This window comes from Comamonas sp. 17RB, from assembly GCF_030056555.1.
Lineage (GTDB): Bacteria > Pseudomonadota > Gammaproteobacteria > Burkholderiales > Burkholderiaceae_C > Comamonas > Comamonas terrigena.
This window is the reverse complement of the sequence record NZ_JASHHY010000006.1, coordinates 226,148-283,818: the sequence shown is the minus strand read 5'-3', so window position 1 is coordinate 283,818 and position 57,671 is coordinate 226,148. Positions and strand designations below refer to the sequence as shown.

Below are 57,671 nucleotides of genomic sequence, written 5' to 3'. Positions count from 1 at the left end.
CACAAGGTGCGGGCCTTGTCGTTGGCACTGGCGATCAGCGCTTCTTCGGCGGACTGCACCCCGGCCAGCGCCACTTCCAGTGCCTGGTTGGTCAGGGCCTGCCAGCGCACGGCCCAGAGCATGCGCTGCTCGCTGTGGGCCGTAGCCTGAGCCACTTCCTGGTTCACGCGCTGCAATTGCCACAGCAGGGCCACGGCAACCAGTGCGCTGGACAGCAGCAGTCCCAGGAACACCATGCCGATCTTGCGGGCGACCGACAGGTTCTGGAGGTGCGCCCACACGGAGCGGCGGGGCGGATGCAAACGCAATGTGGCAGTGGACATGGCTGGCGGGTGTCACCCTGTGCCGCCCACCGGGGCAGCTTCTGTCCGGCAATGTAGTGACAGCGTGTTACAAACGCATGTCACATGCCCGCGATGCTGTCATCGCAGATTCATGCACCCAGCTTAGGCCGTCCACGCCCGTGCCAAGCACAGGCTGCAGCCACGCCAGACTCAGCCCAGTTGCTGGGGCGCCATGTAGTTCTGGCGCCAGTCCTCGAAACTGCCCACGCTGGCGGCCTCGATGGCCTGCTGGGCCTGCACCGATTCGGCCGCCCAGGCCGCAAACTGCTCCTCATCCGCCGCACTCCAGGGGCGGTGCAACAACTGGTCGCGCGCCCATTGGGAGCGGGCCAGGCCAAAGGCGTTGAAGTTGTTGCCGTAGTGCTGGGCCATGTCGACCAGCACGCGGGCCGACGGCGTGAGGCTGCTGTCCTGCACACGGGCCAGTGCCAGCTCCAGGGCCTCGGTGTAATCCTGCGTGCCGTGCACCTGGTCCAGCGCCTGCGCAATGGGCCGGCAGGCCTGCAGCACCTCATCGGCCCAGGCGGTCATCTCCACCTCCCGGCCGGCGCGCACCAGGTGCAGGCCGGGCTCACGGCCGCGCTCGGCGGTCAGGTGCTGGTTGTGCTTGAGCTCCGCAATCTCCTGCGGCGAATCTGGCGGGCTGTCGCTGAGCAGGCAGTGCAGCAGGAACACGTCCAGCATCCGCATGGTGCTGGCACGGATGCCCACATCCTCGTAGGGATCGATGTCCATCAAGCGCACTTCCACATACTCCACGCCGCGCTCGCGCAGCGCATGCAGCGGGCGCTCTCCGCTCTTCACGGTGCGCTTGGGACGGATGGTGCCGTAGAACTCGTTCTCGATCTGCAGCAGGCTGGTGCCCAGCTGGTTGTAGTCGCCGCCCGGGTTGCGCACGCCCACCAGTTGGTAGGCGGGGTAAGGCCGGGTCAGCGCGTCGTACAGCGAATTGGCATAGCCTTCCAAGCCGTTGTAGCTGACGCTGATGCTGGACTGGGCATCGCTCTGGTAGCCCAGGCGCCCCATGCGCAGCGAGGTGGCATAAGGCAGGTAGAACGCCCTGCCCTCGCTGCCCATGGGCTGCAGCTGGTGCGAACGGCCTTCGACAAAGCAGGGAGACAGCGCCGGCGATGCACCGTAGAGGTACAGCAGCACAAAGGCGTGGCGGCGGAAATTGCGGATCAGCGCAAAGTATTCGTCACTGGACACCCCCGGCAACGACCAGTTGTAGTGGATACCCGAAATGGTCTGCATGCGGCGGCCATAGCGGTGGCCCAGGCCCATGCGGTAGACGCTTTTGGAGCGCCCGACATGCGAGCTGCCATAGCGCCCCAGCGGAATGGTTTCATCGATGGGCAGCCCGCTGGGCATGCTGGAGGCCCACATCAGCTCGCCGTCACACTGGGCATCCAGCGTGCGGTGCACAAACTGGTGCACGCGCTGCAACTCCTGCACACATTCGTCCACACCCAGACGGGCGCCGGTGATCAGCTCCAACTGCGATTCGCTGAAGTCCGTGGTGATGTGGGGGTGGGTCAGTGCCGAACCCAGCGCGGCGGGGTGCGGCGTCAGCGCCAGCCCCCCGTTCGACAGCGCACGCAAGCCTTCTTTCTCAATGCCACGGCGGATTCCTGCCAGGCGTTGGGCATCAGGGAGCGAAGAGAAGGCTGCGGTATGGTTCATGCTGGCTGGTGTCGGTGCACAGTACTGCGGGGCCCGAACTTAGCATGCCGGGCCATGGGCCGCCGATGATAGGCAAATGTAACCAGTGGCGTGTCCCCCCCGGTTTTAACCACACCCGGACTGTGTCGGTCCGGGCCGCCGCCGCAGCCCCGCCCGGCTTGTGCTTAGGCCAGCGCCCGGGCCTGCAAGGCCTTGCCCACCTCCAGGCGGCTTTGCGCCTGGCCGCTTTGCGGCACCTGCTCCTGCGTGCGGTCCAGCACCTGGGGCAATGCCTCGGCCAGTTGCTCGGGCACGGTCTCACCCTCGCCCAGGTGCACGCCCTGGGTCAAGGTGATGTGGGCCGCCTCGAACGACCCCGCACCTGCGCACAGAATGGTGCGCGTGGGCGCCGATGCGTGCGCCAGCACCAGCATGGCCGGCACCACCGATTCGGGCGTCAGCGCCTGCAGCGCCTCTTCCCCCAGCAGGCCTTGGGTCATGCGCGTGGCCGCCGTGGGCGCCAGCGCGTTGACGTGGATGCCGTATTTGGCGCCTTCGATGGCCAGGGTCTGCATCAGTCCCACCTGGGCCAGCTTGGCCGCACCGTAGTTGCTCTGACCAAAGTTGCCATACAGCCCGGAGGACGAGGTCGTCATCACGATGCGGCCATAGTTCTGTGCCTGCATCTGGGCCCACACGGCCTTGCAGCAGTTGGCGGCGCCCATCAGATGGACTTCGATCACCAGGCGGAAATCGCTCATGTCCATCTTGGCAAAGCTCTTGTCGCGCAGGATGCCGGCGTTGTTGACCAGAATGTCCACCCGCCCCCAGGCATCCACGGCCTGCTGCACCATGGCCTGCACGGCATCGAAATCGGTCACCGATGCGCCATTGGCCAGTGCTTCGCCACCGGCGGCAACGATTTCATTGACCACGGCCTGGGCCGCGCCGACCGAACCACCGCTGCCGTCCAGCGCGCCGCCCAGGTCGTTGACCAGCACCTTGGCACCGCGGCGTGCCAGTGCCAGCGCGTGCTGACGGCCCAGGCCGCCCCCGGCGCCGGTCACGATGGCCACACGGCCCTGAAAGTCCAGTTCATCTGCTTGCATGGTGTTTGTCTCCTGTTGGATCTGCGTGCTTTTTGCCACCCGCTGCGGGCGTCTACGCCGCGCACTCTACGCGGCGGCGGGCAGCGCCGCAGTAGCCCAAGCGACTGTGCACCCCCGCACACAGCCACCGCAGACACCCGCGCCGATTTATCCCCATCTCCGCGGCAAAGGCCTGCGGATAAGCATGGGACACTGTTACAACAAAATTCCAAGCCGTTGATTTTGAACGATTTTATTTTTATGCCTGTTTTTTAGGCAGCGCACTGTCTGACAAAGTTGTCACCAACCGCGTTGGAAAACTGTGTGGACAACTTTCGCAAGCGCGGATTCCTGGACGCTAAGTGCTTGATTTTTCACACTTCCATTTGCTGCGCCCATTTTTTAGGCATGCACGGGTTAACACCAAGTCAAATCCCGCCCGCTGCCCGCCGAATCCAGGCTCGGCCACAATGCAGGGTTTGCGCCATGGAGCGCTCCTTTTTTTGCTGCCCATGTCTTCCGAATTCGCTCCGCCCTTTTTCATCGCCCGCCTCAGCCCCAGCGACCAGCAGTGCGATGCCTGGGCCGACCAGTCCCTGCTCGACTCCATGGAGCAAGGCGGGCTGGATTGGCCCAGCTCCTGCCGCAACGGTACCTGCCGCACCTGCATCGGCCAGCTGGTGTCCGGCAGCGTGCATTACGCCGTGGAATGGCCCGGCCTGAGCGCCGAGGAAAAAGCCGAAGGCTGCGTGCTGCCCTGCGTGGCCATTCCGGATGGCGATGTGGTGCTGCAGGACCCCTCCCGCTAAACCTTCTGCGGCGCACAGCTGCTGCGCTGCACTAGAATGGCGGGATTCCGAGGCGGGCACCATCCGGCGCCCTCTCTCGTACGGTAGTGGCCGTGCGCATAGCGTTCTTTGGGGGTGTCCTTGGGCACCATGTGTCAGTGCCCTGGACGCCATACGCCTTCTGTTGCCACAGCACCAGGCCCCAAGGAAACAGCTCTCATGAATACCCCCCTGAACCCCGTCGCCATCTCGCCGGTGGAAGAGATCGTTGCCGACATGCGCGCAGGCCGCATGGTCATCCTGGTGGATGAGGAAGACCGCGAAAACGAAGGCGACCTGGTGCTGGTCTCCGACCACGTCACCCCCGAAGCCATCAACTTCATGGCCCGGTTCGGCCGGGGCCTGATCTGCCTGACGCTCACCCGCGAACGCTGCGAATACCTGAAGCTGCCGCCCATGGCTGCACGCAATGGCACCGTCTACAGCACCGCCTTCACCGTCTCCATTGAAGCCGCCGAAGGCGTGACCACCGGCATTTCCGCCGCCGACCGCGCCCGCACCGTGCAGGCGGCCGTGGCCAAGGACGCAGTGCCCACCGACCTGGTGCAACCGGGCCACATCTTCCCGCTGCAGGCCGTGGACGGCGGCGTGCTGATCCGCGCCGGCCACACGGAAGCCGGTTGCGACCTGGCCGGCCTGGCCGGCTGCACCCCCTCGGCCGTGATCTGCGAGATCATGAAGGACGACGGCACCATGGCCCGCCTGCCCGATCTGCAGCTGTTTGCCGCGGAACACGGTCTGAAGATCGGCACCATTGCCGACCTGATCCAGTACCGCAGCCGCACCGAATCGCTGCTGGAAAAAGTGGGCAGCCGTGCCATCCAGACGCCCTATGGCGAATTCACCTGCCACGCCTTCCGCGACAAACCCAGCCACGCCGTGCACCTGGCCCTGGTCAAGGGCAGCTGGAGCGAAACCGACGAAGTTCCCGTGCGTGTGCACGAGCCGCTGTCCGTGCTGGATGCGCTGGAAGTCAACCGCTCCATGCACTCCTGGGGTCTGGACACCAGCCTGCAGTACCTGGACCGCCAAGGCCAGGGCGTGGCCGTGCTGCTGAACTGCGGCGAAAGTGCTGCCCAGCTGCTGGAGCAGTTCGACGGCAAGGCCCGCTCGGCCCAGGCGCCCGAACGCGGCCGCATGGACCTGCGCACCTACGGCGTGGGCGCACAGATCCTGCGCGAATGCGGCGTGCACAAAATGAAGCTGCTGGGCCAGCCCCGCCGCATGCCCAGCATGGCCGGCTACGGCCTGGAAATCACCGGTTACATCACCAAGGAATAAAGCGACATGCTGCACGCTGAAAAAGGCAACGCCTCCGCACTGAACGGCCAAGGTCTGCGCATTGGCATCGTCCAGGCCCGCTGGAACGAAAGCATCACCAACACCCTGGCCCAGGCCTGCACCCAGACCTTGCTGGAAGCCGGTGTGGCCGCCGACGCCATTGACCACGTGCTGGTGCCCGGCGCACTGGAAGTGCCCGTGGCGCTGCAGGCCCTGGCCGAGCGCGGCGGCTATGACGCCCTGGTGGCCCTGGGCTGCATCATCCGCGGCGAGACCTACCACTTTGAACTGGTGGCCAATGAATCCGGCGCCGGCGTGACCCGCCTAAGCCTGGACTACCGTCTTCCGATCGCCAACGCGATCATCACCACCGAGAACCTGGAGCAGGCCATCGCCCGCCAGACCGAAAAAGGCGCCGATGCCGCCCGCGTGGCCATCGAAATGGCCTGTCTGCTCCGCACCCTGAAATAAGCCATGAGCGACGACACCCAATCCACATCGGCCAAAAGCCGTCCCCCCCGCCAGCCCCGCAAGGGCGTGACCAGCACCGGTGTGCGCAAGGCGGCCTCCAAGTCCACCCGCAGCCGCTCGCGCGAGTTCGCGCTGCAGGCGCTGTACCAGCACATCGTGGGTGGCAACGACGCCACGTCCATCGATATGTTCACGCGCGACCTGGCGGGCTTTCACAAGTGCGACACGGCCCACTACGACGCACTGCTGCACGGCTGCATCGAAACCGCTGCGGACCTGGATGCGCTGATCGCCCCCAAGCTGGACCGCCGCATGGAAGAGCTCTCGCCCATCGAGCATGCCTGCATGTGGATTGGCGTCTATGAATTCCTGCACTGCCCCGACGTGCCCTGGCGTGTGGTGCTCAACGAGAGCATCGAGCTGGCCAAGGAATTTGGCGGCACCGACGGCCACAAGTACGTGAACGGCGTTCTCCACGCCCTGGCCCCCACGCTACGCCCCACCGAAGTGGCCGCCGACAAGGGCCAGAACGGCGCCGGCAAGCCGGAGCAGGCCGCCAAGGCCGAACCCGCAGCCGACCAGCCCGCCCAGGACAGCCAGGCCTGATCTCCTGCCAGGCAGCCTTCCCACCGGAACGCTGCCTTTTTTCTTTTTTGTTCTGCGGCACCGCCGCCCCCTTGAAGAGCCCATGCAGTTTTCCACCCGCGCGCAACGCATTGAACCGTTTTACGTGATGGAGGTGGCCAAGGCCGCCCAGGCGCTGGCCCGTGAAGTGGCCCACACCGACCAGCCGGTGATCTTTCTGAACATTGGCGAACCCGATTTCACTGCACCCGCCCTGGTGCAGGAGGCCGCGGCCCGCGCCATCGGCAGCGGCGCCACGCAATACACCAACGCGCTGGGCCTGGAGCCGCTGCGCGAAGCCATCAGCGGCTGGTATACCAGCCGCTTCGGTGTGGACGTGCCCGCACGCCGCATCGTAGTCACCGCCGGCGCCAGCGCCGCGCTGCAGCTGGCCTGCCTGGCCCTGATCGAGGCCGGCGATGAAATCCTGATGCCGGACCCCAGCTACCCCTGCAACCGCCACTTCGTCAGCGCCGCAGAGGGTTCGGCCAAGCTGATTCCGTCGGGCGCAGCCGAACGTTTCCAGCTCAGCGCAGCCCAGGTGCAGGCCCACTGGGGCGACAAGACGCGCGGCGTGCTGCTGGCATCGCCCTCCAACCCCACGGGCACGTCCATTGACCCGGCCGAACTGCGCCGCATCCACGAGGTGGTCAAGTCCAAGGGCGGCATCACCATCGTCGACGAGATCTACCTGGGGCTGTCGTACGACGACGCCTTCGGCCAGACCGCCCTGGCCATGGACGACGACATCATCAGCATCAACAGCTTCAGCAAGTACTTCAACATGACGGGCTGGCGCCTGGGCTGGATGGTGGTGCCCGACGCCATGGTGCCGGTGGTGGAGCGCCTGGCCCAGAACCTGTTCATCTGCGCGTCCACCATCTCGCAGCATGCTGCCCTGGCTTGCTTTGCGCCCGAAAGCATTGCCGAGTTCGAGCGCCGCCGTGCCGAATTCAAGGCCCGCCGCGACTACTTCCTACCCCAGCTCAACCGCCTGGGCCTGTCCGTGCCGGTGATGCCCGACGGAGCGTTCTACGCCTGGGCTGACTGTTCCCAGGTGGCACCCAAGCTGGGCGTGGCGCCGAGCGCCAATTGCAGCTGGGACTTTGCCCATGCGCTGCTGCAGCAAGCCCATATCGCGGCCACACCGGGCCGGGACTTCGGCACGGCCGACACCGCGCGCCACATCCGCTTTTCCACAGCCAATTCTATGGCCCAGCTGCAGGAAGCCGTGGCCCGCATGGAACGCCTGCTGGCCTGAGCTTCCCCATGACGGCCTTTCGCTTTCCCCTGCGCATCTACTGGGAAGACACCGATGCCCGCGGCACGGTCTACCCTTCCCGGATGCTGCATTTCTTCGAGCGCGGCCGCACCGAATGGTTGCGCGCGCTGGGTATCGAACAGCAAAAGCTGCGGGAACAAACCGGCGGCTTCTTTGTCGTAACCCATGCTGCGGTGGACTATGTCGCCCCGGCGCGGCTGGACGATCAGCTCTGGGTCACGGCCCGGCTGCAATCGGCGGGCCGCGCCTCCATCACCATTGCCCAACAGGCTTTGTTACAACACACCATGTCATCCGATGGCCCGCCTCAGCTGTTAAGTGAAGGCACCATCCGTATTGGCTGGGTGGATGCGGCCAGCATGCGCCCTGCCCGTATTCCTGCCAGCATCCTGGAACAACTCTCATGAACAACCAAGACATGTCCATCCTCCACCTGGTGCTGCAAGCCAGCTGGGTGGTCCAACTCGTCATGCTGATCCTGGTGGCCGCCTCGGTCGCCAGCTGGGCCATGATCTTCCGCAAGATGCAGACGCTCAACAAAGTGCGTGCGCAGAACGACAGCTTCGAGCAGGACTTCTGGTCCGGCACCAGCCTGAACGATCTCTACATCAGCGCCATGAAGAACGCCAAGACCGGCGGCCCCATGGAACGTGTCTTCGCCAGCGGCATGCGCGAATACCAGAAGCTGCGCGAACGCCGCATCACCAGCGCCGACACGCTGATGGACGGCACCCGCCGCGCCATGCGCGCCAGCTTCCAGCGGGAGATGGACGAGGTCGAATCCGGCCTGCCCTTCCTGGGTACCGTGGGCTCCGTGGCCCCCTACGTCGGTCTGTTCGGCACGGTCTGGGGCGTGATGCACGCCTTCACCGGTTTTGCCAACATGGAACAGATCACGCTGGCCACCGTGGCCCCCGGCATTGCCGAAGCCCTGGTCGCCACCGCCATGGGCCTGTTTGCCGCCATCCCGGCGGTGACCGCCTACAACCGCTACGCCCACAAGATTGACCGCGTTGCCAGCCAGCAGGAAACCTTCATCGAAGAGTTCTCCAACATCCTGCAGCGCAATGTGAGCGGCGTGGGCCAGAGCACGGCGTCGGGCCACTGATCGGAGCCGCCCCATGCCCTCAGTCAGCTCCCGCGGCAAAGGCCGCCGCACCGTCAACGAAATCAATATGGTGCCGTTCATCGACGTGATGCTGGTGCTGCTGATCATCTTCATGGTCACGGCCCCCATGCTCACGCCCGGTGCCATCAACGTGCCCAGCGCCGGTAAGTCCACCAAGCCACCGGTCCAGAACGTGGCCCATGTGCTGATCGACAAGGACGGCTCCGTGCGCCTGAAGACACCGAATGGTGAACAGACCGTGACGCTGCAGGAACTGGGCCTGGCGGCGGCCAGCTGGCAATCCGGCCAGCCCGAGGACAGCGCCGTCATGATCCAGGCAGACAAAGCCCTGCCCTACGAAACCGTGGTCAACGCCATGGGCGAACTCCAGAAAGCCGGCGTCAAGCGCGTGGCCCTGGGTGTCAAGTCCGCCGCCGGCAAGTGACCTCCGGGCCGGCGGCGGCTTTTCGCCCGCCGGCCCGCAACTATTAGCACCGCACCCGATTCCATGTCATCCCGCTACGAAAACGACCCCTTTGCCCCACCCCGCCGCAGCAAGTACCTGCGCGCCTGGCTGATGGCACTGGCGGCGCACATCCTGCTGATCGTGGCGCTCGTGTGGAACGTGCGCCCGCCCAAAGCAGTGGGTGAAGCCGCTGTGGAAGCCGAGCTGTGGTCGGAAATGCCCACGGCAGCCGCCCCGCGTGCGCCCACGCCGCCACCGGAACCCGAGCCGGAGCCCGAGCCCGTCAAGCCCCCACCCCCACCGGAGCCGGAACCCGTGGTGGTGCCGCCCAAGCCCACGCCGCAACAGCTGCAAGCCGAGCAGCAGGCCCATGAGGCCGAGCTGGCGCTGGAGAAGAAGCGCCAGCAGGAGCTGAAGGACAAGCGCGAGCTGGAAGAACGCCAGGCCAAGGAAAAGGCCGAGAAGGCGGAAAAAGCGCGCCTGCAAAAGGAAAAAGAAAAGAAGGAGCAGGCCGAGGAAGAGCGCAAGGAACGCCTGGAAAAGGAAAAAGCAGACAAGGCCGAGAAGGAAAAGCAGAAGAAAGAGCAGGAGAAGAAGGACCGCCTGGAAAAAGAAAAGGCGGACAAGGCCGAGAAGGACAAGCTGCAGAAGGAAAAAGAGAAAAAGGACAAGGCCGAGAAAGAGAAGGCCGACAAGGAAAAGGCCGAGAAGAAGGCCGCTGACGACAAGCGCAAGAAGGAACAGGCGGCCAAGGACGCCAAGGACGCAGCCGCCGCAGAAAAGATGCGCCAGGAAAACATGGCGCGCATGGCCGGTCTGGCCGGTTCGGGCGGCAGTGGCTCGGCCGAGCGCAGCAGCGGTCCCAACGCCGGCAAGGGCGGTGGCAATGGTTCCGGTGCGGGCACCGGTGCCGGCGGCGGCCATGGCCCGTCGGCTGGCTATGGCGCCAAGGTGGCGGCCAAGGTCAAGCCCAACATCGTCTATCCGGACGCCATCAGCGGCAACCCGCGTGCCGAAGTCGAGGTGCGCACCGCGCCCGGCGGCGACATCATCAGCGCCCGCCTGATCAAGTCCAGCGGCAACAAGGCCTGGGACGATGCCGTGGTGCGCGCCGTGCAAAAGACCGATTCCCTACCCAAGGACGTGGATGGCAAGGTGCCGCCCACCCTGGTGATCGGCTTCCGTCCGCAAGACTGAGTCTGCACAAGCCACGCTGCGACAGCGCACGCAAAAAAAGGGTTTGAAGGTGTTTTCACCTTCAAACCCTTTTCTTTTGCAGACATGCTGCCATGCCATGCCATGCCATGCCATGCAGCGGCACAGCGGTTTCGCCGCGACTAATCGAACAGCATGTAAGCCCCCAGTGCCAGCAAACTGCCCATCAGCACCCGCTTGAAAGCCGTGGCCGACAGACGCGATCGCAGCCGCTCCCCTGCAGCCATGCCCAGCAGCGCGGGCAGCAGCATCGCGGCCGACGCCCCCAGTGCCGCGCCATCCAGCGGGCCGCTGCCGCCCGCCAGACCACTCAGCCCCAGACCCAGGGCCAGCGTGGAGACCGTAAAGCTCAGCCCCATGGCCTGCATCAGCGCCTGGCGCGGCAGCTGCAAGGCCTGTAGATAGGCCACCGCCGGCACCACAAACACACCGGTCAGCGCCGTGATGCCTCCGGTCACCAGGCCAGCCACAGCCCCCAGCCACCCTTGGTGCCTGTGCGGCAGCGTCACCGCACGTCCCCACAGGCCCCACAGCGCATACAGCGCCAGCGCTGCTCCCAGCAAGGTGCGTGCCCCGGCGGCCTGGCCCAGCGGCCCCCACCACCACACCCCGCCCAGCGTACCCACCACCACGCCCAGCTGCATGGGCCACAGCCGGCGCAACACCGGCCCCAGCGATGCCGCCGGCCGCATCTGCAGCACATTGGTCACCAGCGAAGGCAGCAGCAGCCAGGCGGCGGCCTGCCCCGTGGGCATGAACAGCGCCAGCAGCGCCATGGAGACCGTGGGCAGACCCAGACCCACCACGCCCTTGACCACCCCTGCCAGCGCGAACACCAGCACGGCCCCCAGCAGCAGCCCCGGCTGGGCCAGCAGATCGGCGTTCATGCGCTCGCCTCCTGCGCCGCCATGGCTGCCATGGCTGCCATGGCGGCCGCAGCAGCCTTCGTTTCAAACTGAACCTTTTGCATCACAACATGTCCTAACCAAACACTTTTCCTGCGCCATTCTTCTGCGCCTACACTGACACCACAATGCGGAAGTGCTGCAGCCAGACTCAGGCCCACCCTGAGCCTTGTTCCGCCCCTCTTTGTCCATGCCCACCTTGCCCTCCATGCGCTTTGACCTCACCGACCTGCAACTGTTTGTCCACATCCTGGACAGCGGCACGCTCACGGCGGCAGCGGGCCTGTCGCACATGACGCTGGCCTCGGCCAGCGAGCGCGTGCGCGGCATGGAAGCCCAGCTGGGTGCGCCCCTGCTCGAGCGCGGTGCGCGCGGCGTGCGTCCCACGGCCGCCGGCCATACGCTGGGCCAGCACGCACGCCAGGTGCTGCAGCAAATGGAGCATCTGCGCGGTGATCTGGCGGACTTCGGCAACGGCCTGGCCGGTCAGGCGCGGGTGCGCGGCAACACCTCGGCCGTAGCCGAACACCTGCCACAGGCCGTGGCCGGCTTTCTGCAGGCCCAGCCGCGCGTGGCGCTGGAACTACAGGAGTGCCGCAGCGAAGCCGTGCTGGACGGCCTGCGCCAGGGCCTGTGCGACATTGGCATTGCCAGCGATGCGGTGGACACCGGCGACATCCAGGCCGAGCCCTGGCGCCCCGATCCGCTGGTGGCCGTGCTGCCGGTGGAACACCCGCTGGCACGCCGCATGTCGCTGCGACTTGCCGAGCTGCTGGCACAGGACTGGATTGGCCTGCCCCGTGGCTCTGCCCTGCAGGCCCTGGTGCAGCGCCACGCCACGCAACTGGGCCAGCCGCTGCGCTGGCGCGTGCAGCTGCAGCAGTTCGACAGCATCTGCCAGCTGGTCGGCCAGGGCGCCGGTGTGGCCGTGCTGCCGGCTTCGGCCGCACGCCGCCATGCGGGCCGCAACGGCGCGCGGGCGATTGCCCTGCAGGACCCCTGGGCCCAGCGTCAGCTGCTGCTGTGCACCCGGCCCGGCGTGCAGCTGCCGGCACATGCCCAGCTGCTGCTGGAACATCTGCAGCAGCACAGCATCCGCTGAGCCCGCTGCCACATACCCCACCAGCCCCACCTGGCGCAAGCGGCGGCAACCGGGGACACGTGCCTTTTGCTGCACAGCAGCATTACGCGCTGCGCATGGCCTGCACATGGCCTGCGGACGCGCCCATGCAGCCTGCCCAATCCGGTGGCAACAGCTGTGCCAGACGGAGAAGTAACAGCCCCTGAAACCCCTGCGGGCACCCTGCCCGCCCTGACACACGGGAGGGCGGTTTGCAGGACAATACGCCCCATCATGACCCTCAAAGCCCCCGAACTCCTGTTGCCCGCCGGCTCGCTCGACAAAATGCGCGCCGCCTATGACTTTGGCGCCGATGCCGTGTACGCCGGCCAGCCGCGCTACAGTCTGCGCGCCCGCAACAACGAGTTCCGCATGGAACAGATCGCCCAGGGCATCCAGGAAGCGCACGCACGCGGCAAGAAGTTCTTCCTGACCAGCAACGTGATTGCGCACAACGACAAGATCCGCACCTACCTGCGTGACATCGAGCCCATCATCGCCATGAAGCCCGACGCGCTGATCATGGCCGACCCGGGCCTGATCATGATGGTCAAGGAAAAGTGGCCCGAGGCGGTGATCCACCTGTCCGTGCAGGCCAACACCACCAACTACGCCACCGTCAAGTTCTGGCAGAAGATGGGCGTGGAGCGCATCATCCTCTCGCGCGAGCTGTCCCTGGACGAGATCGAAAAGATCCGCCAGGAATGCCCGGACATGGAGATCGAAGTCTTTGTGCACGGCGCGCTGTGCATTGCCTACTCGGGCCGTTGCCTGCTGAGCGGCTACTTCAACCGCCGCGACCCCAACCAGGGCACCTGCACCAACGCCTGCCGCTGGGACTACAAGACGCACGACGCACAGGTCGATCCCAACACCGGTGAAGCCCTGGCCCAGGCCATGGACAAGGGCTTCAACTTCGAAGACGCCAAGAACGACGCCGACAACCAGTTCACCAGCACCTGCGGGGACGGCAACCGCCACCCCAAGGCCGATGCCATCTACCTGCTGGAAGAAAAAGGCCGTCCCGGCGAGATGATGCCCATCATGGAAGATGAGCACGGCACCTACATCATGAACTCCAAGGACCTGCGCGCCGTGGAGCATGTGGAGCGCCTGACCAAGATCGGCGTCGATTCGCTGAAGATCGAAGGCCGCACCAAGAGCCTGTACTACGTGGCCCGCACCGCGCAGACCTACCGCCGCGCCATCGACGACGCCGTGGCCGGCCGCCCCTTCAACCCGCACCTGATCACCGAGCTGGAAAGCCTGGCCAACCGCGGCTACACCGGCGGCCTGCTGGAGCGCCGCCCCGCCAACGACTACCAGAACTACGAAACCGGCACCTCGGTGCTGCAGCGCAGCCACTTTGTGGGCCAGGTGCGCGATTACGTGAATGGCATGGTCGAGATTGAAACCATGAACCGTTTTGCCGTGGGCGATACCATTGAGGTCGTGCACCCCACAGGCAACCGCCGCGTCCAGCTGACCCAGATGTTCAATCTGGAAGGCGAGCCGGTCCAGGTGGCCCAGGGCAACCCCATCCGCGTGCGCGTGCCGATGGAAGGCCCGTGGGAAGGTGCACTGATTGCCCGCTTGCTGCACCCCGAGCAAGCCTAAGACCACGGCTTCCTGTGCCCAGGCACGGAACACTTCGGCACGATTAAGTACTGAAGTCCGCGCCCCATGCGCGCAGGCAGCCCCTGATTCTGCAAGGCCCCTCGGGGCCTTTGCCTCTTTTTGCCTCTGATTGCCTGAAGACAAGGAACGACAAGTGAATCCAGAAGAAATCCAGGTTCTGCCCGAACTCAAGGCCTATATCGACCCCCTGACCCCCGACGAGCACGAGTCGCTGGAGCGCAGCATCCTCGACGAAGGTTGCCGCGACGCCCTGGTGCTGTGGGGCAATATCCTGGTGGACGGCCACAACCGCTTTGGCATCTGCCAAAAGCACGGCCTGCCGTTCAAGACCATCCAGAACGAACGTTTCCAGAACATGGAAGACATCCACCTGTGGATGATCGACCAGCACCTGGGCCGCCGCAGCGTGTCCGACTTCCAGCGCGGCGTGCTGGCCCTGCGCAAGCGCGAAATCATTGCCGAACGCCGCGCCGCGGCCGCTGCTGCCGTGAACGCCGCCAAGGCCCAGGCCGGTGAAGCCACTGCGGAAGCCCCCTGGGAAGGCGACACCGACCCGGTGGTCGCCCGGACCCTGGCCGCTATGCCCAAGGTGCCCGACCAGGCCCTGGACACCCGCGAAGCCCTGGCCCGCGCCGCCCGCCTGTCGGCCGGCCAGGTCAAGATGATCGAAACCATCCAGGAAAAGGCCGCGCCCGAAGTGGTCGCCGCCGTGCGCGCCGGCGAGCTGACGCTGAACGCTGCCGCCGTGGTCGCCACCCTGCCGATGGAAGAGCAGCAGGCCGTGGCCGCCGAAGGCGCCGACGGCCTGAAACAGGCTGCCAAGCGCGTGCGTGACGCCAAGAAAAAGCCCAAGGCCGAAAAACCGGAAGCCGAGGAAGGCGCCGAAGCCGCTCCGCAGGCATCGGCCGAAGAGTTGCAGGCCCGCGTGGCCGAGCTGGAAGCCGAGAACGAGCGTCTGAAGCTGCAGGTCAAGACCTTGCAGGAACTGCTGGCCGAACAGGTCTAAGGTCTAAAGCCCCCGCGGTGCGCCGCATGCCGCCATGGTCAGCGGCATGCGGGGTCCATAGGCCATGACGGGCCATGGCCCTACGGCAGGACCGCCACGGCACACCGTGGCCCTGCCACCCCGCGCTAAAACCCTGCTTCCCGCCAGAACACGCTGGCCGCCGTGCGCACAAACTGCGCCCCTGGCGCTTCCCAGGCCCCCCGGATGCTGACCCGGCCACGCCAGCGGTGCTGGGCCGCCCAGGTGGGCAAGGCCTCCGTGTTCACCACATCCAGCACCACCCGGTACACCGGCTGCTCGGGGTACAGCACCCCCTGCTGGTTGCGCACCGGCACATTGCCACCCGCCTGCGCGGACAGCGCCCCTTCGTTCAGGCTGCGGCTGGCATCCTGGTCAATGCTGCGCACGCGCACCGGCAGTGCGGCGCCCCCCGCCCCTTCGGTGATGAACAGGCCGCTGTCGCCCGGCCGTATGCGGTGCAGTTCCTGCTCCGCCACATAGCTCACCACCTCCAGCTTCTGCAGGTCCACCACCCGGCCCAGCAGCTCCCTGCGGGCCACCCATTCGCCGGCCTGCAGGTCCGGGTCCACATCGCGCAGCACGCCGCTGCCGCCTGCCTGCAACTGGTAGCGCGCGGCATCGGTGTCCAGCGCCGCCTGCTGTGCCAGGGCCTCGGCCTGGCGGTCCTGCCACACCTGCCAGTCGCGGCGCAGTTCTCCGTCCATGCCGGCGGCTGCCGACTGCTGCACCACCTGCCGCAAACGCGCCTGGTTCTGCTGGGCGGCCGCCTGCAAGGCGGGTGAAGTCAACGCAAACACGGCGGTATCGGCCGCCACCGCACTGCCTTCGGCCAAGGGGGCTTGCGCCAGTTGTGCGGCCTCAGGCGCATGCAGCTGCCATTGCGCACCGGACTGCAGCATGCCGCTGCCGAGCACCGGCACCGGCCAGGGCACCACCAGCAAGGCCAGCAACCCCACCGCCAGCGCCGCACTCCAACGCGCACGGCGGCTGTGCGCAATCTGCGCCTTGCGCTCCCGCCAGGCTTTCACTTCCGACCACACCGGTTTGGCAACGAACCACACAATTTCCACCGCAAACAACAAAATCCCGACCGCCTTGATGAAGAAGTGGTACACCAGGGCCGCGATCCCCAGAAACAGCACTAAGCGGTAAATCCAGGTGCCCCACGCAAAGGCAATCAGCATGCGCTGGCGCGTGGGGGCAAAGCGCTCGGGCGGGGCCTCGCCCAGCGCAAACAGCCGCTCGCGTAGATCCCAGCGGGCCAGGGCAAAGGCACGGCTGTGCAGATTGGGCATCTGCAGATAGTCCGACAGCAGAAAATAGCCATCAAAGCGCATGAAGGGGCTGGCATTGATCAGCACCGTGCTCACCCAGGTGGTCGTGGCCAGCAAGAACGCCATGGCCTTGGGCCAGCCATCGGGCAGCCACAGCCAGGCCAGCAAGGCCCACACGGCAATCACCAGCTCGGTGGTGATGCCCGCTGCCGCCACCTTCAGCCGCTGGTCACGGCGCGTCAGCTTCCAGACCTCGTTGGTATCGGTATAGGCCACGGGCCACAGCACCAGAAACGCCACCCCCATGGTGGGCACCCGGCAGCCGTAGCGCTTGGCGGTAATGCCATGGCCCAGCTCGTGCAGGCATTTCACGCCCAGCAAGGTGACGCCATAGGCCAGCAGACCCTGCAGGCTCCACATGTCCACCAGGGTGGCGTGAAACACTTCCCAGGAACGCACCACGCCCCACAGCCCCCACAGGAAGGCGGCCAGCGTCAGCCACCAGAAGCCGGGCCGAAACAGAAAATCCAGCCGGGGCGCCCAGCGCCCCAGCCAGCGGTCCGGGCGCAGCAGCGGCACCCGGAAGAACAGGTAGTTATGCAGCAGCCATTGGGACCAGCCACCACGCCGGCTGTGCCACTTTTCGGCCAGCGCAGGCGCACCATGGGGAGGCGGCTGCAGCAGCTCGTTGCCCAGCAGAAACTGCTGCAGCACCTGCACGTCCGCCGCAGTCACCTGCAAAGTGGTGTGCGCCGCAATATCGCGTGCCATGGCCTGGGCGTCGGCCATGTCCCAGCGGCGCAGCACTTCAAAGCTGGCCCAGTCCAGCTGAAAGAACAGATTGCGCACCGGGTCGTGCAAGGTCCAGCTGGGCTGGCCGTCGGGCAAGGCCGGACCGGGCAGCAGGTCCAGTTCCTCCCGCAAGGGCTGCCAGGGGGCAGGTGCTCCGATCACAGCGCCACCCACTGGCGGATGCTGGCCCAGGGCTTGCGCACCATCCAATAGGCCAGGCTGACCCGTTCCCCTTGCAGCTTGGCCGTGCCTTTGAGGCCGATGCGTTGTGTGCCCGGCTGCACCAGCTGTGCACGCACACGGTAGGCATACTGGCCGTCCGGGCGGGCCACGGCGTCATAGGCCACATAGCGCACCTGGGCCTGCACGGCCGCCAAGGGGTCGGCCGCCAGGTACAGCTGCACCGGGGCACCGGGCTGCAGCGCAATGGCGTCGCCAATCGGCAACCAGGCTTCCACCTCCACCGCATCGGGCTGGGCAATGCGCATCACGCGCTCGCCGGTCTGCACCGGCTTGCCTATCCATTCCGACGGGGCATCAAACAACACCATGCCATCGTGCGGCGCCAGCACCTGGGCGCGCTGGCGCTGCTCGGTCAGAAACGCCTGCTCGGCGCGACGTTCGCCAATCTTGCCGGCCAGCGCTGCCAGCTGGGATTTGGAGCGCACATCGCCCAGCGCCAGCTGCGCAAACTGACGGTACTCCGCCTCGGCCGTCTGCAGGGCCTGCTCCGACACTTCCAGCCGGCTGGCAAGCTGTGCCTCGTCCAGGTTGAACAGCAACTGGCCCTGCTTCACCATTTCATTGGGCTGCACATGGATCTGCTCCACCACCCCATCCATGGGGGCACGCAGCACGGCCGGCTGCGCTGCCACCAGCTCGCCCGGTGCCAGCACGGTCAGGTGCACCGGCCAGACTGCCAATACCGCCACAGCCGCCACGGCCCACACCGCAGGCCGTTTCCACCAGGCCGCTTGTGCCTGCTGCTGGCGCAGGTGCGCCCACCACTGCCGCGGCGATGCCATGCGCCGGCGCTGCAAGGCCCGCCACGCATGGCCCCACATACTGCACCATTCGCCCAAAACCGGCAGCCGGTCTGCGGGAAACGGCTCCGCGCCCGCCAGCAGCAGGCCGGCAGATGCCGCCTCACCCTGCGTAGAGCCCGGGGTGCCCGGGGTGGCTTGCGACATCGGCAACCACACGGCATGGGCGGGCCACCACTGCGACCACTGCGCCGCCAGCTCGGGTGGTACATCGGCCGCGGTGAAAGCGCCAAGCCGTGGCTGGTGCTGCGCCATGTGCCGGCAAACTTGCACCACCCACTGGGCATAGGGCGCATTTGCATCCGGCTGCACCACCCCGGACAGGGTTTGCACCCCACCCTCCTGCGTCCACCATACGGCCTGGCGGTAGGGCAGCAGCAGGCGGGTGTCATTTACCAGCAGAAACTCCAGTTCCTGCACCGTCTGTGCCTGCCGGGCCCGGTGGCCCAATTCCAGCAGCAGCACGGCGGGGTGCACGCTGCCTGACGTCATCGGGGCATTCACTGCGACATCCTCACTCTGTCCTCGTAGCCTGCTCTTGGCCGGTTCGGCCTGTGCGCTGGCAGTTGTTGTTTCACCATCGCATTGTCCACACCACACGGTGATGCAGGCGCGACCAGCCTCTGCATGCGAGACCTGTCCGCGCCCTCACCCAACGGCAACGGCCCCACAGGGTGCACGTTGCCGGCCGTCATCGCGTAACGCACCGCACCATCCCTACACTGCATCCAGCAGGCCTCTTCACAGATGCAGACGCTGGGCCGCCAGCTGGCCGGCACGCAGCTGGGCATGGCGCTGCAACTGCTCGGCCATGCCCGAGCGCGCCGCAGGGCCGACATCGCCCGCCTTGAGCTTGATGACCGTGCTCACCGCATGGCCCTGGCTGTCCCGGGCCGTCAGGCGCAGCGTCAGCTCCCCCTGGAACCCGGGAGGCATGGTCCCGCTGACCTGGCCCGTGCGCGCATCAAACTTCAGCCAGGCTGGCAGCGGACGACCATCGGCCTGCGTCATCGCAAACTGCACGTTCGCCAGCGGATCGCTGTGACCGAACATCGTGGGCGGCACTTTCCAGTCCACCTGCCGGCCCGTATCGGCCACCACCACCTCGACGGAATGGAGCAGCACCAGGCGATCGGCACCCGCCCCGGGCAACACGGTCACGCCCAGCGGTGCGGGTGCACCTGGCACCTCGTCCAGGCTGCGCGGACCCAAGCCCAGGAAGCCCAGTGAGAGCTCGCTGCGGTCCGTTGCCACATCGGCGTTGAAGAACGGGGAAGTGGCCAAGGCACCCGATGGTGCGCCGTCATTCCCCAGGAATGCGCCGTTGGCCCGGGGTGCGACAGGTTCTGTACCAAGGGACCCGAAGGGCACCGCCCCCGACGAGGGCACCGCAATCTCCCAGATCCCCGCATTGCCAAAAATGCCTGCCACGGGCCACTCCACCGTGGGCGGAACCGCCAGCGGGGCCACATCCACCGTCAGTGCGGCCACTTCGGAGCGGTTGCCCGCGGCATTGGTCTGGCGCACCTGCAGCATGTACTGACCAGGGCTGGCGATGGCCACCACATTGCCCTGACCGGCTTGCCAGGTCTGGCCCGCATCCAGGGAATACTCCCACTGTGCGCCCGCTTCCAGCGCATCCACGCGCACCGTGGCGTTGCCCTCTGCGTTGCTCTCGACCTGCAGCACCGGTTGTGCCGGCAGCACGGTGTCTATGGCATAACTGTCCGACACGCTGGTGTTGATCCCGGCATTGCCGGCGCGGTCGGTGTATCCGGCATTGTTCAAAATCACGCGCAGATTGGCCTGCACCGTGCCCGGCGCAGGGGTCAGGGTGGCCGTCCAGGTGATGCCCCCATCCGTGCTCGTCAGCGCAGTCAACTGGCCGTCGGTGACCGTGAAGTCGGCCACATCCAGACCGGTGACCGCTTCGCTGAAGCGTATGGTCAACTGCGCCGTCTCCTGCGCGTTCAAGGTGGTCTTGTCCAGGAACAATTCGGCCGTAGGCGCCACGTTGTCCACCAGCACGCCGGCCGTGTTGCCCACTCCATGCAACGTCACGTCCAGGTCATTGCCAGCCAGATCGGTGAGTTGCTCGCCACGCAGGTCCAGGCTGTTGACGGCAATGCCGTTACCGTCGTTGTCGCCTGCCTGCACCACGTACTGGAATACCAGCATGTCGCTGCCGCTGCCGGACACATAGGTGGCGTAACGGGTCACCCCGCCCACATCCAGCACCAGGCGCGGAGCCAGTGCGCCGGTCTGCAGCGCTTCGCTGGCATTGACGGTAAAGGTCAGCACGTCACCGGCCTTGTAGCTGCCATCAAGCGGCGTGGTGACGCTGACCACGGTCGGTGCCACACCGTCGACGTTGACGTGGGCGGTGCTGGCCACAGCGTTCAGGGTCACCACGGTATCGTTGCCGGCAGTGTCGCGGATGCTGCCGCCATTGAGCTGCAGCGCGCCGCCCAGGGTCACGCCGTTGCTGTCCAGCTGGCCGCTGGCGGCGGTCAGGCGGAACACCAGGGCGCTGCCGCCGGAGCCGGAAACGTACTCGGCGTACACCGTTCCGCCGGTGTCCAGGGTCACGGCGATGCGCGGCACGCCGCCGGTGGTATCGACCACCATGTTTTCGCTGAAGTTGACCGTGAAGTCCAGATTCTGGCCAACGATGTAGGTGCCATCGGACGGTGCGCTGACGCTCGCCACCACCGGCACTACGCCGTCGACCACGATATTGCTGCGCCCGCCCAGCGAGTCGGCACCACCCACCGTCGGCAGGGTCAGCACGGCCAGGTCGTTGCTGGCGTTGGCCACGACCGCACCATTGAGTTGCAGCGCTGCGGTACTCTGGAAGTTCAGGTCGGCGCTGGTATCACCGGCCTGCACGACGTACTTGAACACCAGGGTGTTGCTGCCCGAACCGCTGACATACACCGCGTTGCGGTCCACCAGGCCGGTCTCCAGCAGCAAGGTCGGCGAGCCACTGCTCAGATCGACGTTGACCACCTGGTCCCAGGTCATGCTGATCAGCACTTCGTCGCCGATCTTCACGGTGCGGTCCAGGCCTTGCGCAGCAACGCTGACCACCTTCGGGTTCACCGGGATCACATTGATCGAGATGGTGTCGGTATCGGTCTTCGCCCCGCCGGTGCCGCTGTTGCCGTTGTCGTTGGTCTCGATGGTCAGGCTGGCGGCGCCGAGGAAGGAGCTGCCGGACTTGAAGCTCAAGGTCTGCAACGCAGCATTGATATTGGCGCGGTTGCCCTCGAAGATCATGCTCGCGTCGTTAATGCCGGTGCCCAGCAGCACGGTGATGCCGCTCAGGCTGCTCAGGCTGAGGGTGCCGTTGGTTGCGGTCAGGGTCACCGTCATCAGGCCATTGCCGGAGTCCACATCGGTGATGGAGATGGCGTTGCCGTTGGCGGTGTTGAAGCCCAGGGCAATGTTCTGCGAAGCCGTCTGCGCGCCCGGCACGTTGTTGACCGGCGCGTCGTTCACCGCAGTGACGTTGAGGGTCACGGTCTTGGTGTCGGTCTTCTCGCCGCCGCTGCCGCTGAAGCCCTTGTCGTTCAGGGTCACGGTCAGGATCACGCTGGCGGTGGAATCCTGGGCGGTCTTGAAGGTCAGGCCGTTGGCGGCGATGAAGAAGTTGATATCGCTCAGGCTGCCGGACAGGGTCAGCTCGCCAGTGCCGGAACCGCCCACGGTGACGCCCATGCCGGTGGTGGCGCTCAGGGTGCCGCTCGGCACCGAGAAGGTTGCGGTCACGCTGTTGATACCCACATCGATGTCGGTGAAGCTGATGCCGGTGATCACGCTGGACACGTCTTCGGTCACGCCGATGGACACCGGCACGGAAACCACCGGTGCGTCGTTCACGGCAGCGACCTGCAGGGTCACCGTGGTGGTGGCATCGGACACGCTGGTGGTGTTGATGTTGATGGTCAGGGTCACGTCGCCGCTGGCGTTGGCCGCAGGGGTGTAGACCAGGCGGTTGGCGGCGATGAAGTTGTTGATATTGGCCAGAGTGCCGCTCAGGGTCAGGGCCGTCGCCGTGCCGCCCACGGTCACGCCCCCGGCACCGGTGGCACTCAGGGTGCCGCTGCCGACCGAGAAAGTCGCGATGCCCAGGGTGGTGTCGACATCGCTGAAGGTGATCTGGGTGACTGCCGTTGGCATGTCCTCGGTAATCGGCAGCGACGCTACGGCATTGATGGTCGGCGAATCGTTGACCGCCGTGATGGTGACGTCACGGGTCACGGCAGCGGATGCGGCACTGCTGCCATCGGTCACGGTGAACTGGACGGTGCGGGTAGTGGTGTTCGGGCTGTTCGAGGAATTGTTGTAGGTAATCGCCCGCAGCGCGGCCTCGAACTGGGCCACGGTCGCCTGGTTGCCGGCAGACGTCAGGGTCAGGGTACCAGTGCCAACGGTCCAGGTGCCGATGATATTGCCCATGGTCAGCCCGTCGTTGACGAAGCTCAGGGTGTCCTGGGCGCTGTAGTAGGTCAGCATGCGTGCGGAGGCACTGAGCGGGTTCGGGCCGTCCGCGTCAGATAGCGTCAGGCCCGAATCCACCTCGACCGGGGTGGAGGCGACATTGTTGCCTTCGCTCCAGGACGCCGTACCACTGCTCACGGTGACCACCGGAGCGTCGTTGACCGCAGTGACCACCACGCTGGCGGTGTCGGTGCCCGTGGAATAGGCCGAGGTGCCGCCGGAGATGGTGGTATCGCGCTTGGTACCTTCAAGGCCGGCGGTACCGTTGGTCTGGTCCCAGGCCTTGTAGATGAGGGTCGCGGTTTCGCCGTGGATGCCATCCGGAACATAGCGGACCTTGTTGGTCGTGTTCAGGATCAGTGCCGTAGCGTTCGAGACCGTACCGATATCGGCCCAGCTGGTGCCGGCATCGGTGCTGTACTGCCACTTGCCATAGGTGCCGGTCAGTCCGGTGATGGCGATCCCTTTCACCGCACCGGTATCGACATCGGTACTGCCTCCGATCAGCGAGCTGACCAGGTTGCCCGCGTTGTTGGTGGACGTGTCGTTCAACCCGGTCAGGGTCGGCAATACGCCGGTCATCACCGGCGCGTCGTTGAGCGAAGTCACCGGCTGGTTGGTCACCGCCGTGACGGTGGAGAACGCTGTGGTGCCGCCATTGCTGGTGGTATCGGCCGTGCTGCGGATGCCGTTGACAGAGGCGGTGCCGGTGGTCTGGTCCCAGGCACGGAAGGTCAGGGTCGCGGTCTCGCCGTTGGCGTTATCCGGGACGTAGCGGACATAGGTGGTGGCGGCAATCAACAGCGAGCTGCTACTCGAAACGGCGCCGAAGTCGGTCCAGGTGCTGTTGTCAGTGGAATACTGCCAGGTGCCGTTGCCGGTCTTGGCAATGATCGCGATACCACGCAAGGCACCGGTATCAGGATCGACCATGGTGTAGTTGGTCAGCAGGGTCGAGATCCGCGTGCCGCTGCTGGGGGTGTCCTCGTTGATGCTCGGCAGGCTGTACGGCGCGCCGGCCAGCACCGGCGCATCGTTGACCCCGACCACGGTCACGGTGCTGGAGAGGCCCAGGCTGGTCGTATCGATGCCACCGTTGGCCGAACCGCCGTTATCGCTCACGGTGCTCAGGGTCACGACCCGGTCAGTGGTTGTCGGGCTTTCGCTGTCGTTGCGGTAGGCCATGGTGTTGAGGATGGTCTGCGCCGTCGCCACCTCCAGGCCTGCGCCGCTGCTGAGGGTGACGCTGGCGGTGCCGCCGGTCACCGAGACCGTGACCACCGTGCCGTTGTTGGTGGTCAGCACGCTGGTGCCGTTGACCAGGGTCACGTCGCTGCCGTCGATCACCAGCTTCTCGGCGGCACCGTTGTACACGGTGGTGACGGTGAAGGTCATCTGGGTGATTTTCTGGCCGGACTCGATGGTGTTGATCGACGCGCTGCTGAACAGCTGCACCGCCGAGCCGTTCTCGGTGTAGGTCGGGTTGGTCGCGACGACGGTGGCCACCGGCGTGTCGTTTACCGACAGCACGTCCACGGCGACCACGGACACCGCGCTGTTGCCGCCAGCGCCGTCATCCATGCTGATCGACACGCTGCGCTGCGTGGTCGTCGGGTCGACGGTGTTGGAGTTGCGGTACGCCAGGTTCTGTACCAGGGCGGCGGCGGTGGTCGCGTTGGCGTTGCTGGTGAAGGTGACCACCAGCGGGTTGCCATTGCTGCCGCCGGTGAAGGTGCCGATCTGCAGGCCGTTGTACGTGATCGAATTACCGGAAACGCTGATCTGGTTGACGCCGTTACCCTGGTTGCGAATGAACAGCACGTCCTGGCCGTCGACGCGATTGGCGGAGACCTGTACGGTCAGCTTGCCGCCGCTGTAGTTGGACGAGTCGGCATCGCTGACCGTCGCATTGCTGCTGGAGTCGAGCAGCACGTAGGCGCTGTCTTCGACATAGCTGACGGAGTCGCCATTGAGGTTGCCGATCACCGGCGGCTGGATCGATGACGTGGTGAAGTTCAGTGCAGTGTTGTTGGCGATGCCTGTGTAGGCCTTGCCGTCGGCATTGAGGAAAGCCGTCGGGGAAATGCGGATGGCGTACTCGGTGGCCTGGTTCAGGTTGCCCGAAGGGTTGATGGTCCAAGTGGTGCCTGAGCCGCTGACTTCGATGCTGGAAGCCGCGATGGTGGTGACCTGGCCGTCGCTGACTCGGACGATCTGGATGTTGCCGGTACCCGGGGTGACGCTTTCGCTAAAGGTCAGCACGATATTGGCAGAGGGAGAGACGCTCAGGGTGTCGTCGGCCGGACTGGCGCTCACCAGCCTGGGCGCACTGCCACCCTGGTAATACACGTTGCCGGCGGTGCCTGCGATGCTGGTGTACAGGTCAATGTCGCCATCGCCGTCGAAATCGCCTGCCCGGTAGTTCTGGCTGCCCATGTTGGTCAGGGTGACACCGGCGAATGGCGAGGCACTCTGGGCCATGTCGGTGAAGGTCAGGTTGCCGTCGTTACGGGCGTATCGCCAGTCGGCAGTGGTACTGCCGTTCTGGTAAAGGATATCGGCATCGCCATCGCCGTCGAAGTCGGCGACGATCGCCCGGCTGGCGAACGTGGGCGAGATGGCGATGGTGCTCGAGGTAAAGGTGCCGTTGTTGTTGATGAACAACGTGGTGCTGGCAGCGTTGGCGAAATAGATGATGTCCTGGTCACCATCGCCGTCCAGGTCGGCGACCCGAAAGTTGTAGAGCGAGTAACTCGGGATGCTCACATTCTTGAACGGCGACAGACTGTAGGACACCTCGAGGAAGGTGCCATTGCCGTTGTTCTGCATGTAGCGCCAAGGGTCGGAAGCCGTTGCCTGGTAGAGGAAATCGGCGACACCGTCGTTGTTGAAGTCGCCGGCGATGATGCGCACGCCACTCGAGGGGCCGGGGCTGACCGAAACGCTCTCGCGGGAGAACACCCCGGCGTTGTTGCGATACAGGTAGACCGCCGGGCCGCCAGTGGTGACGGCGGCCAGGATGTCTTTGTCGCCGTCGCCATCGAAGTCGGCCACGTGGTAGTTGGTCGCGGCGGTCGGTGCGTCGATCAGAGCGATGTTCGCAAATGGCGAGGACGCCTGGTCGACGACACTGAAGGTGCCGTTGGCGTTGCCGTAGGCGAACGACCAGGCAGTACCGGTGGCACCCGGCTGGAACAGGATGTCGTCGCGGCCATCGTTGTTGAAGTCACCGACCACGATCTTGGCGATGTTGCCACTGGTCAGCGTTGGCGAACTGGCGTTGGTACCACCGCCATAGTTGCTGGCCAGCACGGATTCATAGCTGGTCAGTTGGGCCCCCAGGGCAGTGGTTTCTATCGCACCGCTGCTGCGTTCCAGGGTCCAGTTTCCGCCCAGGGCCGCAGCCCCGGTATCGTCCGCCGATGCGGCCACGTCGGCACCGGTGATGGCCGCCAATTGGTCCAGGAAGGACTGGCCCTTGTCGCCCTGGCCCACATCGCAGCCATACAGCAGCAGATCGCCATCGGCCTTCAGCGCGGCGCCAATGCTCTGCAAGGCGGTGCTGTGCTCGGCCAGGTTGCCGCTGCTGAGCCAGACATTGCCCATCTGCACCGTGCCGTCCGCGCCGTGGGACAGCAGGTGGATGGCGTCCAGCCCGCTGCGCCCCTGCAGGTAGTCGGCCATCTGCTGCAGGCCGTCCTTGCTGGCGTCCAGAATCACCACTTCGGCATTGCCGGACAGCCCTGCCAGCAATTCGCCCAGATTGGCCACCTGGCTGTCCACAAACACCACTTCCTGGCGTTGGCTGGTGGCGGGGGCCGCCTCGGCCATCAGCGCATGGCGCAGTGCGCCGGCGGTGTCTGCTGCTGCATCGGTGGCGGCAGCTCCGTCCACCACGGCATGTGCAGCGTCTGCAGCGCCTGCGCCGTCGAACATGAAGCGCTGCTCCAGCGCCAGGGGGCGCATGGCACTGCTCAGCCCTGCTGCAGCTACGTTGTTTTGCGCAGCGGCTGCGGAAGTCGCAGGTTTGGCAGCAGCTTGCGCCAGGCGGCGCCAGAAGGGGCGGTTGTGGGCGGTCATCGAATCATCCTTCCTTTTGGCCTGGGCGGCCCTTTCTCGGGCTCACGGGCGGCACTTGCAAGGGCACTGGCACGGAATACGGGGGGCTGAAGCCCGCTGCACCCCGATCACTTCGGTCACAGCAGGCCCAGCCCGGATTTCTTGGTCAAAGCACGCTGCGGGCTATCTGTCAGACATGCGCACAGGGTGCTCCTTCCACGGCGGTCTGGGGTCTTACTTCTGCACAGGCGGCGCCATCAGCACCTGCCCACTCATGCCGGCAATCAATTCAGGGAACTTGCCGTGGATGGCAGCGTTGACCTTGATGGACTGGCTCACCGGGTCCACCCGCGCGGCCAGGCGCTGCACCTTGGCGGGGTAGGTTTTGCCGGTTTCGTCAATGCGTACCTCGAAGGCCGTGCCCTGCTGCAACCAGCTCAGCCAGCGCGAAGGCACCAGGAATTCCAGCTCCAGCACGCTGTCGTCAATGATGTCCAGCAGCGGCTGCCCGGCCTGGGCGTACTGCTGCTCGCGGATCTTCTGCTCGGCAATGCGGCCGGCATACGGTGCAGTGATCTGGCACTTGCCCAGCAGGCTGCGGTTGGCCGACAGGTCGGCGCGGGCCTTGTTCCATTCGGCATGCGAGGTGTCCAGCTCGATCTTGCCCACCGAATTCAGCTCGGCCAGGCGCTGGTTGGCACGCCAGGTTTTCTCGGTCGCATCCACCCCAGCCTGGGCCTTGTTCAACTGGGCCTGTTGCAGGCTGCAGTCAAACTGCACCAGCAGCTGGCCCTGGCGAAACGCTGCTCCTTCCACCACCGGCAGGCGCTGCACCTTGGCGCCGATCTCGGCAGCCAAGGTGGTGTAGCGGCGCGGCGCCAGCTGGGCGCGGATGTCGCGCTGCTCCAGCGCGCTGCCCACGCCCGGCAGCGCAGCTGCGGGCTTTTTGGCGGCAGGGGCCGTGGCGGGCGCAGTGGGCGTAGATGGCATTGGCGCCGTCTGCGCACCCGCAGCCAGCACCACGCCCCAACAGGCCATGCCCAGTGCGCCGCTGCGCACACCTCGCAGTTGCCTCATTGCAGCTGCCCCGCTTCCCAGCGCTGCAGGGCCTGGCCGACGGCACTGGTCAGCTCGGGCAGCGGCAGCTTGTCAGAACCTTCGATCACCGGCTCCAGCCCCAGCGTGGCCTGCAGGCGCGAGCCTGCCGACTGCAGGGCCGCCAGCGCCTGGTAGCGCCGCAGCGTGGACAGGATGGACGCGGTCTGCTGCGCCACGCTGTCCTGGCGGGTCTGCTTGTCCACCTTGACCAGGTTGTCCACGTGCTGCGTCAGGCGCTGGTCCACTTCGGCAATGGCGTCGGCGCGCTCGTACTGGTGCGCGGCGTTGGCAAACTGCAGGCGGGCAATGTGCAGCTGGCTGAGCACGGCCATCTGCGTGGCCATGCGTTTCTGGTCGGCCAGGGCCACACCGGCATCGGCCAGGCGCTTTTGGGCCGGCACCGACAGCAGGCCCAGCAGGTTGAACGAGATCTGCAGGCCCGCTTCGCGCCAGCTGTCGTTGATCAGGTAGCTGTCGGTGCTGTGGTTAGCGCCGTAGTTGAAGGACAGGCCGGGGAACATGCGCAGCATCACGCGCTTGGTTTCTTCGCGGGCAATGCGGGCACCGTACTGGCTTTCACGCAGGTCGGGGTTGCGCACCAGGGCCAGCGCTTCCATGTCTTCCACCGGGCGCCGCAGCCAGGTGGAGGACGTGCCCTGCGCGGGCTCGGCCACGCGCCAGGCCGTGGCCGCCTGGCCGGGCGCCATGCCCATCAGGGCCGCCAGCTCCAGGCGGGCGGGCGAGAGTTCCTGCTCAATCACTTCCAGCAGGCGCAGGTTTTCCAGCAACTGGCGCTGGTAGCGCAGCGGCTCCACCGGCGAGCGCAGTTTTTCGGCTTCGACCTTGCGCACATCGGTCAGCGCCAGATCCGCCGCCTGGCTGGCCGTGCGCAGGGGTTCCTGCAGCGCCTGGTGGGCAGCCACGCGCCAGTAGGCGGTGCGCACTTCCTGCACCAGGTTGTGCAGGGACTTGCGACGGCGTTCTTCGGCAATCAGCGCGCGGTCGGCGTTCTGGCGGGCGGCGTAATAGCTTTGACCAAAGTCCAGCAGGCTCCAGGAAAAGCCCAGGGAGTACAGCGTGGCTTCCCGGTCGGTGGAGATATAGGGGTTGGCCAGCGAGGGGCGGCCGGTGACCGAGTCCTGGCTGCGGGTGATCAGCTCCTCGTCACGGTAGCGGTAGCCCGCCGAGGCCACCAGCTTGGGCAGCATGTCGAATTTGGAGACCTGGTAGGTCCCCTGGGCCACGGCCTCTTCCATGGCGCGCAGGCGCTGCACGGCGTTGTACTTGATGGCGCGGGCAATGGCTTCCTCCAGCGTGACGGTGGCGGGCAGCGGGGCCACATCCTGCGTCAGTTGCTGGCGGTCGGCCTGCACCTGGCTGCGCAGCTCGTCGTCGGTCAGGGGCTGGGCGTTGAAGCTGGCGCAGCCGGTGAGCACAGCGCCCGTGCCCAGAACCAGGGCGGCGCGGCGTGCCAAAGGCAGCCAGGAGAGGGAAACAGAGTGGTCTTGCATGGTGGCGGGTTGGGATGGAATCGAAACACCAAAGCAGCCACTGGCAGGAGGCGGGCACAAACTGTCCACAGCAAACCCTACACAGACCGCGTTTCCCCTAGGAAGGGGATCCCTCAGCGGCTGTCAATTTGTAAATATTTGTCATAGTAGCGACGGACGGTGTCGCAATCAATCACTAGATCTAGGTATATCAATATTTTTTATTGAATTTTTATTTCACAAAACAGCCACAAATTTCCATTTCTTCCAAAACCTCAATCACCACACCGGCGCCGCGTGCTGTCATCCAACGGACGTGCAGCCTCTCTTGTCTGTGTCATGCTGCAGTGCACTGTTGTTGATACACCCATACCCCTCCTCGCATGTCTGCCTTGTTCTCCCCCATCGCCTTCGGCCCGCTGCAACTGGCCAACCGCATCGTCATTCCTCCCATGTGCATGTATTCCGCACAGGATGGGCTGGCCAACGACTTCCATGTGATGCACTACGGCAACCTGTCCCAGTCGGGAGCCGGTCTGCTGGTGCTGGAGGCCACGGCAGTGGAAGCGCGCGGGCGCATCAGCGCCCATGACCTGGGTCTGTGGAGCGATGCGCACGCCGAAGCGCTGCGCCCGGTGGTGCAGCACCTGCGCCGTTTCAGCCCCATGCCGGTGTGCATTCAGCTGGCCCATGCCGGGCGCAAGGCCAGCTGCCGCCGCCCCTGGGAGGGTGGCGGAGCGCTGCCGGCCGACGATGCCCAGGCCTGGCCCACGGTCAGCGCCAGCGCCCTACCTTTTGCCCCCACCGATCCGCAGCCCCAGGCCGCATCGCTGCAGGACATTGCCGAGATCACCCAGGCCTTTGTGGATGCCGCGCTGCGCGCCCGGCAACTGGGTCTGGACGCCATCGAGATCCACGCCGCCCACGGCTATCTGCTGCACCAGTTCCTGTCGCCCCTGTCCAACCAACGCACCGATCAGTACGGTGGCAGCCTGGACAACCGCATGCGCCTGACGCTGGAAGTGTTCGAAGCGGTGCGCACTGCCGTGGATTCGTCCATGGCCGTGGGCGTGCGCATCAGCGCCACCGACTGGATGGAGCCCGCAGGCTGGGACCTGGCGCAAAGCCAGCACCTGGCCCAGGAACTGGCCGCGCGCGGTTGCGATTTTCTGCATGTCTCCAGTGCCGCGCTGCACCCGGACCAGAAGATTCCAGTGGGCCCCGGCTACCAGGTTCCGCTGGCCGAAGCGCTGAAGGACCGGCTGGAAGGCCGCATGCCAGTGATTGCCGTTGGTCTGATCACCGACCCGCAGCAGGCCGAAAGCATTGTGCAGACCGGTCAGGCCGACGCGGTGGGCATCGCCCGTGCCATGCTCTACCAGCCGCGCTGGCCCTGGGAGGCCGCACGCCAGCTGGGCGCCAGCGTGCATGCGGCGCCGCAGTATCTGCGCTGCCAGCCGCATGGGGCCAAAGAACTGTTCCAGGCATAGTGGCTGAGCTTGAATGGCCCATCAAAAAGGAGTCCTTCGACTCCTTTTGGTGTGCCCTGGCGGCACCGCGTCACACCACAAAGTCCTCTCCGGGCGTGAGCGGAGCCAGTCGGTAGGTGGCCGGGGTGCGGCTGAGCTTGACCGGCGCGCCAATGCCCCGATAGCCCGGCAGGTCCACCACCATCTCGCGGTGCAGCGTGTGCGGATGCTGCAAAGCCGCATCCACCGACTGCACGGGCGCTGCCGGCACGCCAATGGCCATCAAGTCCGTGGCCAGTTGCGCACCCTCGAAGGCTGCCAGCTGCTGCTCCAGCAGCGGCTTGAGCACGGCGCGGTGCACCGAGCGCTGGCCCGCCGTGGCAAAGCGCGGGTCTTCGGCCAGTTGCGGGCAGCCGATGTGGCCGCACAGCAGACCGAACTGGCGGTCATTGCCCACCGCAAAGAACACCGGGATGGAGCCTGTCTGCAGCGTGTCGTAGGGGTAGATATTGGGGTGGGCATTGCCGGTGCGCTGGGGCGGCTTGCCATCCATGAACCAGTTGGCGCCATGCGGGTGCAGCAGCGAGATGCCGCTGTCATACAGCGCCGCATCCACCAGCTGGCCCAGGCCGCTGCGCTGGCGTTCCTGCAGCGCCAGCAGCACGCCGATGACCGCATTCATGCCGGTGACCATGTCCACCACGGGCAGCCCCACACGCAGCGGCTCTCCGCCCTGCTCGCCGTTGACGCTCATGATGCCGCTCATGGCCTGGATGGCCGCGTCATAGCCCGGCCAGGCGCCCAGCGGGCCATCGACCCCAAAGCCGCTGACCCGGCACCAGATCAAGCCCGGAAAGCGCGCTTGCACTTGTTCCCAGCCAATGCCCCATTTCTCCATGGTGCCGATCTTGAAGTTCTCCACCACCACATCGGCCTGGGCCATCAGCTCCAGCACGCGGGCCTGGCCGGCGGGCTGGCTCAGGTCCAGGCACTGGGTGCGTTTGTTGCGGTTCAGCCCCCGGTAGTACGAGGCCACACCGTCCTGGAACGGCGGGCCCCAGGCACGGGTGTCGTCGCCCTGGGGCGGCTCCACCTTCAGCACATCGGCGCCGTGGTCTCCCAGGATCTGGCCACACAGCGGCCCACCCAGGATGCGGGAGAGGTCGAGCACGCGCAGGCCTTGCAGGGCGCCAGCCCCCATGCCCGTTGCAGTGGTTGCGTTCATAGCGTCTTTCACAGGTCGTCGGGGGTACGCATCAGTCCAGCTTGGCACCCGAGGCATCGACCACGGTTTTCCACTTGCCGACCTCTTCGGTGATGAAGCGGCCCAGCGCCTGGGGGCTGTGGTCGGGTGCCGGCTCCAGTCCTTGTGCGGCAAACACCGAGCGCACCTTGTCGCTGGCCAGTGCCTTGCGGAAGGCCTGGTTCAGTGTGGCAATGCGATCGGCCGGGGTACCCTTGGGCGCCACCACGCCAAAGAACACGCTCACGTCGTAACCGGGCAGACCTTGCTCGGCAATCGTGGGAATCTGCGGCATGGCCTGCGAGCGCTTGTCCGTGGTCACGCCAATGGCCTTGAGCTTGCCGCTCTGGATGTAGGGCATGGCTGTGAGGATGTCGGTGAACGTCATGTCCACCTGCCCGGCCAGCAGGTCGTTGAGCGCGGGGCCTGTGCCCTTGTAAGGCACATGCTGCAACTGGGTACCCGCCTTCTGGTTGAACAACACGCCGGCCAGGTGCGAGGACGCGCCATTGCCCGACGAAGCGTAGTTCAGGCTGGCCGGCTTGGCCTTGTCCTGCGCAATCAGCTGCTGCACGGTGCTGGCCTGGAGCTTGGGGTGCACCACCAGGATGTTGGGCAGGTGGCCCACGCGGATGATGGGGGCAAAGCTGGTGGCCGGGTCGTAGCTGATCTTGGTGTAGAGGCTTTGGTTGATGGCCAGCGGGCCTGAGGTGCCGAACATGATGGTGTAGCCATCGGGCTTGGCGCGGGCCACCATGTCCGCACCAATGTTGCCGCCTGCACCGGACTTGTTCTCCACGATCACGCTCTGGCCCAGGGCCTCGGTCAGCGCCACGGCCAGCGTGCGTGCCATGGCATCGGTGGGGCCGCCCGGCGGGAACGGCACCACAAAGTTCACGGGCTTGGAAGGGAAGGTCTCGGCCTGCGCGGCCAGCGGTGCGGCCGCCAGCAAGGTGGCGGCCGTCAGCCCGCACAGCATGCGCACGGGGCGCTGCCAGGGAATGGTGTTCATAGTGGTGTCTCCTGTCATGACCGCCGCAGCCCGGTGTGGGTTGGGCAGCCTTTTGCTATTAAATTGAAAGCGCATCATGCGGCTGCAAAGCGCCTGCAAAGCGCTTGTACGGCTTGTGTGGCTGTTGTTTCGCTGGCGGGCGCCGTGTCTTACAGCAGGCCCTGGTCCCGCAGCCAGGCCACCCGCTGCTTTTCGCGGGCAAAGGCCTCCTGTGCATAGCGCTGGTACTGCGCGGGGTCCTTGTAGTTGGGCTGCTGATTGAGCAGCTCCATGGCCTTCATGCCCGCCGGCGACAGCAAGGCCTTGTGGAACACCGCTGTCAGTTGGGCCACGCGCGCTGCGTCCATGCCTTTGGGGCCAGCCACGCCGTAAGGGGAGTCGATGAAGTGGTCCAGCCCCGACTCCTTGAGCGTGGGCAGCGTGGGAAAGCGCGGCACACGCTGCGCCGTCAGCATCACCAGATAGCGCATCTTGTGGGCATCGATGTGCGGCACGGCCACCCCTGACAGCGGCGCCGCGTCGATGTGGCCACCCAGAATGGCGGTGGCCACATCGGCATCGCCCTTGTAGGTCACCACATTGGCCTTCACGCCCGCCGCTGCCAGCGCCTCTTCCATCACGATGCGCGGGGTGCCCATGGCGCCGGTGGCGCCAATGTTGAGGGCGCCGGGGCGCTTCCTGGCATCAGCCACCAGATCGGCCCAGGTCTTCCACGGGGCATCCTGGCGCACAGCCAGACCAAAGCTGTAGTCCGACAGCAGCGCGATGTAGCTGAAGCTGGTGGTGGGATCGAACGGCACTTTGTTGATGTAAGGCTCGCGGTAGACCGATGCCGGCAGTACGCCCAGCGTGTAGCCATCGGCGGCCGCGCGGGTCAGCGCAGCGGCGGCGGTCACACCGTTGGCGCCGGGGCGGCTGTCCAGCACGATGGGCTGGCCCAGGATCTTGCCGGCCTCTTCGGCCACCACCCGCAGGTGCTGGTCGGTGGGGCCGCCCGGGGCATAGGGCAGGATCAGCGTGATCGGTTTGTTCGGAAAACCCGTGCCGCTGGACTGTGCCCAGCTGGCGGCCCAAGGGGCGGCAGCCAGCAGGCCCAGCCCCTGTACAAAGTGGCGCTTGTTCATGGTGTTGTCTCCAGGAGGATGGCCCCTGCCCCTGTGTCGGGGCTTGCGGGGAAAATGTCCGGAGCAGCCGGCATGGCCGCTGCCCGGCAGCCGGTGCGGCTTACTGCACCCAGTCGGCGGGGATGCCGCCGTCTTGCAGTGGATCGCGCGGCAGCGCACGGTGCAGCAGCACCAGCTGGGCCCAGCGCATGCGCTCGCTGCTGTGCGTGCGCGAGGCTTCCCAGGCCATGGCGATGGCCGTGAAGCAGTGGTACAGGCCCGAGGCGGCCTGGCGCGCCAGGCGCTCACCGGCGGCATCGGCATCCACGGCCGATTGAGCAAAGGCCGCAGCCCGCTCCAGCGCACTGCGCAATGCCGTGAGAAAGGCCGGGGCAGCCTGGGTCTGCGCCAGCAGCTGTGCCGCATGGGCCTGCAGCACCGGGAGCGAGCCTTCGCGGCGGATGGCGCGCAGCACATCCAGCGCGACGATGTTGCTGGTGCCTTCCCAGATGCTGCCCAGGTGGGCGTCGCGAACCAGGCGCGGGTCGCTCCACTCTTCGATGTAGCCGCAGCCGCCGCGCACTTCCATGGCGTCCCCGGTGACCTTGCGGGCATCGCGGCAGGCGCGGAACTTGATCAGCGGCGTCAGGATGCGCAGCAGCGCGTAGCCACCTTCTTCCCCGGCGTCCGAGCGCTGTAGCGCCTGGGCGGTTTGCAGCACCATGGTGCGGGCCTGTTCGGAATAGATGCGCAGCTTGTCGAGCTGGCGCTGCATCAGCGGCATGTCCTGCAAGGCCTTGCCAAAGGCGTGGCGCTCGCTGGCAATGAACTCTGCCTCGGCCACGGCGCGGCGCATCATGCCGGCTGCGCGCACCCCGTTGGACAGGCGCGAGTTGTTGACCATATCGGCCATCTGCACAAAGCCCCGGCCTTGCTCGCCCACCAGATAGGCCACGGCACCTTCCATGTGGATCTCGCCGCTGGCCATGGAGCGCGTGCCCAGCTTTTCCTTCAGGCGGATGATGCGGTAGTGGTTGGTGCTGCCATCGTCCAGCTGGCGCGGCAGCAGGAACAGCGAGATGCCCTTCATGCCGGCCGGCGCGCCATCGACCCGTGCCAGCACCATGGCAAACGCCGCATCGGGGTTGGAGCAGAACCACTTGTCGCCCACCAGGCGCCAGCTGCCATCGGCCTGCGGATAGGCCACGGTCTGGGTGTTGGCGATGTCGGAGCCGGCAGCCTGCTCTGTCATGAACATGGCGCCCTGGGCCATGTCATCAAAGTCGGTGGCGGTGAGCTGGCTCCAGTATTTCTCGACCAGCTCCGGCGCACCGAACTTGCGCAGCGTGCGCGCCAGCGAATCGGTCATGGACAGCGGGCAGCACAGGCCAAACTCGGCCTGCACAAACAGATAGGTCAGCGCGTACTTGGCCAGCGGGGGCAGCTTGCCTTCCCAGCCCAGCACACCGGTGCGGTGCGACATGGTGGCCAGCGCGAATTCGCCATAGGCCACGCGCTCCATCTCCACATAGGCCGGGTGCTTGACGATGCGCTGCGCATCCTGACCGGTGCGGGTGCGGTGTTCCAGCGTGGGCGGGTTCTTGTCGGCAGTCAGCGCCAGCTCGTCCAGACGGCCGCCAGCCAAATGGCCCATGCGGGTCAGATAGGGCTGCAGGTGGGCGTACACATCGGCCGGCAGGTACTGCTGCAGCAACGGGGCCCATTGCGTGTCGGTGGTGTAGAGGTTGCTGCCCGCACGGTCGGGTACGGGATGGGCGGAATCGGTGGGACGGGAGACTTCCAATGGGGCACGCATGTTCATGCTCTCTCCTTCAACAAGGCGGGCGAGGTGGATCTGACTTGGGTCAAATTCTGGGAACATGCACCATTCATGTCGAATATTATTGAAATATTCATCCATATCTAAATCAAATAGATAGACCACCCTGTACGTTGCTGCATCGCAGCATCTCCTCCTCCAAAGGCTCCCCATGGAACTGCGCCAACTGCAGTACTTCACCGTACTGGCCGAAGAGCTGCACTTCAGCCGCGCCGCGCAGCGGCTGCACATCTCGCAGCCGCCGCTGAGCGTGGCCATCAAGCAGCTGGAGGCCCAGCTGGACGCCCAGCTGTTCGAGCGCAGCAGCAAGGAGGTGCGCCTGACCCCGGCCGGCACCCACCTGCTGGCCCAGGCCCGCGACATTCTGGAACGCGCACGGCGTGCGGCCCTAGACACGCGCGCCGTGGCCCATGGCATGGCCGGCTGCCTGCGGCTGGGGTTTGTGGGCTCCAGCATGTACCGTGGCCTGCCCGAGGCGCTGGCCCAGTTGCAGTTGCTGCACCCCCAGGTGCGGGTGGACCTGCATGAGCTCAACAGTGCCGAGCAGGTCAGCGCCCTGCAGCAAGGCAAGCTGGACCTGGCCCTGCTGCACACCATGGTGGTACCCGACGGCCTGCGCGCCCGCACGCTGCTGCGCGAGCCCTTCATGGCCTGCCTGCCCACCCACCACGCCCTGGCGCAGCAGGCACGCATAGCCGTGTCCGAGCTGTCCCAGGAGCGCATGGTGCTGTTTGCCGAGTCGGTCTCTCCCGAGTATTTCCGCAGCATCCGCACCCTGTGCCAGCGCGCCGGCTTTGACCCGGAGCTGCGCCACGAGGTGCGCCACTGGCTGTCGGTGCTTTCGCTGGTCAGCGGCGGCCAAGGGGTGTCGATCGTGCCCGCCTGCCTGCAGCGCGTGGGCATGCCGGGGCTGGCCTTTCGCCCGCTGCGCCAGAGTGCAGCCCACTCCGAGCTGCAGGCCATATGGCGCCCCGTGCCCGCCCACCCGCTGATCGACACTCTGCTGCAACTGCTGCAAGAACGCATTGCCGCCGTGGCGGCCGCCGATGGCGCACCAGCCCCCGCCAGCGACTGATAGCCCCCGTTGGCGCGATACCCCTTGGCGCAGTGCAGCCGCAGCGTGCACCGCCGCGCGCAGCTTTGCACAATGGTTGGCAGCGGATGCCATGCCATGCCCTGCCTGGGCCTGGCATCCATTCCCGCCACCGCAACAGGAGGTACGACCATGCAACACAACGCCGTGGGTTGGTTTGAGATCTATGTGCAGGACATGCCGCGCGCGCGGCGCTTTTACGAGCAGCTGCTGGGCCGGCCGCTGGAGCAGTTGACGCCCCCGGGCGGCGCGGATTCGGATCTGGAGATGTGGGCCTTCCCCATGGAAAAAGAAGGCATGGGCGCCAGCGGTGCGCTGGTGAAGATGCCCGACTACCTGTCCGGCCCCGGCGGCACCCTGGTCTACTTTGTCTGCGATGACTGCGCCGAGCAGGTGCGCCGCGCCGACGCCCATGGCGGGCAGATCATCAAGGAGAAGTTCTCCATCGCCCCCTATGGCTTTATTGCCATGGTGCAGGACAGCGAGGGCAATCTGATCGGCCTGCATTCCATGCAATGACCCCGCAGGGCAGGCACGCGGGTGCACGCCCTGCCCTCATCTTTGCAGCGGTGTGAACGCCATGCGCCGCAGACCGACGGCAGCGGAACCGGCTGCGCCACGGTGGCGGTCTTCAACTATCCACCGTGCGTGCCAATGCCGCCTGGGCCAGCAGCCAGTCGTGAAAACGGCGTGCCGCCGGCTGGGCCAGCGTGGGCTCGCGAAACACCAGGTAATAGGCCAGGGGCGTCACCAGCGGCGGCACCTGCAGGGCCAACAGACGCCCCTGCTCCAGTTCGGTCACCACCATGGAGCGGCGCGCCAGGGCCACGCCGCGCCCGGCCAGCGCGGCTTCGATGGCGGCATTGGAATCCACAAACACAATCCCTTGCGAGGTGTCCAGCTGGGGGCGCCCGGCCGCCCGTGCCCACAGCTGCCAGTCGTCGCGCTGGCCATCGTGCAGCAGCCCGGCTGCGGTGATGTCGGCCGCCTGCGCCGTGGGCCGGTGCGCCACCCACAGCGGGCTGCAGACCGGCTGCAGGTCGTCATCCAGAAGCCGCCGGGCCTGCAAGCCGGCGTAGCGGCCCAGGCCATGGCGCACGGCAAAGTGCACGCCCTCGGCCGCCAGGTCCACCAGCCGGGCGGTGGTGCTGACATGCACATCCACCTCCGGAGCAGACTGCAGAAAATCCTGCAACCGGGGCACCAGCCATTGCGCGGCAAACACCGGCGTGCAACTGACCAGCAACACCTGGCGCTGGTGGCGCAGCTGGGCCGTGGCGCGCTGCAGTGCCGCCAAGGCTTCCTGGCAGCCGGCCAGCAGCACGCGCCCGGCGTCCGTCAGCACCAGACCGCGTGCCTGGCGTTCGAACAGGCGCTGGCCCACAAAATCTTCCAGCTTGCGCAGCTGCTGCGAGATGGCGCCGGGCGTGACATGCAGTTCTTCGGCCGCCCGCGCGGCGCTGCCGTGGCGGGCCGTGGCTTCAAAGCTGCGGACGGTGGACAGCGGTGGCAGGTGCATGGTGATATTTAGTTTGGCTAAACAATTCAGCAGAAAAAATCGCTGGTACAGCCCACACCATGGGCACAGAATGCAGGCCGCACTGACGCTTTGTCTTTAGTTGTACTGAATTTTTCCATGGAACACCAGCCATGCCCCTGCCCAGCCTGATCCGCCTGCTGCTGCTCGCCGCCCTGTGGGGCGGCAGCTACCTGTCCATGCGCATTGCGGTGCCGGTGCTGGGCGCTCTGCCCACGGCCGGTGGCCGTGTGCTGCTGGGTGCTTTGGGGCTGGGTCTGCTGGTGCTGCTGAAGCGCGTACCGCTGCGTTTTGACGGCAAAGGCCGCGCCGCACTGGCGCTGGGCGTGGTCAATTCCGGCATTCCGTTTGCGATGTACGCGCTGGCCGCCCAGGTGCTGCCGGCTGGCTACAGCGCCATCCTGAACGCGCTGACGCCGCTGATGGGTGTGCTGCTGGGTACCTTGTTCTTTGGCGAGCGCATCACCGTCCACAAGCTGGCCGGCGTCTGCGTGGGGCTGGCCGGTGTGGCGGTGCTGGTGCGCACCGGCCCGCTGCCGGTGGATGCCGCAGCACTGTGGGGTGTGGCCGCCTGCCTGGTGGCCACGCTGTGCTATGGCCTGGCCGGCTACCTGACCCAGCGCTGGATCGGCCAGCGCGGCGGACTGGACAGCCGCCTGGTGGCCCTGGGCAGCCAGTGCGCCGCCGTACTGCTGCTGGTGCCGCTGGCTGCCGGTTCGCTGTGGTTGCACCCGCTGCCGCTGGCCAGCGTGACGCCTACTGTGGCCGTTGCCCTGCTGGCCCTGGGCTTGCTGTGCACAGCCTGGGCCTATGTGCTGTATTTCCGCCTGATTGCCGATGTAGGTGCGCTCAAGGCGCTGACGGTGACGTTCTTGATCCCGCTGTTCGGCGTGCTGTGGGGCTGGCTGCTGCTGGGCGAATCCGTGGGCTGGGCCCACGCCGCCGGCGGTGCGCTGATTGCGCTGGCACTGTGGCTGGTGCTGCGCCCGGCCCCCAAGCCCACCCCTGCGGGCCCGGCCGTTGCTGCCGCCCAAGCAGCCAAACCCTGAGCGGGCGCAACGGCCCAGGCGCGACCTTCCGCTACAGTTTGCGCTGTGGGCTGCTGTGCTGCTGCGGCGGCGGTCTGCACTGCGTCTGTCGCGCCGCGCCCTCGCCCCAGCCCTGCCCTCGCTTCATCCCCAGCTTTTTCCGTGCCCCCTGTCACCTCTGCCCCCGCTGCGTCCCTGAACCGCTACCAGTTGCTGGCGGCGGACATCGAGGCGTCGATCCGCGCCGGGGTGCTGCAGCCGGGCGACCGCCTGCCTTCGGTGCGCCAGGCCTGTGCCAGCCGCCAGGTCAGCCCATCCACCGTCTTCCAGGCGTACTACCTGCTGGAAGCGCGCGGCCTGATCCGGGCACGCGAACGCTCGGGCTACTTTGTGGCCCATGGCGGCGGCATGGCCCCGCCGGAGCCCGAAGCGCTGTCCCGCCCCGACAGTGCCTCGGTCCAGGTGGACGTCACCGAACGCGTGTTTTCCGTGCTGCAGGCCAGCCTGCAGCAGGGCACGGTGCCGCTGGGCAGCGCCTTTCCGGGCCCACAGTGGTTTGCCCTGCCCAAGCTGGCCCAGGCCCTGGCCGCCAGCGCCAGACAGGCCACCGCCCAGCGCACGGCACTGGATGACCTGACCCCCGGCCACAGCGGCCTGCGCCGCCAGATTGCGCGCCGCTACCTGGCCGACGGCATGCCGCTGACCATGGACGATCTGGTCATCACCAATGGCGCACTGGAGGCGCTGAACCTGTGCCTGGCGGCCGTCACCCGGCCTGGCGGCGCCGTGGTGGTGGAGTCGCCCTGCTTCTACGGTGCGCTGCAGGCGCTGGAACGCCTGGGTCTGCAGGCCATCGAGGTGCCCACCCACCCGCGCGACGGCGTGGATCTGCAGGCGCTGGAAGCCGCCCTGCTCCAGCACCGGCCCCAGGCCGTGTGGTTGATGACCAGTTTCCAGAACCCGCTGGGCAGCCTGATGCCACCGGCACGCAAACAGGCACTGGTGGAACTGGTCACCCGCCTGCAGGTGCCGCTGATCGAGGACGATGTCTACGGCGAGCTTTACTTTGCCCCGCACCGCCCGCTGCCCGCCAAGGCGTTCGACCGCGAAGGCTGGGTGCTGCACTGCAGCTCGTTTTCCAAATGCCTGGCGCCGGGCTGGCGCATCGGCTGGACGGCGGCCGGGCGCTTTACCCAGGCCGTGGCAAGGCAAAAGCTGACCACCTCCATCGCCACCAATGGCCCGGCCCAGGCGGCCCTGGCCCAGTACCTGGAGGGGGTAGGCTACGACAAGCACCTGCGCCACCTACGCCACGCGCTGGCGGTGCAGCGCGACCGCATGGCCGAGGCCATTGCCCGCCACTTTCCCCCGGGCACACGCGCCACGCGGCCCGAAGGCGGCTACTTTCTGTGGCTGGAACTGCCCACAGGATGCGACGCCTGGGCCCTGTACCAGCGCGCGCTGCAGCAGGGCATCAGCCTGGCACCCGGCCCGCTGTTCAGCCCCAGCCCGGCGTTTGCCCACTGCCTGCGGCTGAACTACGGCATTGCCTGGGATGCGGCCACCGAGGCGGCCCTGGCCCAGCTGGGCCGCTGGTGCTGTGACATGGTGGCCGGCAGCCCGGACGCACCCTGAGCCACCACGGCACAGGCACACCGGCACAGCCACAAGCACCTGCACCTGCACCTGCACCTGCACCTGCGGCGCTCCCTGAAACAGGGAGCCCAGCTAGAAAAAAGGCGGTCTGCTTGGGGCAGACCGCCTGAAATGGCGGCACACCCGCGCCGCCAGCAACAACCGCAGAGCGGTCAAACAACTGTCAATCCAATCAATTCACCTTTAGCGGGGCACCAGGAAGGTGGTCTTGGCGGCCACTTGCAGCGCCGCATCGCCCTCGGCCTGCACATGGATGGTCACCGGGTGCGATCCGGCTTCCGCCGCACCATAGGGAGCCTGCAGGCGCACCACCACCCAGCGGTCCTGTGCGCCCTCCAGCCACACCTCGGTATCGGATGCCACATGCACGCCACCCAGTCCGCTGGCGCTCAGGCGCAGGCGCTGCGGCTGCTCGGTGGCATTGGCAATCTGCACGCGGTAGATGTTCTCGATCTGGCCACCAGACACGATGCGCGAGAGCGTGCCCCGGTCGCGCACCACGTCCACCTGCAGCGGTGTGCGCAGCGAAAGACTCACCACCATGGCCACGGTGATGCCCACCAGCCCCACGGCGTACAACAGCACACGCGGACGAGCGATGCGGCGCCAGGTCTGGGCCCGGCTCCAGCCCCCGGCCAGGGCGTTTTGCGTGCTCAAGCGGATCAGGCCACGGGTGTAGTGCATCTTGTCCATCACGCCGTTGCAGGCGTCGATGCACAGGCCACAGCCAATGCACTCGTACTGCAGGCCGTCGCGGATGTCGATGCCCGCCGGGCACACCTGCACGCACAGAGCACAGTCAATGCAGTCGCCCAGGCCCTGGGCACGGTGGTCCGCCCCCTTGGCGCGCGGGCTGCGGCCTTTTTCACCTTCGCCCCGGCCGCTGTCGTAGCTGACCACCAGGGTGTCACGGTCCATCATGGCGCTTTGGAAGCGCGCATAGGGGCACATGTATTTGCAGACCTGTTCGCGCAGAAAACCGGCATTGGTATAGGTGGCGGTGGCGTAGAACAGGGTCCAGAACATCTGCCAGGGACCGGTGAAGCTGGCCAGGTCCACCACCAGGGAACGGATGGGGACGAAGTAGCCGACGAAGGTCACCCCCGTCCACAACGCCACCAGCAGCCACAACCCGTGCTTGGCGCCGCGCTTGGCGATTTTTTCGGCCGTCCAGCCGCTGCCGTCCAGGCGCAGGCGGGCGCTGCGGTCGCCTTCGGTGCGCCGCTCGATCCACATGAACAGCTCGGTATACACCGTCTGCGGGCAGCTGAAGCCGCACCACAACCGCCCGGCCACGGCGGTGAACAGGAACAGCGCCAGCGCGCTGATGATCAGCAGCACCGCCAGGTAGATGAAGTCCTGCGGCACCAGCAGCCAGCCAAAGATGTAAAAGCGCCGCTGCTCCAGATCGAACAGCAGTGCCTGGCGGCCATGGATCTGCAGCCAGGGCACACCGTAGAAGAACAGCTGCGTGAGCCACACCAGGGCCCAGCGCCAGGCGGCAAAGCGCCCGGCGATGGAGCGCGGATGGATCTTCTGGCGCTTTTCATAGAAGGAACGGCCGGCCTCGGGCGGCTCGGCATGGATGGGAATGGTCTTGCGCGCAGTGGCCGTGCCGGCGGCTGCGGGCACGGTGGGGGAGGATTCGTGAAGCGGGTTCATGTGTGCGTGGGGGCGGCGCGGCAGTGCATCTGCCATGTGTTGGCGCCGACTATGCGACTGCGCTCCCTGCTTGCACAGCATCAGTTTCCGGGCAAAAAGACCGTATCAGATGCGCATTTGATCTGCGTCACCAGATCAGTTCATCAAAAACTGAGCAGCCTGCGCGCATGCAGCATAGGTTTGGCATGCATTGGCCGCCGCAATGCCTGCCGTATGTACATGGATTGCTATGTTTTTTCAAAACCACAAAACATCGCTCAAGTCCTCCAAAAACCAGCCGAAATAGACGCAACGTCGCAGCACACCCGCAAGCGACCACGAGGAGAAGACCATGGTTGCCACCACCGGCGTTTCCGCCACCCAGACCCCGAGCACGGCACTGGAAGACGCCCAGCGCGCGGCCGCCACCAGCCGCGAAGGCCAGCGTGCGCAGCAGAATGCGCAGATCCTGCAGGCCTCGATGGATGTTTCCATCTCTGCCGGCAACAACAGCCTGACGCTGCTGTACCGCGCTGCGGTGGACAAGCTCAACGAGGTGCTGGCGCCCGAGCTGGGACCAGACGCCATTGCCCAGGCCCAGCAGCAGGACCAGAGCAGCGAGGCGGTGGCCGGCCGCATCGTGTCGCTCTCGACCGCGATGTTCGAGCGCTATGCCGCCAAATATCCGGACAAGGACCCCGAAACCCTGCTGCAGGACTTTGTGGCCACCATCCGCAGCGGCTTTGAGCAGGGCTATGGCGAGGCCACCGACATTCTGCAAGGTCTGGGCGTCTGGGGAGAGGCCGACAGCCCGGTGCGCAGCGCCATCGAACGCACCTACAGCCTGGTGCAGCAGGGCTTTGACGACTTCCTGCAGCAAAAGCTGGCCGCGCTGAAGGCGCCGCAGGACGGCAGCGCCACACCGGCCAGCACGGAAACGGCAACGGCCTGATTCACCTGGCACCGGCCCTGCACAGCGGTGTGCGGGCGGAATACAAAAAGGCTCCCGAGGGAGCCTTTTTGTGCATCACCAGCGGCACCGCCGCGTTGTGAAGGATGGGGCATTGCCCCCATCCACGCGAGCCTGGCCGCGGGGATGGCCAGGGCCGTGTTCACGCTGGAACGCTCTGCGCCCAGCCGGCATCCACCCAGCTGGACAGCAGCTCCAGCGCATCGTCGCTGAACTGCTGCACCTCGCGCACCGACAGGCGGCGGTTATCGGCCAGTTGCTGCATCAGCTTGGCATCCTTGCCGCCGGCCAGGTAGCTTTCGCCGTTGATGAAGATGTGCTTGGCGTCGTACAGCATACGGGTGCGGCGGTTCAGTTCCACGCCTTCGATCATGCCGAAGTCCTCGGCCGGCTCGAACCACACGCCCGGCTTGGGGTCGCTCATGTACTCGCCCAGGGCGCGTTCCAGCGCCAGCGGCTCGGCCAGGGCTTTTTTCAGCGCTTCCCGGGCAAAGTCGTACAGGTCGGCAGGAATCTCGCCCGGCTTGGCCACGGCGGGCTGCTTGGGGTCCTTGTAGACCACGTCCTTGGGCGCTTCGTCCGGTGCATCGGACATGCGCAGAAAAAGTTCGCGCGCCATCTCGTCCTGCTTGGGCGAACGGAAGCCCACCGAATACGTCATGCACTCGCCTTCGGCAATGCCGTCGTGCGCCCACTTGGGCGGCAGGTACAGCATGTCGCCGGGCTCCAGCACCCATTCCTCTTCGGGCTCGAAGTTGGTCAGGATCTTCAGCGGCACGCCTTCTTGCAGCGTGAAGTCCTTCTGGCGTCCGATGCGCCAGCGGCGCTTGCCGTGGGCCTGCAGCAGGAACACGTCGTAGTTGTCGAAATGCGGGCCCACGCCCCCCTGGTCGGTGGCAAAGCTGATCATCAGATCGTCCATGCGCGCGTCGGGCACAAAGCGGAACTGCTGCAGCAACTGGTGCGCCGCTTCGTTGTGCAGGTCCACGCCTTGCACCAGCGCCGTCCAGCCGGGCTTGGCCAGCGACGGCAGCTTGCGGCGGGGGAAGGGGCCATGCGACAGCTTCCACTGGCCTTCGCCCAGTTGCTCGATCAGGCGCGCTTCCACGCCCTCTTCACCGGCCAGCGCCAGCAGCTGCGCACGGTTGAGCAGCGGCTTGAAGCCGGGGATCGCCTGGCGAATCAGCAGCGGCTTCTTGTGCCAGTAGGTGCGCATGAATTTCTCGGGCGAGATGCCGCCGAGCAGCTGGAGCGGGGATTGGATGTCCATGGCGATGCAGACAGCGGCGCCACCAGGGGCCGCATCGGTAGAAAAAGGGAAGGTGTTTGCGGGCCGCGCGCAGCATGCACAGGCGGTCCACCGTGGGGCGCATTGTCCCATGGCCCCCGATGCAGGGCTTTGCTGCGGCGCAAAACCGCGCGCAGGACACTGCCGCACCGGCCCGGCACGGGGCTATGCCCGGCGGCAGCCACACGCCCCTGCAGGAAAGCCGCTGGCCGGTACAATTTCTGCCTTCCCGCGCTGGACCGGCCCTGTGCCCCGGCCCGCGCCCCTTGCCAAGAAAGCTTCGATATGGAAATCACCGAACAATGCGTGGTCGCGCTGACCTGGGTGCTCAAAGACACCTTGGGCGATGAGCTGGATGTGCTGGACGAGCCGGTGGAATTTCTGCTGGGCGGCGACGACCTGCTCAAGCGCATCGAAGAAGCCCTGCAAGGCCACCAGGTGGGTGCCACGTTGGACCTGCACCTGGAGCCCGAAGACGCGTTTGGCGATTACATCGACAAACTGATCTTCCTGGAGCCGCGCAAGCTGTTCCCCGCCGAGCTGGAAGAAGGCATGACCTTTGAAGGCAGCGCCCTGCCCGAAGGCTGCAACCCCACGGCCCCCAAGGACGCGCTCTACACCGTGACCGACATCTACCCCGAGCATGTGGTGCTGGACGGCAACCACCCGCTGGCCGGTATTGCGCTGCGTATCCACCTGAAGGTGGAAGCCGTGCGCGAAGCCACGGAAGAAGAAATCGGCCGCGGCAGCGCCGGCACCGGCTTTTTCCGCGTGCAGCCCCAGGCACCGGGCAACGACCTGCTGCACTGACACGGGCCTGCGCCCTCTCCCTGCAAAAAGGCAGCCTGCGGGCTGCCTTTTTTTGTGGGGTCGCGCGAGCGGTACAACAGGCGCTTGCTGCCGCACGCCTGCGCAGGGACTACCGCATCCCGAATGCCTCACGGTGTAGCCGCCAGCGTCCACCTTGGGCACGCACCGCCTGGGCACCTTGCTGCAAGGCATCGCCCAGACCTTGGGGGCCGCAGACCCACAGGTCCAGTTCCGGGCCATGGCGCTCCAGATCCTGGGAGCGCAGCCACTGGCCCTGGGCGGCGTCGTGCACGGTCAGGCCCACCGGCGGACAGGCCTCGGCGCACAGGGCCTGTACACGGGGCAGCAGCGCGTCGCTGGCGGCGTCGCGGGTGCAGTAATGCATATGGGCCGTGGACAGGCCGTCGTCCGGCGCCTCGGTATGGGGCATGGAGCCCGGCTGCCGCGCCTCCAGCCAGGCCAGAAACGGGGTGATGCCCACACCGGCCGCCACCCAGACTTGCACGGGGACCGCCTGCCCATCGGCCTGCGGTGCACGGCCATCGAACCGCCCATACGGTCCTTCGATCTGCATGGCCTGCCCAGCGTGCAGCCTGCGGTGCAGCTGGGCGGTGTAGTCTCCCAGCGGCTTGATCACCAGCCGCAACAACGTCCGTCCATCGGCCGTCTGCCCACACGCCCCCGGCGCACTGGCCACGGTGAAAGGGTGTGCCCCTTCCCAGGCATCCCAGCGCACAAAGACAAACTGCCCGGCGCGGTGCCCCGGCCAGTGGGCAGGCAGTGCACACAGCACCTCCAGCGGATCCTGTCCAGGCCGCGCCCCCAGCAGGTGCACGGCATGCACCTGCGCCGCATAGCGGCGGGCACGCCCGATCCGGCCGGCCAGTGCCATCAGCGCCGCCACACTGCCCAGCACCATCAACGCCCCCATCAACCACCCCACGGGCTGCTGCCAGTACGCCTGCGGCAGCAGCACCAGGCTGTGAAAGACCAGCACCACATACAACACCGGCATCACGCGGTGCAGCCAGCGCCAGGGCTTGTAGGGCAGCAGGCGGCGCCACAGCGTGAGCGCCACCAGCAGCAGCAAGGCGTACAAGGCCCATTGCCCCAGGTCCTTGGCCCAGCTGCGTCCATCGGCCAGCCAGGGCAGCATGGCGTCGCGCGCAGGGCGCCCGGCCGTGCCCCAGGCGGCCTTGATCCAGGTGCTCGACTCCTTGGTACCCCAGTGCAGCAGCGCGGCCACGGCGGCCGTGGTGCCCAGCCATTTGTGCAGGCGGTACACCTGGTCCATGCCGCCCAGGGGGCGCTCCATCCACGGCTGGCGCAATGCCAGCCACATGGCCAGCGAGAGCATGCCCAGGCTCCACACCCCGGTCAGCAGCAACAGATCCCGCCGCAGCAGCCAGGCCCACCGCACACTCTCGCCATTCGCCCCTGCCACCAGCCCCTGGCCTTGCTCGGCCCACAGGGCCAGCATCCAGGCGGCAGTCAACACCGCCGCCCAGATGGCCCATATGCCGCGTACACGCATACCACTTCCTTGTTATGACCTATACCCTCGGTTCGGCGGGCGGGAGCCACAGCCCCCGCCCACATTCCGTCGTTCAGTGCTTGATGCGGCTGCGCAGCACGGCGCCGGTCTGCCCATCCACTTCCAGCTTCACGCGCGCGCCTTGCGCGTTGCGGCCCTTGACGTCGTAGTGGTAGTCATCCCATTCGATTTCGCGCAGATCGCGGTAGCCCGCGGTTTCCAGGCGGTCATAGACCTGGCGGATGGTCAGCACCGGGCCATGGCCTGCGAATGTGGCACCGGCCGCCAGCCCGGGGGCCGCAGCCGTTGTGGCTGCTGGGGTGCCTTGCGCCATGGCCGTGCCACCCAGCACGGCAGCCAGCGCCAGGGCCGATACAGGTGCAGCCGCCTTGCGCAGCACGGACAGAGAAGAACGGGTGATAGCCATCATGTGCAAACTCCTGAATGAAGAAACTGCCAGCACCGTGCTGGCATGGCTGCAGTGTTCTCCAGCGCCCGTGAACCGAAGCTGAAGGCGCTGTTCATCTCCGGTTCATTGGCATTTCGGTATAAGGAAAGGCCTTGCCGCTCTGGAACCCCTGCCATGCCCCTGCCCCGTCCCCGCTTTCACCTGCCCCGCTTGCGCGCACTGCCCGTGCTGGGTGCGGCCGCCTGTGCGGCGGTGCTCTGGGGAGCCATCGCTTTGCAGGCACCTTCCGCGCAATCGGATGAAAGCGACCACGAGCTGGCCCGCCAGGCGCTGCAGCAAGGCAAGGTGCTGCCGCTGCGCACCGTGCTGGACCAGGTGGAACGCGAATACAAGGGCCAGGTCATCAAGGTGGAGTTCGAGCACGACGATGGCCGCTTCATTTACGAACTGCGCGTGCTCCAGGCCGACGGCCGGGTGCTCAAGGTCAAGATCAACGCGGTGAACGGCAAGGTGCTGAGCGTGCGCCAGAAAGGACGTGACTGATGCGCATCCTGGTGGTGGAAGACGAACCCACTTTGCAGATCCAGTTGCGCGACGCCATTGCCGCTGCCGGCCACACCGTGGAAACCGCGGCCGACGGCAGCACCGCCCAGTACCTGGGCCAGGAAGAGGCATTTGATGCGGTGGTCCTGGACCTGGGCCTGCCCGTGGTGGACGGCCTGACCGTGCTGCGCCACTGGCGCGCCGGCGGGCGCAACATGCCGGTGCTGATCCTGACCGCCCGCAGTGCCTGGCATGAAAAGGTGATGGGCATGGACGCCGGGGCCGACGATTACCTGGCCAAGCCCTTCCACATGGAAGAGCTGCTGGCCCGCCTGCGCGCCCTGCTGCGCCGGCTTTCGCCCCACAGCAGCGCCCAATGGCAGTGCGGCAGCATCCTGCTGGACACGCGCCAGGCCACCGTGGCCGTGGATGGGCTGCCGCTGGTGCTGACCAGCCACGAGTTCAAGATCCTGGCGTTGCTGATGCAGCGCGTGGGCGAAGTGCTCTCGCGCACCGAGCTGTCCGAACACCTGTATCCGCAGGACAGCGAGCGCGACTCCAACACCATCGAAGTCTTTGTGGGCCGGCTGCGCAAGAAACTGCCCGCAGGCAGCATTGAAACCGTGCGCGGCCTGGGCTACCGCCTGGTGCCCGCCCCGGCAGAAAGCCTGCCATGAATGCCGCCCACGCCGCGCTGCGCTGGCTGCAGCACGGATCGCTGCGTCTGCGGCTGCTGCTGGGCACGCTGGTATGGCTGGTGCTGGCCGTGGCCGTGGCTGGCTGGGGGCTGCGCGGCCTGTTCCAGGAGCATGTGCACCAGCAGTTGCAGGACCAGCTGGTGCGCCAGCTCAACCAGCTCAGCGCCGCCATCAACATGCAGGGGCGCGAGGTGCGCGTCACCGCCATGACGGGCGATGTGCGCCTGGACACGCCGCTGTCCGGGCTGTACTGGCAGGTCGACACCTGGGTGCCCGGCGAAGGCCAGTTCCACACGGTGGCACGCTCACGCTCGCTGTGGGACCAGGCCCTGCCGCTGCCGGCCGACCCTGGCTTTCCCGGCACCCGCCGCCTGGGCCATGCCGTGCTGGATCTGCAGGACGCACAAGGCCATGCGCTGCTGGCCGTCAGCCGCCCGCTGCAGCTGCCGGATGCCGACGCCCCGTTGCTGCGGCTGACCGTGGCCGCCGACCAGGCGCTGCTGGCCGAGCCGCTGCAGCGCTTCACCACCATGCTGCTGGCCGCGCTGGGTCTGCTGGCCCTGGGACTGCTGCTGGCCGTGGCCGTGCAGCTGCACCTGGCGCTGCGCCCGCTGCAACGCCTGCGCCAGCAACTGGCATCCGTGCGGGCCGGCCAGACGGCGCAGCTGCAAGGCCCGGTGCCGCATGAGCTGCAACCACTGGTCACCGAATTCAACCACGTGCTGGCCGCCAATGCCGACATCGTGCAGCGCGCCCGCACGCAGGCCGGCAATCTGGCCCATGCCGTGCACACCCCGCTGAACATCCTGGGCAACGCCGCCGCGCACGATGCCACCCCGCTGGGCCAGCTGGTGCGGGAACAGGTCGGCTCGGCCACCCGACAGGTCGACTACCACCTGGCCCGCGCACGCGCCGCCACGGCCATCCGCGCCACCGGCCTGCGCACCCCGGTGCGGGAGCCGGTGCAGGCACTGCTGCGCACCATGCAGCGCCTACATGCGGGCCGGAATGTGCACTTCCATCTGGCCGGCGATGCGTCACAGCTGGAGCCGCTGGCCTTTCGGGGGGAGGAGCAGGATTTTTTTGAAATGCTCGGCAACCTGCTGGACAACGCCGGCAAATGGGCCGGCAGTCGGGTCACGCTGTCGGTACAGACCCTGGCCGGGCCAGCCGAACAGGGCGGTCAGCTGTGCCTGCTGGTGGACGATGATGGTCCGGGTATCCCGGATCCGGTGCAGCGCAGCCGCATCTTCGGGCGCGGAGAACGGCTGGATGAACAACGCCCCGGCACCGGCCTGGGGCTGGACATCGTGCGTGAGCTGGCCCACACCTACGGTGGCAGCATCGAGGCCCACCCCTCGCCGCTGGGAGGGCTGCAGATGCGCCTGTGCCTGCCGGCTGCGCCGGCGGCCTGAGCCACCCGGCAGGCCATTCCGCGTTTCTCGGTTCCAGCCCATCGCCCTGCGCGATACACAGAGACGCGGGAGCCTGCGGCATGTTCTGCCTCCAGGCGCACGCCGCGCCCATAGAAAAAGGGCCCGCAGGCCCTTTGGATGCATGCCGCAGCGGCAGCGCAGTGGTTCAGCGGTAGATCTGGTTGCCGTCCACACGCACATGGTCGCCGGGACGGAAGTCCGGTGCATTCTGGTAGTCGAACGCCCGCACGCTGCCGTCGGGCAGTTGCACGCTGACACGGTAGATGTCGCGCACACTGCCGCCGCCCATATTGTTCTGCACGGCATGGCCTGCCAGTGCGCCACCCACCACGCCAGCGATGGTGGCCAGGTCCTTGCCCCGGCCGCCGCCCACCTGGTGGCCCAGAACGCCGCCCAGCACACCGCCGACGATGGCACCGCCGGCACCGATGCCGCTGCCGTCCTGCACGCGCACGGTTTCCACATTCAGCACCCGCCCCTGCTGGGCGTACTGGCCTTGTTGGTTGTACTGGCCTTGCTGGTTGTAGCCGCCGCCATACGTGTTGCCGTAGGTGCTGCCATAGTTGCCGCTTTGCACCGGGTAGCTGGTGACCGGCTGGTTGTAGCCGCCCTGGCTGGCATATCCGCCCTGGTTGTAACCGCCTTGGTTATAGCCGCCCTGGGGGTAGGCCGCGCAGGCGGTCAGTGCGGCGGCCACAGCGGCCGCCATGGCCAGACGGCCCCAACGTGAAATGGTGTGCATGCAATCTCTCCTCGTCTGCAAAGCGGCAGGGCCATGGCGATGTGCACGGCCTTGCACCGGTTGCGCGCCATGCGCGCCTGGCTGGTTTAACGCCCCAGTGCCGCAGGGAGACGACTGCTTTCACACTTACTCACAAACTTCCCACCCGCCCCGTACTGGCTGCGGCCTTGCAAACGGGTCCCTTGCGGCCCTAAGCTGTCGCCACACGGTGCGGAGCTGTTTGCCATCGCTGCCGCATTGCCGCTTGCATGACTTGCTGGGGGTTGGTAACTGACTCGTCCCAAGGCGTACGCTGGTCAAAGCGCTGCATTTTCATGGCACGCACGTTGCTGCCGTTGGCCTGGATAGCGCTGCCTGCGCATAGGTGTTTGGGTTGCACGCCTACGGGCGAAAGGCCAGAACGCTCTTACAAATTCGCTATGAGGTTTACCAACCAGATAGCCAGACATCCGCAGCGTGCACCCACAGGAGCAGCCATGCCCGCCACCGTCCGCATTGATATGGTCAGCGACACCACCTGCCCCTGGTGCGCCATTGCCCTGTTCAATCTGCTGCACGCGCTGCGCAGCCTGGAAGGCGAAATCCAGGCCAAGCTGCACCTGCAACCGCTGGAGCTGCACCCCAGCGTCAAAGCCGCCGGAGAAGTCCGCGCCCACTATTTGCAACAGCACCAGCGCCCTGCCCGCGCCGCCCTGCAGCCCTGCTGGGCCGACATCCGCCTGCACGGACTGGCGATCCAGCTGGACATGGGCCCACAGGAACCCCGCATGCTCTACAACACGCTGGATGCCCACCGGCTGCTGCAGTGGGCCGACAACCAGGGCCAGGACCACCAGCTGGTGCTGGCACAGCAGCTGGTACACGGCTACTTCGGGCAGGGGGCGAACATTGCCGACCACCAGGTGCTGGCCGATGCCGCCATGGCCGCAGGCCTGAGCCGCGAGGCCGCACTGGCCTACCTGGCAGCGGGTGACGACATCCAGGCCGTGCGCGAAGCCCAGTCCTTCTACCGGGGAATGGGCATACAGACCGTCCCCACCTTCATCTTCAACCACCGCCAGCTGCTGCGCGGCAACCAGGCACCCGAGGCCTTTGTCCGTGCGCTGCGCTATATCGCAGCCGCCGGCGCCCCGCCGTCCATGGTCTGATCTGCGCGGTCTGCAGCCCCCCAAAAAAAACAAAGCCCGGCAGTGCCGGGCTGTGTACAGAACGCCCTGGGCGCTTACTGCTTGCCAGTGGAGCCGTAGCCGCCTTCGCCGCGCTCGCTGGTATCGGCAAACTCTTCCACCAGATTGAACTGCGCCTGTGCCACCGGCACGATCACCAGCTGGGCCAGACGGTCCATGGGCTGCAGCGTGAACGCGGTGGAGGAACGGTTCCAGGCGCTGACCATCAGCTGGCCCTGGTAGTCGCTGTCGATCAGACCCACCAGATTGCCCAGCACGATGCCGTGCTTGTGACCCATGCCCGAACGCGGCAGGATCATGGCGGCGTAGCCGGGGTCTTTCAGGTAAATGGCCATGCCGGTGGGCACCAGCTGCCATTGGCCGGGCTCCAGCGTCAGCGGCGCATCCAGGCAGGCGCGCAGGTCCAGTCCGGCGCTGCCGGGCGTGGCGTAGGCGGGCATGTTCTCGCGCAGGCGCGCATCCAGGATCTTCAGGTCAACATTCATGGGGAAACTCACAGCGGGCGGCAGGCGCCGATGGCGCCATGGGAATGGGCCGGGCTCTGCCGCCGGTCAGACAACAAAGGCAGCATTGTGCCGTGCCGCCAGGCTCGGCATTTCGGGAATCGCTCAGTCCTTGGCGGCGGACCGGATGCCCTTGCGCACCGCGCTGACAATGCCGAACAGCAGCAGCAGCGCACCCAGGCCGGGAATCGCCATGCTGAGGATGGCCAGAAACACCAGAAACACGATGCGCCCGGGCGTGATGCGGAACCAGGATGCAGCGGCCGGCTTGTCCTGGGCCTGCTGCTGCGCGGCGCGGCGGGCGGCCTGCTCCGCTTCCAGCTGCTTGCGTGGATTGCGGGCCTTGCGCTGCTGCGCTTTTTGCGCCACAGGCCGGCCTGCACGCTGGGCTTCCTGTGCCTGCTGCACGGCTGCCTGCGCCTTTTCGCGCACCCGCGCCAGCGCCGATGCCGGCTGTGCGCCCGGGGTGGCCCCCGCATCGGTGAAGTCACTGCGGTTGCCGGCGTTCAGCCCATGGAAGGCACTGCGGTATAGCGGACTGGCACGCAGCAGGGAATCGACATAGCGCACATAGTCGCCGCCACGCGGGCCGTCATAGTTCGAGGTGTACATGGGCAAAAATCTTCAAACAGGTCAACAGGGGCGGTACGCGCTCAGCGCGCCGGAGCAGCGGCCAGGCGGCGCGCCAGCTCCTGCACCAGTTGCACCCCCAGCTCGGTCTTGGGCGCGCGCGGCAACTCGCGGTGGCCTTGGGCATCCACCAGCAGCAAGGCGTTGTCGTCCTGACCAAACGTGGCCGGGCCGATATTGCCCACCAGCAGGGGCACGTCCTTGCGCAGGCGCTTGGCCATGGCGTGCTGCAGCAGATCGTGGCTTTCGGCCGCAAAACCCACACAGTACAAGGCACCGCTCCGGGCACGGGCAGATTGGGCCACGGTGGCCAGGATGTCGGGGTTCTCCACAAAAGCCAGCGCCGGCACTTCGCCCGAGCCGTCTTTCTTGATCTTCTGGTCGGCCGTATTGGCGGGGCGCCAGTCCGCCACGGCGGCGGTGGCGATGAACACATCCGCAGGCCCGACCTGGGACTGCACGGCCGCCAGCATCTGCTGGGCCGACTGCACATTGATGCGCTGCACACCGCGCGGCGTGGGCAGATGCACCGGGCCGGCGACCAGGGTCACCTCCGCCCCTGCCGCCTGGGCCGCTGCAGCAATCGCAAAGCCCATCTTGCCGCTGGACAGGTTGGTGATGCCCCGCACCGGATCGATGGCTTCGAACGTGGGGCCCGCCGTGATCAACAGCTTTTTGCCGTGCAGCACCTTGGGCGCAAAAAAAGCCTGCAGGTCTTCCAGCAGCTCTTCGGGCTCCAGCATGCGGCCATCGCCGGTTTCGCCGCAGGCCTGGTCACCCACGCCCACACCCAGCACCAGGGCGCCGTCGGCCGCCACCTGGGCCAGATTGCGCTGCGTGGCCGGGTGGGCCCACATTTCACGGTTCATGGCCGGCGCCAGCAGCAGCGGAATGCGGTCAATGGGACGGGCCAGACACATCAGGCTCAGCAGCTCATCGGCACGACCCTGGGCCAGCTTGGCGATGAAATCCGCGCTACAGGGCGCGATGACGATGGCATCGGCCTCGCGGCTGAGGTTGATGTGCGGCATGTTGTTGGGCTCGCGGGCATCCCACTGCGAACCGTACACCGTGCGCCCGGACAAGGCCTGCATGGTCACCGGGGTGATGAAGTGCTCGGCCGCCTCCGTCATCACCACCTGCACGGTGGCGCCCGCCTTGGTCAGCAGACGGCACAGATGGGCCGATTTGTAACAAGCCACGCCTCCAGAGAGGCCCAGCACCACATGTTTGCCAGCAAGCGCGTTCATGGCGGCGAATGTAGCAGACGCTTGCCCCTGCATTTCCGTGTCGGCAAGCGGCGGGAACCCGCTCGCACCTATAATTCATCTTTACCACCACCAAAAAAATGAAGAGATGACCAAATTCGTCTTCGTCACAGGCGGTGTGGTGTCTTCCCTGGGCAAGGGAATCGCCTCAGCCTCCCTTGCTGCGATCCTGGAATCGCGCGGTCTCAAAGTCACCCTCATCAAGCTGGACCCGTACATCAACGTGGACCCCGGCACCATGTCGCCCTTCCAACACGGCGAAGTGTTTGTGACGGATGACGGCGCTGAAACCGACCTGGACCTCGGCCACTACGAGCGCTTCATCGAAACCCGCATGAAGCAGACCAACAACTTCACCACGGGCCGTATCTACCAGTCCGTGCTGGAGAAGGAACGCCGCGGCGACTACCTGGGCAAGACCGTGCAGGTCATCCCCCATGTCACCAATGAAATCCAGGAATACGTCAAGCGCGGCGCCGGCATCGGCACCGATGACGCCGTGGATGTGGCCATCTGCGAAATCGGTGGCACGGTGGGCGACATCGAGTCCCTGCCCTTCCTGGAAGCCGTGCGCCAGCTGGCGCTGAAGCTGGGCCCCAACAACTCGGCCTTCGTCCACCTGACCTACCTGCCCTACATCGCCACGGCCGGTGAGCTCAAGACCAAGCCCACCCAGCACACGGTGCAGAAGCTGCGCGAAATCGGTATCCAGCCCGACGCCCTGCTGTGTCGCGCCCAGTACCAGGTGCCGGAAGAGGAAAAGGCCAAGATATCGCTGTTCACCAACGTGCCCGAGTGGGGCGTGATCTCCATGTGGGACGTGGACACCATCTACAAGGTGCCCCGCATGCTGCACGAGCAAGGCCTGGACGGCCTGATCTGCGACAAGCTGCGCCTGAACACCCCGCCCACCACGCTCAAGCGCTGGGACGACCTGGTCTACGAAACCGAGCACCCGCAAGGCGAAGTGAATGTGGCCATGGTGGGCAAGTATGTGGAGCTGTCCGACGCCTACAAGTCGGTCAACGAAGCACTCAAGCACGCCGGCATGCAGAACCATGTGCGCGTGAAGATCACCCACGTGGACTCGGAAACCATCACCGACGCCAACGCCAAGCAGGAGCTGTCCAAGTACGACGCCATCCTGGTGCCCGGTGGCTTCGGTTCGCGTGGCGTGGAAGGCAAGATCTCCACCGCCCAGTTCGCCCGTGTGAACAAGGTGCCTTACCTGGGCATCTGCCTGGGCATGCAAGTGGCCACCATCGAGTACGCACGCCATGTGGCAGGCCTGGAAGGCGCCAACTCGACCGAGTTCGATCCCCAGACCCCCAACCCCGTGATCGCCCTGATCACCGAGTGGAAGGACGAGGACGGGACGATCAAGACGCGCGACGAGAACTCCGACCTGGGCGGCACCATGCGCCTGGGCGCCCAGTCCTCCGATGTGCAGAAAGACACGCTGGCCCACAGCATCTACGGCGACGTGGTCACCGAACGCCACCGCCATCGCTATGAAGCCAACACCCAGTATCTGGACCAGCTGCGTGCAGCGGGTCTGGTGATCTCGGCCCTGACCCAGCGTGAACAGCTGACGGAAATCGTCGAGCTGCCGGCTGCCGTGCACCCCTGGTACATCGGCGTGCAGTTCCACCCCGAGTTCAAGTCCACCCCCTGGGATGGCCACCCGCTGTTCAATGCCTTCATCAAGGCAGCCGTCGACGGCAAGCAAAAGGGCAAGAAGGCCTGAGCGCCGACTTGACCGGATACGACAAGGAAACCCGCCATGAAACTCTGCGGCTTCGACATTGGCCTGGACCAACGCTTTTTTCTGATCGCCGGACCCTGCGTGGTCGAGTCCGAGCAGTTGCAGATGGACGTGGCGGGCCAGCTCAAGGAAATCACCTCCTCCCTGGGCATCCATTTCCTGTTCAAGAGCAGCTTTGACAAGGCCAACCGCTCCTCGGGCACCAGCTTTCGCGGCCCGGGCATGGAAAAAGGCCTGGAAATCCTGGCCAAGGTGAAGAAGGAAATCGGCGTGCCGGTGCTCACTGATGTGCACACCGTGGAAGAAGTGCCACATGTGGCGTCCGTCGTGGACATGCTGCAGACGCCCGCCTTCCTGTGCCGCCAGACCGACTTCATCCGCGCCGTGGCCCAGTCGGGCAAGCCGGTCAATATCAAGAAGGGCCAGTTCCTGGCCCCGCACGATATGAAGAACGTCATCGACAAGGCCCGTGCCGCCGCCAAGGAAGCCGGCCTGCCTGAAGACAGCTTCACCGCCTGCGAACGCGGCGCCAGCTTCGGCTACAACAACCTGGTCAGCGACATGCGCTCTCTGGCCATCATGCGCGAGACCAATGCCCCCGTGGTGTTCGACGCCACGCACAGCGTGCAGCTGCCCGGCGGCAACGGCACCAGCAGCGGCGGCATGCGCGAGATGGTGCCTGTGCTGTCCCGTGCGGCCGTAGCCGTGGGCGTGGCCGGTCTCTTCATGGAAACCCACCCCGATCCCTGCAACGCCCTGTCGGACGGCCCCAACGCCGTGCCGCTCAAGCACATGAAGGCGCTGCTGGAAACCCTGGTGGCCTTGGACGATGTGACCAAGCGCAACGGTTTCCTGGAAAACGCCTTCGAAGCCTGAAGCAGCGCGTACCATGCACGCCATCCGGTAACGACACCCAAGCACGCCCCGC

The 57,671-nt window shown here is 66.3% G+C and carries 47 protein-coding genes (1 of these 47 cut by a window edge); 25 read left to right on the top strand and 22 right to left on the bottom strand.

The window, feature by feature from the left end; translation table 11 throughout:
• The 3 genes from QM470_RS12910 to QM470_RS12900 all read right to left on the bottom strand — a co-directional run.
• On the bottom strand, positions 1-323 hold the 5' portion of the coding sequence (locus tag QM470_RS12910; RefSeq protein WP_279999084.1) for a methyl-accepting chemotaxis protein. It extends 1,330 nt beyond the left edge of the window; the window shows 323 of its 1,653 coding nt (coding positions 1-323); the start codon lies at positions 321-323; its stop codon lies beyond the left edge, outside the window.
• A 171-nt stretch (positions 324-494) separates the two neighbouring features.
• Positions 495-2,027, bottom strand: coding sequence for a glutamate--cysteine ligase (gene gshA / locus QM470_RS12905; protein WP_283339541.1), 1,533 nt, complete (start codon positions 2,025-2,027; stop codon positions 495-497).
• A 164-nt stretch (positions 2,028-2,191) separates the two neighbouring features.
• Entirely contained in the window at positions 2,192-3,115 is a 924-nt protein-coding gene (locus QM470_RS12900) for an SDR family NAD(P)-dependent oxidoreductase (RefSeq protein WP_283339540.1), read from the bottom strand.
• Between the two features lie 491 nt (positions 3,116-3,606).
• Here QM470_RS12900 and QM470_RS12895 point away from each other — a divergent pair, with 491 nt between their 5' ends.
• The 9 genes from QM470_RS12895 to tolA all read left to right on the top strand — a co-directional run bounded on the left by QM470_RS12895 (position 3,607) and on the right by tolA (position 10,371).
• The gene (locus QM470_RS12895; RefSeq protein WP_066539487.1) at positions 3,607-3,903 is read left to right on the top strand and encodes a 2Fe-2S iron-sulfur cluster-binding protein; all 297 of its coding nucleotides are present in this window, start codon (positions 3,607-3,609) and stop codon (positions 3,901-3,903) included.
• Between the two features lie 198 nt (positions 3,904-4,101).
• The gene (gene ribBA, locus QM470_RS12890; RefSeq protein WP_283339539.1) at positions 4,102-5,223 is read left to right on the top strand and encodes a bifunctional 3,4-dihydroxy-2-butanone-4-phosphate synthase/GTP cyclohydrolase II; all 1,122 of its coding nucleotides are present in this window, start codon (positions 4,102-4,104) and stop codon (positions 5,221-5,223) included.
• 6 nt (positions 5,224-5,229) lie between these two features.
• Positions 5,230-5,694, top strand: coding sequence for a 6,7-dimethyl-8-ribityllumazine synthase (gene ribH / locus QM470_RS12885; protein WP_218334277.1), 465 nt, complete (start codon positions 5,230-5,232; stop codon positions 5,692-5,694).
• A 3-nt stretch (positions 5,695-5,697) separates the two neighbouring features.
• Positions 5,698-6,300, top strand: a complete 603-nt coding sequence (gene nusB, locus QM470_RS12880; protein ID WP_280011824.1) for a transcription antitermination factor NusB — start codon at positions 5,698-5,700, stop codon at positions 6,298-6,300.
• Positions 6,301-6,382: 82 nt separating this feature from the next.
• Positions 6,383-7,579, top strand: coding sequence for a pyridoxal phosphate-dependent aminotransferase (locus QM470_RS12875; protein WP_283339538.1), 1,197 nt, complete (start codon positions 6,383-6,385; stop codon positions 7,577-7,579).
• A gap of 8 nt (positions 7,580-7,587) precedes the next feature.
• Entirely contained in the window at positions 7,588-8,007 is a 420-nt protein-coding gene (locus QM470_RS12870) for a YbgC/FadM family acyl-CoA thioesterase (RefSeq protein ID WP_283339537.1), read from the top strand.
• Entirely contained in the window at positions 8,004-8,708 is a 705-nt protein-coding gene (gene tolQ, locus QM470_RS12865) for a protein TolQ (RefSeq protein ID WP_272970305.1), read from the top strand. Before QM470_RS12870 ends, tolQ begins: the two co-directional genes overlap by 4 nt.
• 13 nt (positions 8,709-8,721) lie before the next feature.
• Positions 8,722-9,153 (top strand): ExbD/TolR family protein, encoded by a 432-nt coding sequence (locus tag QM470_RS12860; protein ID WP_272970306.1) that lies wholly within the window; start codon positions 8,722-8,724, stop codon positions 9,151-9,153.
• Positions 9,154-9,216: 63 nt separating this feature from the next.
• Entirely contained in the window at positions 9,217-10,371 is a 1,155-nt protein-coding gene (gene tolA / locus QM470_RS12855) for a cell envelope integrity protein TolA (RefSeq protein WP_272970307.1), read from the top strand.
• 140 nt (positions 10,372-10,511) lie between these two features.
• Here the strand turns inward: tolA and QM470_RS12850 are convergent, their stop codons facing one another.
• A complete protein-coding gene (locus tag QM470_RS12850) occupies positions 10,512-11,276 on the bottom strand; it encodes a TSUP family transporter (protein WP_283339536.1) in 765 nt (254 codons plus the stop codon).
• A 226-nt stretch (positions 11,277-11,502) separates the two neighbouring features.
• On the opposite strand from QM470_RS12850, the gene QM470_RS12845 reads away from it, so the two are divergent.
• The 3 genes from QM470_RS12845 (at position 11,503) to QM470_RS12835 (ending at position 15,058) form a co-directional block, all read left to right on the top strand.
• Entirely contained in the window at positions 11,503-12,396 is an 894-nt protein-coding gene (locus QM470_RS12845) for a LysR family transcriptional regulator (protein ID WP_283339579.1), read from the top strand.
• A gap of 252 nt (positions 12,397-12,648) precedes the next feature.
• Positions 12,649-14,031, top strand: a complete 1,383-nt coding sequence (trhP, locus tag QM470_RS12840) for a prephenate-dependent tRNA uridine(34) hydroxylase TrhP (protein ID WP_280011818.1) — start codon at positions 12,649-12,651, stop codon at positions 14,029-14,031.
• Between the two features lie 154 nt (positions 14,032-14,185).
• Positions 14,186-15,058 (top strand): plasmid replication/partition related protein, encoded by an 873-nt coding sequence (locus QM470_RS12835; RefSeq protein ID WP_283339535.1) that lies wholly within the window; start codon positions 14,186-14,188, stop codon positions 15,056-15,058.
• 125 nt (positions 15,059-15,183) lie between these two features.
• Here the strand turns inward: QM470_RS12835 and QM470_RS12830 are convergent, their stop codons facing one another.
• The 5 genes from QM470_RS12830 to QM470_RS12810 form a co-directional block, all read right to left on the bottom strand.
• A complete protein-coding gene (locus tag QM470_RS12830) occupies positions 15,184-17,307 on the bottom strand; it encodes a site-2 protease family protein (RefSeq protein ID WP_283339533.1) in 2,124 nt (707 codons plus the stop codon).
• Positions 17,304-18,680, bottom strand: coding sequence for an efflux RND transporter periplasmic adaptor subunit (locus QM470_RS12825; RefSeq protein WP_283339531.1), 1,377 nt, complete (start codon positions 18,678-18,680; stop codon positions 17,304-17,306). The genes QM470_RS12830 and QM470_RS12825 overlap by 4 nt, the downstream gene beginning before the upstream one ends.
• Positions 18,681-18,929: 249 nt before the next feature.
• Entirely contained in the window at positions 18,930-26,771 is a 7,842-nt protein-coding gene (locus QM470_RS12820) for a DUF4347 domain-containing protein (RefSeq protein WP_283339530.1), read from the bottom strand.
• 213 nt (positions 26,772-26,984) lie between these two features.
• Positions 26,985-27,827, bottom strand: a complete 843-nt coding sequence (locus QM470_RS12815) for an efflux RND transporter periplasmic adaptor subunit (protein WP_283339529.1) — start codon at positions 27,825-27,827, stop codon at positions 26,985-26,987.
• Positions 27,824-29,359: a TolC family protein gene (locus tag QM470_RS12810; RefSeq protein ID WP_283339528.1), complete on the bottom strand. Its 1,536-nt coding sequence runs from the start codon at positions 29,357-29,359 to the stop codon at positions 27,824-27,826. The genes QM470_RS12815 and QM470_RS12810 overlap by 4 nt, the downstream gene beginning before the upstream one ends.
• Positions 29,360-29,721: 362 nt before the next feature.
• Here QM470_RS12810 and QM470_RS12805 point away from each other — a divergent pair, with 362 nt between their 5' ends.
• Complete coding sequence (locus QM470_RS12805; RefSeq protein WP_283339527.1) at positions 29,722-30,828, top strand: NADH:flavin oxidoreductase/NADH oxidase; 1,107 nt, start codon at positions 29,722-29,724, stop codon at positions 30,826-30,828.
• Between the two features lie 70 nt (positions 30,829-30,898).
• Here the strand turns inward: QM470_RS12805 and QM470_RS12800 are convergent, their stop codons facing one another.
• From QM470_RS12800 to QM470_RS12785, 4 genes are all read right to left on the bottom strand, one after another.
• A complete protein-coding gene (locus tag QM470_RS12800; RefSeq protein ID WP_283339526.1) occupies positions 30,899-32,032 on the bottom strand; it encodes a CaiB/BaiF CoA transferase family protein in 1,134 nt (377 codons plus the stop codon).
• Positions 32,033-32,063: 31 nt separating this feature from the next.
• Positions 32,064-33,029 (bottom strand): Bug family tripartite tricarboxylate transporter substrate binding protein, encoded by a 966-nt coding sequence (locus tag QM470_RS12795; protein ID WP_283339578.1) that lies wholly within the window; start codon positions 33,027-33,029, stop codon positions 32,064-32,066.
• A 182-nt stretch (positions 33,030-33,211) separates the two neighbouring features.
• Entirely contained in the window at positions 33,212-34,186 is a 975-nt protein-coding gene (locus tag QM470_RS12790; RefSeq protein ID WP_283339525.1) for a tripartite tricarboxylate transporter substrate binding protein, read from the bottom strand.
• A 100-nt stretch (positions 34,187-34,286) separates the two neighbouring features.
• A complete protein-coding gene (locus QM470_RS12785) occupies positions 34,287-35,987 on the bottom strand; it encodes an acyl-CoA dehydrogenase family protein (protein ID WP_283339524.1) in 1,701 nt (566 codons plus the stop codon).
• Between the two features lie 169 nt (positions 35,988-36,156).
• Between QM470_RS12785 and QM470_RS12780 the strand changes: the two genes are divergently transcribed.
• Both QM470_RS12780 and QM470_RS12775 read left to right on the top strand, forming a co-directional pair.
• A complete protein-coding gene (locus QM470_RS12780) occupies positions 36,157-37,080 on the top strand; it encodes a LysR family transcriptional regulator (RefSeq protein ID WP_283339523.1) in 924 nt (307 codons plus the stop codon).
• Positions 37,081-37,230: 150 nt separating this feature from the next.
• Complete coding sequence (locus QM470_RS12775) at positions 37,231-37,617, top strand: VOC family protein (RefSeq protein ID WP_280011806.1); 387 nt, start codon at positions 37,231-37,233, stop codon at positions 37,615-37,617.
• A 112-nt stretch (positions 37,618-37,729) separates the two neighbouring features.
• Here the strand turns inward: QM470_RS12775 and gcvA are convergent, their stop codons facing one another.
• Positions 37,730-38,617: a transcriptional regulator GcvA gene (gene gcvA, locus QM470_RS12770; RefSeq protein ID WP_283339522.1), complete on the bottom strand. Its 888-nt coding sequence runs from the start codon at positions 38,615-38,617 to the stop codon at positions 37,730-37,732.
• A gap of 131 nt (positions 38,618-38,748) precedes the next feature.
• Here gcvA and QM470_RS12765 point away from each other — a divergent pair, with 131 nt between their 5' ends.
• The gene (locus tag QM470_RS12765) at positions 38,749-39,684 is read left to right on the top strand and encodes a DMT family transporter (RefSeq protein ID WP_283339521.1); all 936 of its coding nucleotides are present in this window, start codon (positions 38,749-38,751) and stop codon (positions 39,682-39,684) included.
• 174 nt (positions 39,685-39,858) lie between these two features.
• Entirely contained in the window at positions 39,859-41,298 is a 1,440-nt protein-coding gene (locus QM470_RS12760; protein WP_283339577.1) for an aminotransferase-like domain-containing protein, read from the top strand.
• A 204-nt stretch (positions 41,299-41,502) separates the two neighbouring features.
• On the opposite strand, the gene ccoG is transcribed toward QM470_RS12760, so the two are convergent.
• The gene (ccoG, locus tag QM470_RS12755) at positions 41,503-42,981 is read right to left on the bottom strand and encodes a cytochrome c oxidase accessory protein CcoG (protein ID WP_283339520.1); all 1,479 of its coding nucleotides are present in this window, start codon (positions 42,979-42,981) and stop codon (positions 41,503-41,505) included.
• 331 nt (positions 42,982-43,312) lie between these two features.
• Here ccoG and QM470_RS12750 point away from each other — a divergent pair, with 331 nt between their 5' ends.
• Positions 43,313-43,912, top strand: a complete 600-nt coding sequence (locus QM470_RS12750; protein WP_283339519.1) for a DUF5610 domain-containing protein — start codon at positions 43,313-43,315, stop codon at positions 43,910-43,912.
• Between the two features lie 160 nt (positions 43,913-44,072).
• On the opposite strand, the gene QM470_RS12745 is transcribed toward QM470_RS12750, so the two are convergent.
• Complete coding sequence (locus QM470_RS12745; RefSeq protein WP_066539066.1) at positions 44,073-45,200, bottom strand: cupin domain-containing protein; 1,128 nt, start codon at positions 45,198-45,200, stop codon at positions 44,073-44,075.
• Positions 45,201-45,503: 303 nt separating this feature from the next.
• Here QM470_RS12745 and QM470_RS12740 point away from each other — a divergent pair, with 303 nt between their 5' ends.
• A complete protein-coding gene (locus QM470_RS12740) occupies positions 45,504-46,028 on the top strand; it encodes an FKBP-type peptidyl-prolyl cis-trans isomerase (protein WP_280012761.1) in 525 nt (174 codons plus the stop codon).
• A 109-nt stretch (positions 46,029-46,137) separates the two neighbouring features.
• Here QM470_RS12740 and QM470_RS12735 read toward each other — a convergent pair whose 3' ends face one another.
• Both QM470_RS12735 and QM470_RS12730 read right to left on the bottom strand, forming a co-directional pair.
• The gene (locus tag QM470_RS12735) at positions 46,138-47,562 is read right to left on the bottom strand and encodes a ferredoxin reductase family protein (protein WP_283339518.1); all 1,425 of its coding nucleotides are present in this window, start codon (positions 47,560-47,562) and stop codon (positions 46,138-46,140) included.
• A gap of 73 nt (positions 47,563-47,635) precedes the next feature.
• On the bottom strand, positions 47,636-47,992 hold the full coding sequence (locus QM470_RS12730) for a PepSY domain-containing protein (protein WP_283339517.1): 357 nt from the start codon (positions 47,990-47,992) through the stop codon (positions 47,636-47,638).
• 153 nt (positions 47,993-48,145) lie between these two features.
• On the opposite strand from QM470_RS12730, the gene QM470_RS12725 reads away from it, so the two are divergent.
• From QM470_RS12725 to QM470_RS12715, 3 genes are read left to right on the top strand one after another with little or no spacing between them, the layout of a single operon-like run.
• Positions 48,146-48,514 carry a PepSY domain-containing protein gene (locus QM470_RS12725; RefSeq protein ID WP_283339516.1) on the top strand — a complete coding sequence of 123 codons (369 nt, stop codon included), beginning with the start codon at positions 48,146-48,148 and terminating at the stop codon, positions 48,512-48,514.
• Positions 48,514-49,191 (top strand): response regulator transcription factor, encoded by a 678-nt coding sequence (locus QM470_RS12720; protein ID WP_283339515.1) that lies wholly within the window; start codon positions 48,514-48,516, stop codon positions 49,189-49,191. Before QM470_RS12725 ends, QM470_RS12720 begins: the two co-directional genes overlap by 1 nt.
• Positions 49,188-50,627, top strand: coding sequence for a sensor histidine kinase (locus QM470_RS12715; protein WP_283339514.1), 1,440 nt, complete (start codon positions 49,188-49,190; stop codon positions 50,625-50,627). The genes QM470_RS12720 and QM470_RS12715 overlap by 4 nt, the downstream gene beginning before the upstream one ends.
• 166 nt (positions 50,628-50,793) lie before the next feature.
• Here QM470_RS12715 and QM470_RS12710 read toward each other — a convergent pair whose 3' ends face one another.
• Positions 50,794-51,390: an outer membrane lipoprotein gene (locus tag QM470_RS12710; RefSeq protein WP_283339513.1), complete on the bottom strand. Its 597-nt coding sequence runs from the start codon at positions 51,388-51,390 to the stop codon at positions 50,794-50,796.
• Positions 51,391-51,866: 476 nt separating this feature from the next.
• Between QM470_RS12710 and QM470_RS12705 the strand changes: the two genes are divergently transcribed.
• Complete coding sequence (locus tag QM470_RS12705) at positions 51,867-52,538, top strand: DsbA family oxidoreductase (protein WP_283339512.1); 672 nt, start codon at positions 51,867-51,869, stop codon at positions 52,536-52,538.
• Positions 52,539-52,612: 74 nt separating this feature from the next.
• On the opposite strand, the gene dut is transcribed toward QM470_RS12705, so the two are convergent.
• The 3 genes from dut to coaBC form a co-directional block, all read right to left on the bottom strand.
• Positions 52,613-53,062 carry a dUTP diphosphatase gene (dut, locus tag QM470_RS12700; RefSeq protein ID WP_066539080.1) on the bottom strand — a complete coding sequence of 150 codons (450 nt, stop codon included), beginning with the start codon at positions 53,060-53,062 and terminating at the stop codon, positions 52,613-52,615.
• 123 nt (positions 53,063-53,185) lie between these two features.
• On the bottom strand, positions 53,186-53,692 hold the full coding sequence (locus QM470_RS12695; protein ID WP_280012739.1) for a hypothetical protein: 507 nt from the start codon (positions 53,690-53,692) through the stop codon (positions 53,186-53,188).
• A gap of 41 nt (positions 53,693-53,733) precedes the next feature.
• Positions 53,734-54,960, bottom strand: coding sequence for a bifunctional phosphopantothenoylcysteine decarboxylase/phosphopantothenate--cysteine ligase CoaBC (coaBC, locus tag QM470_RS12690; RefSeq protein WP_283339511.1), 1,227 nt, complete (start codon positions 54,958-54,960; stop codon positions 53,734-53,736).
• A 106-nt stretch (positions 54,961-55,066) separates the two neighbouring features.
• Here coaBC and pyrG point away from each other — a divergent pair, with 106 nt between their 5' ends.
• Both pyrG and kdsA read left to right on the top strand, forming a co-directional pair.
• The gene (gene pyrG, locus QM470_RS12685; RefSeq protein ID WP_066539084.1) at positions 55,067-56,725 is read left to right on the top strand and encodes a CTP synthase; all 1,659 of its coding nucleotides are present in this window, start codon (positions 55,067-55,069) and stop codon (positions 56,723-56,725) included.
• A gap of 36 nt (positions 56,726-56,761) precedes the next feature.
• Complete coding sequence (gene kdsA, locus QM470_RS12680) at positions 56,762-57,619, top strand: 3-deoxy-8-phosphooctulonate synthase (protein WP_283339510.1); 858 nt, start codon at positions 56,762-56,764, stop codon at positions 57,617-57,619.
• The last annotated feature ends 52 nt before the right edge of the window (positions 57,620-57,671 follow it).

Coding starts and splice junctions, on each gene's coding strand:
- QM470_RS12730 (WP_283339517.1), bottom strand. CDS start 47,992: ATGATGGCTATCACCCGTTCTTCTCTGTCCGTGCTGCGCAAGGCGGCT.
- dut (WP_066539080.1), bottom strand. CDS start 53,062: ATGAATGTTGACCTGAAGATCCTGGATGCGCGCCTGCGCGAGAACATG.
- QM470_RS12815 (WP_283339529.1), bottom strand. CDS start 27,827: ATGAGGCAACTGCGAGGTGTGCGCAGCGGCGCACTGGGCATGGCCTGT.
- tolA (WP_272970307.1), top strand. CDS start 9,217: ATGTCATCCCGCTACGAAAACGACCCCTTTGCCCCACCCCGCCGCAGC.
- QM470_RS12695 (WP_280012739.1), bottom strand. CDS start 53,692: ATGTACACCTCGAACTATGACGGCCCGCGTGGCGGCGACTATGTGCGC.
- kdsA (WP_283339510.1), top strand. CDS start 56,762: ATGAAACTCTGCGGCTTCGACATTGGCCTGGACCAACGCTTTTTTCTG.
- ribH (WP_218334277.1), top strand. CDS start 5,230: ATGCTGCACGCTGAAAAAGGCAACGCCTCCGCACTGAACGGCCAAGGT.
- gshA (WP_283339541.1), bottom strand. CDS start 2,027: ATGAACCATACCGCAGCCTTCTCTTCGCTCCCTGATGCCCAACGCCTG.
- nusB (WP_280011824.1), top strand. CDS start 5,698: ATGAGCGACGACACCCAATCCACATCGGCCAAAAGCCGTCCCCCCCGC.
- QM470_RS12825 (WP_283339531.1), bottom strand. CDS start 18,680: ATGACGTCAGGCAGCGTGCACCCCGCCGTGCTGCTGCTGGAATTGGGC.
- QM470_RS12895 (WP_066539487.1), top strand. CDS start 3,607: ATGTCTTCCGAATTCGCTCCGCCCTTTTTCATCGCCCGCCTCAGCCCC.
- QM470_RS12740 (WP_280012761.1), top strand. CDS start 45,504: ATGGAAATCACCGAACAATGCGTGGTCGCGCTGACCTGGGTGCTCAAA.
- QM470_RS12745 (WP_066539066.1), bottom strand. CDS start 45,200: ATGGACATCCAATCCCCGCTCCAGCTGCTCGGCGGCATCTCGCCCGAG.
- QM470_RS12860 (WP_272970306.1), top strand. CDS start 8,722: ATGCCCTCAGTCAGCTCCCGCGGCAAAGGCCGCCGCACCGTCAACGAA.
- QM470_RS12875 (WP_283339538.1), top strand. CDS start 6,383: ATGCAGTTTTCCACCCGCGCGCAACGCATTGAACCGTTTTACGTGATG.
- QM470_RS12715 (WP_283339514.1), top strand. CDS start 49,188: ATGAATGCCGCCCACGCCGCGCTGCGCTGGCTGCAGCACGGATCGCTG.
- ribBA (WP_283339539.1), top strand. CDS start 4,102: ATGAATACCCCCCTGAACCCCGTCGCCATCTCGCCGGTGGAAGAGATC.
- QM470_RS12710 (WP_283339513.1), bottom strand. CDS start 51,390: ATGCACACCATTTCACGTTGGGGCCGTCTGGCCATGGCGGCCGCTGTG.
- QM470_RS12765 (WP_283339521.1), top strand. CDS start 38,749: ATGCCCCTGCCCAGCCTGATCCGCCTGCTGCTGCTCGCCGCCCTGTGG.
- QM470_RS12790 (WP_283339525.1), bottom strand. CDS start 34,186: ATGAACAAGCGCCACTTTGTACAGGGGCTGGGCCTGCTGGCTGCCGCC.
- coaBC (WP_283339511.1), bottom strand. CDS start 54,960: ATGAACGCGCTTGCTGGCAAACATGTGGTGCTGGGCCTCTCTGGAGGC.
- QM470_RS12785 (WP_283339524.1), bottom strand. CDS start 35,987: ATGAACATGCGTGCCCCATTGGAAGTCTCCCGTCCCACCGATTCCGCC.
- QM470_RS12800 (WP_283339526.1), bottom strand. CDS start 32,032: ATGAACGCAACCACTGCAACGGGCATGGGGGCTGGCGCCCTGCAAGGC.
- pyrG (WP_066539084.1), top strand. CDS start 55,067: ATGACCAAATTCGTCTTCGTCACAGGCGGTGTGGTGTCTTCCCTGGGC.
- QM470_RS12850 (WP_283339536.1), bottom strand. CDS start 11,276: ATGAACGCCGATCTGCTGGCCCAGCCGGGGCTGCTGCTGGGGGCCGTG.
- tolQ (WP_272970305.1), top strand. CDS start 8,004: ATGAACAACCAAGACATGTCCATCCTCCACCTGGTGCTGCAAGCCAGC.
- QM470_RS12810 (WP_283339528.1), bottom strand. CDS start 29,359: ATGCAAGACCACTCTGTTTCCCTCTCCTGGCTGCCTTTGGCACGCCGC.
- QM470_RS12750 (WP_283339519.1), top strand. CDS start 43,313: ATGGTTGCCACCACCGGCGTTTCCGCCACCCAGACCCCGAGCACGGCA.
- QM470_RS12820 (WP_283339530.1), bottom strand. CDS start 26,771: ATGACCGCCCACAACCGCCCCTTCTGGCGCCGCCTGGCGCAAGCTGCT.
- ccoG (WP_283339520.1), bottom strand. CDS start 42,981: ATGAACCCGCTTCACGAATCCTCCCCCACCGTGCCCGCAGCCGCCGGC.
- gcvA (WP_283339522.1), bottom strand. CDS start 38,617: ATGCACCTGCCACCGCTGTCCACCGTCCGCAGCTTTGAAGCCACGGCC.
- QM470_RS12870 (WP_283339537.1), top strand. CDS start 7,588: ATGACGGCCTTTCGCTTTCCCCTGCGCATCTACTGGGAAGACACCGAT.
- QM470_RS12775 (WP_280011806.1), top strand. CDS start 37,231: ATGCAACACAACGCCGTGGGTTGGTTTGAGATCTATGTGCAGGACATG.
- QM470_RS12705 (WP_283339512.1), top strand. CDS start 51,867: ATGCCCGCCACCGTCCGCATTGATATGGTCAGCGACACCACCTGCCCC.
- trhP (WP_280011818.1), top strand. CDS start 12,649: ATGACCCTCAAAGCCCCCGAACTCCTGTTGCCCGCCGGCTCGCTCGAC.
- QM470_RS12735 (WP_283339518.1), bottom strand. CDS start 47,562: ATGCGTGTACGCGGCATATGGGCCATCTGGGCGGCGGTGTTGACTGCC.
- QM470_RS12900 (WP_283339540.1), bottom strand. CDS start 3,115: ATGCAAGCAGATGAACTGGACTTTCAGGGCCGTGTGGCCATCGTGACC.
- QM470_RS12845 (WP_283339579.1), top strand. CDS start 11,503: ATGCGCTTTGACCTCACCGACCTGCAACTGTTTGTCCACATCCTGGAC.
- QM470_RS12805 (WP_283339527.1), top strand. CDS start 29,722: ATGTCTGCCTTGTTCTCCCCCATCGCCTTCGGCCCGCTGCAACTGGCC.
- QM470_RS12720 (WP_283339515.1), top strand. CDS start 48,514: ATGCGCATCCTGGTGGTGGAAGACGAACCCACTTTGCAGATCCAGTTG.
- QM470_RS12780 (WP_283339523.1), top strand. CDS start 36,157: ATGGAACTGCGCCAACTGCAGTACTTCACCGTACTGGCCGAAGAGCTG.
- QM470_RS12795 (WP_283339578.1), bottom strand. CDS start 33,029: ATGCTGTGCGGGCTGACGGCCGCCACCTTGCTGGCGGCCGCACCGCTG.
- QM470_RS12725 (WP_283339516.1), top strand. CDS start 48,146: ATGCCCCTGCCCCGTCCCCGCTTTCACCTGCCCCGCTTGCGCGCACTG.